The 57,671-nt window shown below is 62.4% G+C and carries 40 protein-coding genes and 2 pseudogenes (1 of these 42 running past the window's edge); 23 read left to right on the forward strand and 19 right to left on the reverse strand.

Annotated features, from left to right (window positions below; genetic code table 11):
• The 5 genes from BO1_RS17040 to BO1_RS17055 form a co-directional block, all read right to left on the reverse strand.
• Positions 1–1,444: NfeD family protein (locus tag BO1_RS17040; RefSeq protein ID WP_028218594.1), on the reverse strand; the 1,444-nt coding region annotated here is incomplete at its 3' end.
• 118 nt (positions 1,445–1,562) lie between these two features.
• On the reverse strand, positions 1,563–2,126 hold the full coding sequence (locus tag BO1_RS57590; protein ID WP_167338354.1) for a TonB family protein: 564 nt from the start codon (positions 2,124–2,126) through the stop codon (positions 1,563–1,565).
• Positions 2,074–3,330 (reverse strand): hypothetical protein, encoded by a 1,257-nt coding sequence (locus BO1_RS60220; RefSeq protein WP_167338355.1) that lies wholly within the window; start codon positions 3,328–3,330, stop codon positions 2,074–2,076. Before BO1_RS60220 ends, BO1_RS57590 begins: the two co-directional genes overlap by 53 nt.
• A 307-nt stretch (positions 3,331–3,637) precedes the next feature.
• Positions 3,638–5,041, reverse strand: a complete 1,404-nt coding sequence (locus BO1_RS17050) for a sensor histidine kinase (protein ID WP_028218596.1) — start codon at positions 5,039–5,041, stop codon at positions 3,638–3,640.
• Positions 5,028–5,693, reverse strand: coding sequence for a response regulator transcription factor (locus tag BO1_RS17055; RefSeq protein ID WP_028218597.1), 666 nt, complete (start codon positions 5,691–5,693; stop codon positions 5,028–5,030). The genes BO1_RS17050 and BO1_RS17055 overlap by 14 nt, the downstream gene beginning before the upstream one ends.
• A gap of 99 nt (positions 5,694–5,792) precedes the next feature.
• Here BO1_RS17055 and BO1_RS17060 point away from each other — a divergent pair, with 99 nt between their 5' ends.
• Both BO1_RS17060 and BO1_RS17065 read left to right on the forward strand, forming a co-directional pair.
• Positions 5,793–6,872, forward strand: coding sequence for an ABC transporter substrate-binding protein (locus BO1_RS17060; protein ID WP_084688011.1), 1,080 nt, complete (start codon positions 5,793–5,795; stop codon positions 6,870–6,872).
• 86 nt (positions 6,873–6,958) lie between these two features.
• A complete protein-coding gene (locus BO1_RS17065) occupies positions 6,959–8,278 on the forward strand; it encodes an MFS transporter (protein WP_028218599.1) in 1,320 nt (439 codons plus the stop codon).
• Positions 8,279–8,654: 376 nt separating this feature from the next.
• Here BO1_RS17065 and BO1_RS17070 read toward each other — a convergent pair whose 3' ends face one another.
• The 4 genes from BO1_RS17070 to BO1_RS17085 all read right to left on the reverse strand — a co-directional run bounded on the left by BO1_RS17070 (position 8,655) and on the right by BO1_RS17085 (position 10,877).
• A complete protein-coding gene (locus BO1_RS17070) occupies positions 8,655–9,764 on the reverse strand; it encodes an S-(hydroxymethyl)glutathione dehydrogenase/class III alcohol dehydrogenase (RefSeq protein ID WP_028218600.1) in 1,110 nt (369 codons plus the stop codon).
• Positions 9,765–9,825: 61 nt separating this feature from the next.
• The gene (gene frmR, locus BO1_RS17075) at positions 9,826–10,101 is read right to left on the reverse strand and encodes a formaldehyde-responsive transcriptional repressor FrmR (RefSeq protein ID WP_028218601.1); all 276 of its coding nucleotides are present in this window, start codon (positions 10,099–10,101) and stop codon (positions 9,826–9,828) included.
• A gap of 93 nt (positions 10,102–10,194) precedes the next feature.
• The gene (locus tag BO1_RS17080) at positions 10,195–10,395 is read right to left on the reverse strand and encodes a DUF2905 domain-containing protein (RefSeq protein WP_028218602.1); all 201 of its coding nucleotides are present in this window, start codon (positions 10,393–10,395) and stop codon (positions 10,195–10,197) included.
• Between the two features lie 122 nt (positions 10,396–10,517).
• On the reverse strand, positions 10,518–10,877 hold the full coding sequence (locus tag BO1_RS17085; protein WP_028218603.1) for a winged helix-turn-helix transcriptional regulator: 360 nt from the start codon (positions 10,875–10,877) through the stop codon (positions 10,518–10,520).
• A gap of 159 nt (positions 10,878–11,036) precedes the next feature.
• Here BO1_RS17085 and gstA point away from each other — a divergent pair, with 159 nt between their 5' ends.
• From gstA to BO1_RS17105, 4 genes are all read left to right on the forward strand, one after another.
• A complete protein-coding gene (gene gstA, locus BO1_RS17090) occupies positions 11,037–11,657 on the forward strand; it encodes a glutathione transferase GstA (protein ID WP_028218604.1) in 621 nt (206 codons plus the stop codon).
• 37 nt (positions 11,658–11,694) lie between these two features.
• Complete coding sequence (locus tag BO1_RS17095; protein WP_043285150.1) at positions 11,695–11,910, forward strand: hypothetical protein; 216 nt, start codon at positions 11,695–11,697, stop codon at positions 11,908–11,910.
• Positions 11,911–12,053: 143 nt separating this feature from the next.
• Positions 12,054–14,525: a DUF3772 domain-containing protein gene (locus tag BO1_RS17100; protein WP_028218606.1), complete on the forward strand. Its 2,472-nt coding sequence runs from the start codon at positions 12,054–12,056 to the stop codon at positions 14,523–14,525.
• A 197-nt stretch (positions 14,526–14,722) separates the two neighbouring features.
• The gene (locus BO1_RS17105; protein ID WP_028218607.1) at positions 14,723–15,793 is read left to right on the forward strand and encodes an MBL fold metallo-hydrolase; all 1,071 of its coding nucleotides are present in this window, start codon (positions 14,723–14,725) and stop codon (positions 15,791–15,793) included.
• 48 nt (positions 15,794–15,841) lie between these two features.
• On the opposite strand, the gene BO1_RS17110 is transcribed toward BO1_RS17105, so the two are convergent.
• Both BO1_RS17110 and BO1_RS17115 read right to left on the reverse strand, forming a co-directional pair.
• Positions 15,842–16,864 carry an SGNH/GDSL hydrolase family protein gene (locus tag BO1_RS17110; protein ID WP_028218608.1) on the reverse strand — a complete coding sequence of 341 codons (1,023 nt, stop codon included), beginning with the start codon at positions 16,862–16,864 and terminating at the stop codon, positions 15,842–15,844.
• 120 nt (positions 16,865–16,984) lie between these two features.
• Positions 16,985–17,728, reverse strand: coding sequence for a helix-turn-helix domain-containing protein (locus BO1_RS17115; protein ID WP_245643814.1), 744 nt, complete (start codon positions 17,726–17,728; stop codon positions 16,985–16,987).
• Between the two features lie 321 nt (positions 17,729–18,049).
• On the opposite strand from BO1_RS17115, the gene BO1_RS17120 reads away from it, so the two are divergent.
• From BO1_RS17120 to BO1_RS17130, 3 genes are all read left to right on the forward strand, one after another.
• Positions 18,050–18,319 (forward strand): H-NS histone family protein, encoded by a 270-nt coding sequence (locus tag BO1_RS17120; RefSeq protein WP_028218610.1) that lies wholly within the window; start codon positions 18,050–18,052, stop codon positions 18,317–18,319.
• Positions 18,320–18,410: 91 nt separating this feature from the next.
• Positions 18,411–19,835: a DUF1254 domain-containing protein gene (locus BO1_RS17125; protein ID WP_245643815.1), complete on the forward strand. Its 1,425-nt coding sequence runs from the start codon at positions 18,411–18,413 to the stop codon at positions 19,833–19,835.
• A 22-nt stretch (positions 19,836–19,857) separates the two neighbouring features.
• Positions 19,858–21,390: a DUF1254 domain-containing protein gene (locus BO1_RS17130; RefSeq protein WP_028218612.1), complete on the forward strand. Its 1,533-nt coding sequence runs from the start codon at positions 19,858–19,860 to the stop codon at positions 21,388–21,390.
• Between the two features lie 151 nt (positions 21,391–21,541).
• Here BO1_RS17130 and BO1_RS17135 read toward each other — a convergent pair whose 3' ends face one another.
• Positions 21,542–22,312, reverse strand: a complete 771-nt coding sequence (locus BO1_RS17135) for a bestrophin-like domain (RefSeq protein ID WP_028218613.1) — start codon at positions 22,310–22,312, stop codon at positions 21,542–21,544.
• Between the two features lie 357 nt (positions 22,313–22,669).
• On the opposite strand from BO1_RS17135, the gene BO1_RS17140 reads away from it, so the two are divergent.
• Both BO1_RS17140 and BO1_RS17145 read left to right on the forward strand, forming a co-directional pair.
• A complete protein-coding gene (locus BO1_RS17140; protein ID WP_084688012.1) occupies positions 22,670–33,037 on the forward strand; it encodes a YDG domain-containing protein in 10,368 nt (3,455 codons plus the stop codon).
• Positions 33,038–33,113: 76 nt separating this feature from the next.
• Positions 33,114–34,817: a ShlB/FhaC/HecB family hemolysin secretion/activation protein gene (locus tag BO1_RS17145; protein WP_028218615.1), complete on the forward strand. Its 1,704-nt coding sequence runs from the start codon at positions 33,114–33,116 to the stop codon at positions 34,815–34,817.
• Positions 34,818–34,879: 62 nt separating this feature from the next.
• On the opposite strand, the gene BO1_RS17150 is transcribed toward BO1_RS17145, so the two are convergent.
• Positions 34,880–35,761 carry an NmrA family NAD(P)-binding protein gene (locus BO1_RS17150; protein WP_028218616.1) on the reverse strand — a complete coding sequence of 294 codons (882 nt, stop codon included), beginning with the start codon at positions 35,759–35,761 and terminating at the stop codon, positions 34,880–34,882.
• Positions 35,762–35,876: 115 nt separating this feature from the next.
• Between BO1_RS17150 and BO1_RS17155 the strand changes: the two genes are divergently transcribed.
• The 9 genes and pseudogenes from BO1_RS17155 to BO1_RS57600 all read left to right on the forward strand — a co-directional run bounded on the left by BO1_RS17155 (position 35,877) and on the right by BO1_RS57600 (position 46,686).
• Positions 35,877–36,755 carry a LysR family transcriptional regulator gene (locus BO1_RS17155; protein WP_028218617.1) on the forward strand — a complete coding sequence of 293 codons (879 nt, stop codon included), beginning with the start codon at positions 35,877–35,879 and terminating at the stop codon, positions 36,753–36,755.
• Positions 36,756–37,550: 795 nt separating this feature from the next.
• Positions 37,551–38,282 carry a hypothetical protein gene (locus BO1_RS17165; protein ID WP_028218618.1) on the forward strand — a complete coding sequence of 244 codons (732 nt, stop codon included), beginning with the start codon at positions 37,551–37,553 and terminating at the stop codon, positions 38,280–38,282.
• 834 nt (positions 38,283–39,116) lie between these two features.
• Positions 39,117–40,091, forward strand: coding sequence for a bifunctional GNAT family N-acetyltransferase/NUDIX hydrolase (locus tag BO1_RS62035; RefSeq protein ID WP_084688013.1), 975 nt, complete (start codon positions 39,117–39,119; stop codon positions 40,089–40,091).
• A gap of 321 nt (positions 40,092–40,412) precedes the next feature.
• Entirely contained in the window at positions 40,413–41,924 is a 1,512-nt protein-coding gene (gene istA, locus BO1_RS17185; RefSeq protein ID WP_028218619.1) for an IS21 family transposase, read from the forward strand.
• Positions 41,921–42,526 (forward strand): annotated as a pseudogene (locus BO1_RS51400) (ATP-binding protein); the annotation flags it as partial. The gene istA and the pseudogene BO1_RS51400, both read left to right, overlap by 4 nt.
• 230 nt (positions 42,527–42,756) lie before the next feature.
• On the forward strand, positions 42,757–43,833 hold the full coding sequence (locus BO1_RS17195) for a tyrosine-type recombinase/integrase (RefSeq protein ID WP_028218620.1): 1,077 nt from the start codon (positions 42,757–42,759) through the stop codon (positions 43,831–43,833).
• Positions 43,830–46,148, forward strand: a complete 2,319-nt coding sequence (locus tag BO1_RS61770) for a tyrosine-type recombinase/integrase (protein WP_084688014.1) — start codon at positions 43,830–43,832, stop codon at positions 46,146–46,148. The genes BO1_RS17195 and BO1_RS61770 overlap by 4 nt, the downstream gene beginning before the upstream one ends.
• Positions 46,148–46,378, forward strand: a pseudogene (locus BO1_RS17205) (ATP-binding protein); the annotation flags it as partial. The gene BO1_RS61770 and the pseudogene BO1_RS17205, both read left to right, overlap by 1 nt.
• Complete coding sequence (locus BO1_RS57600; RefSeq protein ID WP_084688015.1) at positions 46,375–46,686, forward strand: hypothetical protein; 312 nt, start codon at positions 46,375–46,377, stop codon at positions 46,684–46,686. The pseudogene BO1_RS17205 and the gene BO1_RS57600, both read left to right, overlap by 4 nt.
• A 1,315-nt stretch (positions 46,687–48,001) precedes the next feature.
• Here BO1_RS57600 and BO1_RS17215 read toward each other — a convergent pair.
• Both BO1_RS17215 and BO1_RS51410 read right to left on the reverse strand, forming a co-directional pair.
• Positions 48,002–48,265: a hypothetical protein gene (locus BO1_RS17215; RefSeq protein WP_028218622.1), complete on the reverse strand. Its 264-nt coding sequence runs from the start codon at positions 48,263–48,265 to the stop codon at positions 48,002–48,004.
• Positions 48,266–48,268: 3 nt separating this feature from the next.
• Entirely contained in the window at positions 48,269–49,234 is a 966-nt protein-coding gene (locus tag BO1_RS51410) for a LysR family transcriptional regulator (protein ID WP_052409489.1), read from the reverse strand.
• A gap of 814 nt (positions 49,235–50,048) precedes the next feature.
• On the opposite strand from BO1_RS51410, the gene BO1_RS17225 reads away from it, so the two are divergent.
• Complete coding sequence (locus BO1_RS17225; RefSeq protein WP_028218623.1) at positions 50,049–51,005, forward strand: VOC family protein; 957 nt, start codon at positions 50,049–50,051, stop codon at positions 51,003–51,005.
• A 45-nt stretch (positions 51,006–51,050) separates the two neighbouring features.
• The gene (locus BO1_RS17230; RefSeq protein WP_028218624.1) at positions 51,051–51,854 is read left to right on the forward strand and encodes an alpha/beta fold hydrolase; all 804 of its coding nucleotides are present in this window, start codon (positions 51,051–51,053) and stop codon (positions 51,852–51,854) included.
• A 332-nt stretch (positions 51,855–52,186) separates the two neighbouring features.
• Here BO1_RS17230 and BO1_RS17235 read toward each other — a convergent pair whose 3' ends face one another.
• Complete coding sequence (locus tag BO1_RS17235; protein WP_028218625.1) at positions 52,187–53,317, reverse strand: IS110 family RNA-guided transposase; 1,131 nt, start codon at positions 53,315–53,317, stop codon at positions 52,187–52,189.
• Positions 53,318–54,044: 727 nt separating this feature from the next.
• Here BO1_RS17235 and BO1_RS17240 point away from each other — a divergent pair.
• Complete coding sequence (locus BO1_RS17240) at positions 54,045–54,953, forward strand: SphA family protein (protein WP_028218626.1); 909 nt, start codon at positions 54,045–54,047, stop codon at positions 54,951–54,953.
• A 527-nt stretch (positions 54,954–55,480) separates the two neighbouring features.
• On the opposite strand, the gene BO1_RS17250 is transcribed toward BO1_RS17240, so the two are convergent.
• The 3 genes from BO1_RS17250 to BO1_RS51420 all read right to left on the reverse strand — a co-directional run.
• A complete protein-coding gene (locus BO1_RS17250; protein ID WP_028218628.1) occupies positions 55,481–55,969 on the reverse strand; it encodes a cache domain-containing protein in 489 nt (162 codons plus the stop codon).
• A 186-nt stretch (positions 55,970–56,155) separates the two neighbouring features.
• The gene (locus BO1_RS51415; protein WP_043285158.1) at positions 56,156–57,439 is read right to left on the reverse strand and encodes an MFS transporter; all 1,284 of its coding nucleotides are present in this window, start codon (positions 57,437–57,439) and stop codon (positions 56,156–56,158) included.
• Positions 57,360–57,671: the final stretch of a TauD/TfdA dioxygenase family protein gene (locus BO1_RS51420; RefSeq protein WP_063744687.1), read on the reverse strand. Its footprint extends 672 nt past the window's final position; 312 of the gene's 984 nt are visible here — the last part of the coding sequence; its start codon lies off the right edge, out of view; the stop codon is at positions 57,360–57,362. The genes BO1_RS51415 and BO1_RS51420 overlap by 80 nt, the downstream gene beginning before the upstream one ends.

Below are 57,671 nucleotides of genomic sequence, written 5' to 3' on the forward strand. Positions count from 1 at the left end.
GAACCGCAGCCGCCTGGGTGGCGGCGCCGGGCGGCTGGGCGAGCGCGGCGGCGGCGGTCGGGCGCTCGGGCTTCAGGCCATCGTCGATGACCTGGCCGATGCTGCCGACCATGGCCTCCGAGCCGGTCACCACGGGGCGCCGCCGCGCGCGCAGCGCCACGCTCGAGACCGCGGCGACGAACGCCGCGCCACCGAGCGCGAGACCCGCGATCAGCGGCACGGGAATGCCGTAGCCGGGCACATCGGTATTGATCAGCATGAGCGCGCCAACGGCAAAGGCGACGATGCCGCCAAAGCCGAGCACGCCGAAGGTGGGCAGGAAGGCCTCGGCGACGAGGCACGCGAGCCCCAGCATCACGAGGCCGAGCCCCGCGTAGTTGATGGGCAGCAGCTGCATTGCGAACAGGCCGATCAGCAGGCAAATCCCGCCGGCCACGCCGGGCAGCACGAAGCCGGGATTCGCGAACTCGAAGAACAGCCCGTAGATGCCGATCGTCAGCAGGATCAGGGCGACGTTCGGATCGGCCACGATCGAGAGGAAGCGGTTGCGCCAGTCGGGCACGACGTACACGAGCGGCGCATTCGCGGTGGCGAGGCGCACCGTGCCGGCCGCCGTGGTGACTTCGCGGCCGTCGAGCTTGTGCGCGAGATCGACGGGGTCGAGCGCAATGAGATCGACCACGTGCTGGTCGAGCGCTTCGCTGGAGGACAGGCTCACCGCTTCGCGCACCGCGCGTTCGGCCCACACGGCATTGCGCGCGCGCAGTTGCGCGAGGCCGCGGATGTACGCGGCGGAGTCGTGCATGACCTTGCGGGCCTCGGTGCTGGCGTTGTCGTCGGGCCTGGCGCCCGAGGCGGCGCCTGACGTGGCGCCCGACGTGGCGCCCGGCGGGGTGTCGGGTGCGGCGCCGGGCGTGGGCGCCGGGCCACCGCCGCCGATCCCGAGCTGGACCGGCGAGGCGGCGCCGAGATTGGTGCCGGGCGCCATCGCCGCGATATGGCTCGCATAAACGATGTAGGTGCCGGCACTGGCGGCTCGCGCGCCGCCAGGCGCGACGAACGTGGCCACCGGCACGGGCGAGGCGAGGATCGCCTTGATGATCTGGCGCATCGAGGTGTCGAGGCCGCCGGGGGTGTCGAGCTGGAGAATCGCGAGCTGCGCGTGTTGCTGCGCCGCATGCGCGAGCGTACGGACGATGAAATCGGCGCTCGCGGGGCCAATCGCGCCATTGACGGTCATGACGACGACGGCGCGCTGCGCCGCGGACGGCGCACGCTGGGCCTGAGCCAGGGCATTGAGGGCCGCAACCGCGGCGCAAACGACCAGCAGCGCCGCGAATACCGCGGCGCGTGCGATCCGCGCCGGCAGCGGGTGGCGTGCGTGGCGGGCATGGGGCGGAGGCGGGTCGTGCTCCGCCGCCCGGGTGGGGCGATGAGCGCGCATCGGAACGTCCGGACGGGCATTGGCCCGATATTTAAGAGTAGGTGGTTTTGGGGAAAAGCGGGAAGTGGGGGTGGGTGGTGCGGTGCAGCGTGAAATGTGACGTGGCGCGGACTGCCAATCAGAGACCTGGCCTGAGCGTTATCAAGAATGACTTGCGGGCCTGGCCGGTTTCATCCAGCGGCATTGGGTCCGCGCGTCTGACTGCACTGAGCGCAGCGCTGTCCCACCTCGCGTCGCTGCTTGCCCGGACAATTTTTGCCGACTCCAGGTTGCCCGATGATGTGCAGTGCACTTCGACTACCGTCTCGCCATGAACTACCGTGCCATCCCAGACGATGAGTGGACGTATGCGTTGACGCACCACCTCTGCGTAATCAAACACTTTCGGGGCGGCCGGTGATTGAAGCGAGGCATTGGGTGACGCACCGAGCTTCTTTGTCAGCGTCGTGAGCATCGACACAAGACGTTTCTGGTTTTCGATCTCTGTGAGCACAATCCAGTCACGCGCTGGCTGTGGTGTGCTACCGAGGGCATTCTGATAGAAACGTACTGCCTTGCACCATGCTTCTGGAGAAAGGTCCGCCTGTTTGCCGTTCATCAGCAGGGCGAGATCTTCTGTCTCGGAAGAATCACGTTTCAGGGCGTCTGCGATAGACGCCGAGAGTGCGAGTTTTCCCTGCAAACGCTGTGCCGCAGTCAGTTGCGGGGGGGGGGGGCGTGCTCTGTGCTGACTGTTTGAGAAAGTCGAAAAGCGTTTGCAGTTGCGCCTGAAGTTCGTCATCACTTTGCGTTGCCAGTGATAGATACCGTGACGTAATCACTTGCAGATTCCGTGTGCCGCCGCAATCCGGCGGTGCATTGCTAATAGCCCGCGCAGTCATGGCGGTCAGCCGATCACGGTCATCCCGCGAAATTCTCTCCATTCCGTCCAGCAAACCCAAGGCACGCGACGAGGCATCGGTGCCCACGACAGGCGAATTATTGTTGGGAAAAAAATAGGCTTTGATGTCCGGATCGGACGTGACTTTTTGTGCCCAGTTCACAAAGATCTTCGCTTTGGGGGAGTCTGGAGGAATACCGAGTTTCGCCAGGGCGGCCGCATCGATGGGCTTCCCGAACTCGAACGGGACAGCAGCCCCCAACGGAGACGAGTTTACCCGGCTCCCAGGAGAGACCGGTTGGCGAATGCTATCGATTGCCAGCGCGTTGCCCGTAGCCGCTACAACGCCACGCGCAGTCTGCGGTGCCGCGATGCTCGCCAGGGAAACTTGTGAACCCGAGTCGGGCTTTGCGTATGGCGGATCCGATTTGTCTGCGCGGCAGAGCATGCTATGTAATTGCTCAGGAGTAGGTGATGCTAACGCGGGGCCGCTAATGGAATAGGACGACTTGTCCGTTGAATTCACGACATTCTTGTTTCCATTGATCGTGACCGTACTGTTCGCGCGACCCGAATGGAAAAACCATCGCATGCCTCCATTTGTGCCTTGCTCAACCAGAATCCCGAAAATATCGCCGTTACCAGCAAGAGTCTGATAGACGCCATCACCGCGTGGCGAAATGCCAGAGGTCAGAATGCGCCCCTGCAGCCCCGCGTTGGTCGCCGTTCCCGACGCGCGCCGATAGCATCCGTTCCCCACGGACGCCGGGCCTTCGCCGTCTCGCTCGAACGCCGTGATACGACCATTCGGCTCGATTTCGATGAATCCATCGGTCTGCACTTTGACGCCATCTACCGTCAATGGATGCGCGGTGCTGTAGACGCCTGCCAACGAAGAAACGTTGTTCGCACAATTGCCTGTTGGGACGTAACCGGCGAGCCCCAGCGCGAGAAATGAAACGAGTACGGTGTGACTGGCGTTATGCAATGCAGACGTCAACTTCATGGTCTTCGATTCCCCCGGGTTCTCAAGCGTGCCGATGTTACTGCGATCAGCGCGCCAAGTGTGTCTTGAAATATAAATGAAAGGCCGAGCTGACCAACGCAAAGTAACGGCGCGTTCAGGTACTTGTGGAAGGGGATAACGAGCGGGGGGACCTTGCGTTGGGGCTGGGGGAGGATCTTGGATAGATCAGTATGAAGTCCTATATATCGACCCATGAGGCGATTCGCGGGACTGCTGCTTTCTCTTTGCTCCGCTACCATCACGTACCGTGAGTTCTCAATAGTCCGGAGGATTCCTGTTCGCTATTTCATGCGCTATTCTCGCTGCCCCCCGGAAACATCAACACAACCGCAAACCCACCCCCCTCCGGAAAATCAAACCCCACACGCCCACGATGCGCCTTCATCACCTCCTGCACGATCGCGAGCCCGAGCCCTGAGCCGCTGCGGCGCGGCGCGCCATCGGGCTCGAAGCGCTCGAACGGGCGCAGCGCGGCCTCCCAATGCTCGCGCGGGATGCCGCGGCCGTTGTCGGTCACCGTGAGCATGGGCTCGCCGCGCAGGCCGGCCACGCGCACGACGATTTCATCCGCATCGCCATGCAGCAACGCGTTGTGCAGGACGTTCGAAAACGCCTCCTGCAAGCTGATCGGGTCGCCGGCGATGGTCACGCTCGGCGCATCGCTTTCGAACGCCACCTGCACGTCGCGTTCGCCCGCCAGCGGGATCGTGCGCCCGATCGCCTCCCGCGCAAGCGCGACGAGATCCACAGGCTGCAGCGGCACGGCCTCGGTGCGATGGATCACCATCGCATGATTGAGCAGCTGCCCCGTCAGCCGGCCAACGTCCGAGCAGGTGGTGCGCAACGCGTCGAGTCCTTGCGCGTAGCGGGCGGGATCGGTCTCGCCGCTGAGCAGCTCGATCTGCGCGTCGAGCCGCGCGATCGGCGTGCGCATCTGATGGGCGGCATCGGCAATGAAGCGCTGCATGGCCGTCATGCGCTCCGCGAGCCGGCCGATGAGGCCGTTGATCGCGCCGATGATCGCGTTGATCTCGCTGGGCGTGTCGTGCTCCACGGGCCGCAGGTCGGCGGGGTCGCGGGCGGCAATGATCGTCTCGATCTGCGCGAGCGGGCGCAGGCCGCGCCGGATCGCCAGCCAACTGGCGCCAATGGCGAGCACGCTCATCATCAGGATCAGCGTCCACACCTTGAAGCTCATGTCGTTCGTCAGTTGCTGGCGCGCGTGCGTGGTCTGCGCAATCGTCACGACGGCCCAGCCCGGCGTGCGCTCCTCGGGCATGTAGCGGGCAATGGTGGCCGTGCGGATGCGCTGGCCCTGGTAGGTCCCGTTCGCGAAGGCGGGGCCTTGCCGCGCGGCCGCCGTGCTCGCCGGGCCGGGCAGGTCGCCGTAGCCGGCCACCACGACGCCGCGCGAATCGGTCACCTTGTAGTAGACGAGGTCATAGCGCGACAGCGAGGAGAGTGCGGCCACCGGTGGATTGAGCGCGAGCACGCCGCCCTGCACATAGAGATTCTCGGCCACCTGAATGGCGGCGCCGGCCAGCAACTGATCGTAGGCGCGCTCCGCGGCGACCCCCGCGTAGTAGCGCGCGATGAGCGCGAGCGCCAGCGCCCCCGAGGCCACGACCAGCGCGATGAAGAGCAGCGTGCGGCCGAGCAGCGTCTTGCGGAACCAGTCAAAGCGCGGCAATTTGATATCCCATCCCGCGTGCCGTGCGGATCTCGACCGAGCTGCCGTGCAGCTTCTTGCGCACGCGCGTGATGTACTGCTCGACGGCGTTCGCGCTGGGCTCGTTGCCGAAACTGAACAACTGGTTCAGCAGATCGTCCTTCGAGAAAATGCGTTGCGGGCGGCTCGCGAGGATTTCGAGCAGCGCGAACTCCTGGCGCGAGAGCGCGAGCGGCTGGCCGTCGAGCTCCGCGAGCCGGCTGCTGCGATCGATCGCGAGTCCGCCCACCTTGACGAGGTCATTGGCGTGGCCGCTATTGCGGCGCAACAGCGCCTGCACGCGCGCTTCGAGCTCGCGATAGTCGAAGGGCTTGACGAGGTAGTCGTCGGCGCCGAGCCCGAGACCGCTCACGCGATCGTCGATGGCGGAGCGCGCGGTCACGAGCAGCACTGGCGTCGTGGAGCCGGCCGCGCGCAGATTGCGCAGGATCGCGAAGCCGTCCATCGAAGGCAGCATCACGTCGAGCACGACCAGATCGAAACGCTCGACGCCAAGCAGGCTGTTTGCCGCCGCGCCGTCTGCCTCGAGATCGACGGCATGGCCGAGCCTCGTCAGACGGCTGCGCATGGCCGCGCCGATTTGCGCGTCGTCCTCTACGACCAGAATGCGCATGATGCCGTACCTGCCGTGTTGTTCATGATGGGATTTACGGGTTTTCCCGAGGGGCTGATCTCAGCATTTTCTCAGACTCGCCCGGTAACCTTGCGAACCATGATTACCAGAACGCGAGGAGACGGCAAGCCAGCGCAACGAGCAGGCGGCGCGCGCGAGCGCAAGGCGCCTTCGCTGCGGCGGCGTGCGCTCGTGGCGGCGGGGCTCGGTGCGGCGCTCGCTCCGGCGCTGGTGCGCTCGAGCCCGCGCACGGTGCGCATTTCGAAGGGCTATGGCCTGCTGTATTTGCCGCTGCTCGTGATGGAGCAGCGTCGCCTGTTCGAGCGGCATGCGGCGCGCGAGGGCATGAGCGACGTGAGCGTGGACTGGACGCTGCTCGACGGCGGCAACTCGGTGGACGACGCCATGATGGCCGGCACGCTCGACTTCGCGGCCGTGGGCGCACCGGGCTTCATCGAGCTGTGGGCGAGGGCGCGCGGGATTCCGAACGTCGAGGTGATTGGCGTGAGCGGGCTTTCCACGACCGCGCTCTCGCTGAACACGAACCAGCCGCGCATCGCAACGCTTGCCGACTTCACGAGCGCCGACCGCATTGCGGTGCCGGGCATCCGCACCTCGCTCGCGGCGGTGGTCTTGCAGATGATGGCGAGCAAGCTGCTCGGACCGAAGCACTTCGCGCAGCTCGACGCGATCACCGTGAGCCTGCCGCATCCGCAGGCGGTGCAGGCGCTGATCCGGCGCGAGAACGGCATCACGGCGCATTTCGCGTCGCCACCATTTTCGTCGCTCGAATTGAAGCAGCCGGGCATTCATCGCGTCGTCAATTCGATCGACGTGCTGGGTCCGCTGACGCTCGACGTGGTGTACGCGCCGAGACGCCTCGTGGATACCGAGCCCGCGCTCGTGCGGGCGTTCCTTGGCGCGCTCGACGAGGCGAACCGGTTGATCGCGCAGGACCGGGCGGCGGCAGCGGCCATCTACGTTGCTGCCTCGGGACTCGACGTATCGCACGAGGGCGTGATGCAGATGCTTGCCGCACCCGAGACGCGCTTTTCGGTGTGGCCTGAGCAGTTGATGGAGTACGTCGATTTTCTGTACATGGTGGGCACGATCAAGACGAGGCCGCGCGCGTGGAACGAGATGTTCGCGCCCGCGCTGGCCGCATTTCATCCCACGTAGCCGGCATGGCCCATTGAATTTCCGCTTGCGCCCGCAACACCGGGCACGGCAACTGGCAGACAAAATATAACCTGAAGGAGTCCATAGTGAACGCCGCCTCAACCCTCGACCATCAGCCTGCGGAGGAACGGCACGTCATGTCGAAGATCGCGCGGCGCCTGCTGCCGATCCTGGTCGTGATGTTCCTGATATCGTTTATTGACCGGCAGAACGTCGGCTTTGCGAAGTTGCAGATGGTGCACAGCCTGCATATGACGGAGACGGCGTTCGGTCTGGCGTCCTCGCTGTTCTTCATTGGCTATTTGCTGTTCGAGGTGCCCAGCACGCTGGCGCTGCATCGCTTCGGCGCGCGCGTGTGGCTCGCGCGCATCATGCTCACGTGGGGCGTGATTACTGTGCTGATGGGCTTCACGACCTCGATGCAGGTATTTTGCGGCATGCGCCTCGCGCTCGGCATTGCGGAGGCCGGCTTTTACCCGGGGGTGATCTACTACCTCACGCTGTGGTTTCCGCAAAGCTACCGTGCCCGCGTGCTTGGGGTCTTCACGCTTGGCAGCGCGCTTGCCAACATGCTGGGCTCGCTGGTTGGCGGCTGGCTGCTGAGCTTGAATGGCGTGTGGGGCCTCGCGGGTTGGCAATGGGTGTTCATCGCCACGGGCCTTCCCGCGGTGCTGGTGGCGGTGACGGTATTCAAGCTGCTGCCGGCCTCGTATCGGGAAGCGCGGTTTCTGAGCGAGCACGAGAAGGCGATTGTGGCGGCTGCGCTCGAGCGCGAGAAGCCTGAGCACGCGGAGCATGCGCAACCGTGGAAGGCGCTACTTGATCCGCGCGTGATGCTGTTCGCGGCGACCTACATGCTGATGTCGACCTCGCTCTACGGCGTGACCTATTGGCTGCCGACACTCGTGAAGTCATTTGGCGTGTCGAGCAGCACGAATGGGATGTTGAGCATGCTGCCGTGGGCGCTCTCGGTATTGCTGCTGTTGTATCTGCCGGGCAAGCTGCGCCGCGCGAAGAGCATATTGTGCGCGATCTCGATCGTGGCTGCGCTGGGCGCGCTGGGTTTCCTGCTGAGCCTGGTGTTGCCCACGACGCCGCTGCGCTTTATCGCGCTCGTATTTGGCGGCGCAAGTATTCCGCTGCTCTACCCGTGCTTCTGGTCGATGCCGCCGCGCTATTTCACTGGTGCGCGAGCGGCGGCCAGCGTAGCGGCGATCAACTCGATCGGCAATCTGGGTGGTTTTTTCGGCCAGAACCTGATGCCGATAGCGGGCAAGGCGACCGGAACGGCATTTGGGCCGATGATCGTGCCGATCGTCTGCCTTGCGGTGCTTGGCGTGGGCGCACTCATCGCGTGGGCCCGTTCGGAGCGCGTATATGCCGATGGGGCAGGCGCCTCAGCGTGAGGTGGGGGGGGGGGACGGGGCAGCCAGGGACGACGAATAGTTTAGCGAAGACGCACGAACCCAGAGGGTTTGGGAAATACCCGACGGCGCGCGAAGCGCCGCCGGAAGGATGAGCCCTTTGTCACCAAGGCGGAGTGTGCGAGAAGACGGATGCTCCGGAGCCGCTCCGATGGACAGGGCAGTGGTGGACGGCGTCACACTGGCGGTGTGAGCCGCTTTCTTTTGCCTACTTTTCTTTGCGGCTGCAAAGAAAAGTAGGTGCCGCCCCGCACAGGGGCAACGCTTGCGGCCCGCCGCGAAAACAAGTCAAGGCCAAATCGAAATAACTCACGAAAGAAAACGTGAATCAACTACCTGGCCCCCCAAAAACACCGACTCAATAGTGGACAACAGTCCGAATAGACTTACCTTCATGCATGAGATCGAAGGCTTCATTGATACCTTCGAGATCCTTGGTATGCGTAACGAACGGCGCGAGCTGAATGGTGCCGGCCATGGCGTCCTCGACCATACCGGGCAGCTGCGAGCGGCCTTTAACGCCACCGAAAGCGGTCCCGAGCCAGCGGCGGCCGGTAACCAGCTGGAAAGGCCGCGTAGAGATTTCCTGCCCGGCGCCGGCCACACCAATAACGACTGACTGCCCCCAACCGCGATGCGCACATTCGAGGGCCGCGCGCATCACATTAACGTTCCCGATACATTCGAAGCTGTGATCGACACCCCAACCAGTCATCTCAACGATCACCTGCTGGATAGGCTTTTCGTAATCCTTGGGATTGATACAATCGGTCGCACCGAAAGCACGCGCCAGATCAAACTTCCCAGGATTAGTATCAACGGCGATGATACGTCCCGCCTTGGCAATCTTGGCACCCTGAATCACGGCAAGCCCGATCCCGCCCAACCCAAACACAGCAACCGTATCGCCTTCCTGCACCTTGGCGGTATTCTTGACCGCACCGAGCCCGGTGGTCACCCCACACCCCAACAGACAAACCTGCTCAGGATTAGCTTGCGGATTGATCTTGGCGAGCGAAACTTCCGCCACCACGGTGTACTCGCTAAACGTAGAGCAGCCCATATAGTGATAGATGGGTTGGCCGTTATAGCTAAACCGGGTCGTGCCATCGGGCATCACACCCTTACCCTGGGTAGCCCGCACGGCCACGCAGAGATTGGTCTTCCCGCTCTTGCAGAACAGACACTCGCCGCACTCAGCGGTATACAGCGGAATCACATGGTCCCCTGGCTTCACGCTGGTCACACCTTCACCCACCTCCACAACGATACCGGCACCCTCATGCCCGAGCACGACGGGAAAGAGCCCTTCCGGATCATCACCGGAGAGCGTAAACGCATCGGTATGGCAAACGCCGGTGTGCGTGATCTTCACGAGCACTTCGCCCTTGCGGGGCGGTTCGACGTCGATCTCGACGATCTGGAGCGGCTTGCCCGCCTCGAATGCGACTGCGGCACGTGATTTCATAGCAATCCTTACAAATCGAATAATTGACGAAAAACTGCGTGCGCGGGGCTGATGCCATGCGCTAGCGTAAATAGGTCCGCACGAGCGTCACGACATCGTCGATCGATCCCGCCGCGGACTCCGTTGACCCCGTCAGTTGCGTGAACTCCTCGCGCAGATGGCTTTCGAGCACGCCCGCCATCACCCCGTTGATGGCGCCGCGGATGGCCGCCAGTTGCTGCAGCACCGGAGCGCACTCGGCGCCTGCTTCGAGCGCGCGCTCGAGCGCGTCCAGCTGCCCGCGAACCTTGCGGACGCGGGTGAGGACTCGTTTTTTTTCTTCAGGCGAATGGGGCATGGCGTCACCGGAATCGTGATACTGGGAGGCAGTATAAGGGAATACTGCCTGGGAGTATAGGGGCGAGTGTCAACCCCCGTGAAAGCCACTGCATCAATGCCGCAAAAGCCATAGCAGCACGGATATCACGGCGGAAACCAGGATGCCGGTGACGATCGGGAAGTAGAAGTCGAGGCCATCGGTGACGATATGGACGTCGCCGGGCAGCCGGCCGAACGGGATGCGAACGAGCCAGCGCCACCCGAGACCGGCAAGCACGCACACGATACCAATGACGATCAGGAAACGATTCATGGGGCGCGATCACCTGCGAAGCGCGGATAAATCCATGATAGGCGCGCGCGGGCGAACGGGGGAGTCACGGGCGGCCGGGTGCGTGGCCAGATCGGCCGAGGCCTTCCAGTCGCGCCCGCGGGTCATGCGGGCGAAGTCTCTTTCCAGGCGGCCAGCAGCTTCTGACCGACCGATGCGAAAACGTCAATCGCGGGAAGCAGTTCGCGTCCGAGTGCCGTGAGTTCGTACTCCGCGGACGGCGGCGAACTGTCGAGTTTGCGCCGCGCAATGAGGCCCCGCGATTCGAGTTCGTGTAAGCGCTTGCTCAGAATACGCGCAGATATGCCCGGTAGATCGTGGCGCAGTTCGCCAAAGCGGCGTGCCTGGTCACGGAGTTGCCAAATGACGTTCAGAGCCCAGGCCCCGCGCAAGAATCCAAGTGCATCGGTCACCTGGCAGGCGGGTGGCGCAGGCGCTTTGTTTTTCCGGACAGCCAAACCCATCGTTGCGTGTCTCCCGCGCCTTGGTAACTTTGGAGTTACCGGATTATATCGGGCAAGCTGCACCTGATTGCGTCGAGACCGAATAACATCCGATGCGCGTGATGACCTGTGCGGAATCGGTTATCGCGCGAATATCTTGGACGCTAATCAGGAAAGCCTATGAAGCTCTATTATTCGCCCGGTGCATGCTCGCTCGCACCGCATATGGTTGCGCGCGAAGCGGGTCTCGCGCTCGATCTCGAGAAAGTCGACATCGCGACCAAACGCACGGAACGGGGGGCCGATTTCCGCGCGATCAATGCGAAGGGCAATGTGCCCGTGCTTGAACTGGACAATGGCGAATGGCTGACGGAAGCCCCTGCAATCATGCAGTATCTCGCCGACATGAAACCCGAGCGCGAACTTGTCCCACGCAATGGGTCGATGGCGCGCTACCGTCTGCAGGAATGGCTCGGCTTTATCAATTCGGATATGCACAAAAGCTATTCACCGCTCTTCAATCCTGCAACAAGCGAATCGGTACGCGCGGAAAAACGTGAAACGCTTCAAGGACACTACGCGTTTGTGGCCCGGCACCTGGCCTCGCAGCCATGGTTGATGGGAGAGCGCTTCTCCGCCGCCGATGCTTATCTTTTCACCGTGACGAACTGGGCGCCGCACGTTGGCCTCGATCTGTCCGGCCTGACTCCCATCGTGGCGTTTCAGCAAAGGGCGGGGGGCCGTCCCGCGATTCGGGAAGCGCTACAGGCCGAAGGGTTGCTTCAAGACATGCCGGCGTAGAAAGCCGGCAGACATGGCATCTGCTGCCGCAGGTACCATGCGTGGCAAACGCATGCTGTCTCTGTTATATCGCGTGCCCATCGCCACTCGCCGACTGCCGATCATGGATGAATTCTTCAACCGTCTCTTCCATTTTCAACCGTCGCTGCTCGCGACGCTGACCGCCGCCGGTCTCGCGCTTGCGGGCAGGGCGGCGGAGAAAGCCCCGGCGAGCCGCGGCGGCGGTGCGGGAGCCGCGCTCTCGCATTCCTGAAGTCAATTCCCCTTCTAGCGGGAAATCGTTCCTTACCCCGTCATCGGGGTCGCCCCATCGAGGGGCAGACCATGGAACGGTAGTGCGCGCAGCAGTCAGGGCATAATTCCGTACGCAAACGCACTGTAATATTTGAAAGCTCCATGGCCTTAAAACGACTAACCGCCTTCGCGCGTCAGCTCGCGCTGATCGCGCTTTTGTCCCCGCTTTTGTCTCTCGTCCCTGTCGCCCCTGCATGGGCGTTTCCCGGCACCGGGAGCGCCGCGAGCGCCAGCGCGGTGGACGCCGCGACGGCGCCCATTTCGCTGAACGACGCCCTCGCGCAGCTCAAGCAGATGCAGTTCAAGCAGGACAGCATCAAGCAGCAGACTTCGACGGCCACCAACAGCAAGGATCTCGACGCGCTGGCCGGCGCAACCCAGCAACTGAGCGCCGACGTCGACAAATTGCGCAGCCAGCTCGTCCCGCTGCGCACGCAGGTTCAGGCCCAGCTCGACGTGCTCGGGCCGGCGCCGGCCTCGGACGTGACGCCCGGCACCCACGCGGTCGCCCGCCAGCGCGACAGCCTGACTGCGCGCAAGGACCAGATCGACGCCGTGCTGAAGATGGCGGACGACCAGAAGAGCAATCTCGACATACTGACCGCGCAGTTTGCGAAGCTGCACCGTGGCTTGCTGAAGAATCAGCTCGCCCTGCGCTCGAGCGGCATTTTCAGCGCGCAGTTCTGGGTGCCGCTCTTGCATCGCTCTCCTGAAGATGGCCAGCGCCTCGACGCGTTCGATGCGCAAGTGCGCGCCATGCTGCACTCGGTCTGGACCCCGGGGCAGCGCGCGCTCACCTTGCTGCTGCTGGGCGCCGCGCTCGCGATCTGGCTCGGGGGCCGCAAGCTCATGCAGCGAGGGCTGGCGTGGATCTGCCTGCATGGGTTGCCCGCCACGCGTTTGCGCCGCAGCGCGCTCGCGTTGTCGACGGCCATCGCCACGCTGGTGGCGACGGGCATCGCGCTCCAGGTCTTCTATCTGGCGGTGGCGCGCCACTTCGAACTCACTTCCGCGCTGAGCGACCTGTGGGACGAGCTCACGAAGCTCATGCTCACCTGCGCGCTGATCTCGGGGCTCGGCCGCGCGCTGTTGTGCACGCATCACCCGTCGTGGCGGCTGCCCTCGCTGGCCGATCCCGTGGCCCGCGCGCTGCGGCCGTTTCCGAGCACGCTCGCGGCGCTGCTGCTCGTCTCGGGCACGGTCGAGGCGATCAACCGCATCGTCGACACGAGCCTCTCGGTCACGCTGCTCGGCCGCGGCATCGTCTCGCTCGTGACCGCGCTGACCATCGGCGCGGCGCTGCTGCGCGCGAACCGCGTGCGCAGCGCGCTTGCCGCGGCCGGCGAGGCGCCGGAATCGCACTCCACGGTCGCGGGGCTGATTCACGCCGGCACCGCGCTGGCGATCATCGCCTCGCTGATCGCGCTGGTGATCGGCTACATCTCCGTTGCGCGCTTCATTACCTACGAGCTGGTCTGGTTCGAAATCGTGCTGTGCAGCATCTACGTGCTCACGCAATTGAATCGCGATATCTGCGCCAGCCTCTTCAGCGCGCATCTGGCGACCGGCAAGCAGCTGAAGAATCTGCTCGGGCTCGACGACAAGCATCTCGAACAGGTGCAGACCGTGCTCTCGGGCCTCGGCACGAGCCTCCTGATGCTGCTCGCGGTCGTGGCGCTGCTCACGGGCGGCTTCGGCACGACGCCGGCGGACCTGATCAATAGCTTCATCGGCATCATTGGCGGGCAGCGGCTCAAGAGCCTGAACATCATGCCCGAGCGCATCACGAACGCCGTGATCGGGCTCGCGGTTGGCATCTATCTGCTGCGCTCGGTGCGCCGCTGGCTCGACAAGGAATTCATGCCCGCGCTCGGCATGGACTCCGGCATGCGCATGTCGCTCATCACGCTGTTCACGAACGTCGGCTACGTGCTGCTGGTGCTGATGACGCTGTCGCTGCTCGGCGTGCGCTGGGACAGCCTCGCGTGGATCGTGAGCGCGCTCTCGGTCGGTATCGGCTTTGGCCTGCAGGAGATCGTGAAGAACTTCGTCTCGGGGTTGATCCTGCTGACCGAGCGCCCGGTGAAGGTGGGCGACATGATCAGCATTGCGGGCGTGGAGGGCGATATTCGCCGCATCAACGTGCGCGCGACCGAGATTCAGCTCCCCGACCGCTCGACGATGATCGTGCCCAATTCGCAGCTGATTTCGCAGAATGTGCGCAACGTGACGATGGGCGACAGCACTCAGGGCGTGGCCACGCTGGTGCTGACGTTCCCGCTGGACACCGATCCCGAGCGGGTGCGCGACCTGCTGCTCGACGTCTATCGCGAGCACCCCGCGGTGCTGGAGACGCCCGCGCCCTCGGTGACGTTCAGCCAGCTCACGCCGGACGGCATCACGCTCAGCGTGACCGGTTATGTCGGCAGCCCGCGCATCGCCACCTCGACCAAGAGCGATCTGCTGTTCGCCATCCTGAAGCAGTTGCGTGCCGCGGGAATTACGCTGTCGAATCCGCGCACGCTGCTGGTCCAGAACGTGCCGATGAAGAACGACGCATCGCACAACGCATAACGCGCGCCAGGCGCATGCGTGCGCCCCCGAACACACCCGGGCTTGTCGACTGCGCCGGCTTGAACGATGGGCCTCTGCATCTGCGAAAATCGAGCGAGAATTGGCCTATGCGCGCCAGCCGGCCGCCATCATCCGGGCAGTGACCCGATGATGGCGGCGGCGAGGACAGCCCGCCTTTCTTCCTTGCGAGGTCCGCGATGATCTTTCGCCAGCTTTTCGACGCCGTATCGTCCACCTATACGTATCTGCTCGGCGACGCCGAAAGCGGCGAGGCGCTGCTGATCGATCCCGTCTACGAGCAAGTGCCGCGCGATCTGGCTTTGCTGCAAGAGCTGGGCTTGCGGCTTCAGGCGACGCTCGACACGCATGTGCACGCCGACCACGTGACGGGCGCGTGGCGCTTGCGCCAGCGTTGCGGCAGCGAGATCGCGCTCGCCGCAACGGTGGGCGCCGAGGGCGTGAATCGTCCGCTACGGCATGGCGATCGCGTGGCCTTCGGCAAGCGCCACCTGGGCGTGCGCGCGACGCCGGGGCACACGAGCGGCTGCCTGACCTATGTGCTCGACGACGAGAGCATGGCCTTCACCGGCGACAGCCTGTTGATTCGCGGCTGCGGCCGCACCGATTTCCAGGGCGGCAGTCCGCAGCAGCTCTTTTCTTCCGTGCGCGAGCAGATCCTGACGCTGCCCGGCGACTGCCTGCTCTATCCGGCGCACGATTATCGCGGCATCACGGTCACGAGCGTGGCCGAAGAGCGGCGCTTCAATCCGCGCCTGGGCGGCGACGTCGATCTCGGCGACTTCGCGGGCTATATGAACAACCTGAATCTGCCGCACCCCAAGCAGATGGCCGTCGCGGTGCCGGCCAACCTGCGCTGCGGCAAGCCCGAGGGCGAGGCGCCGGTGGCCGAGACGCCCGACTGGGCGCCGCTGATATTGCGCTTCAGCGGCGTATGGGAAATCGAGCCCATGGCGCTGCTCGAGCACGCGGCGAAGTTCCAGATCGTGGACGTGCGCGAGGCGCCCGAGTTCATCGATCAGCTGGGCCACCTGCCCGATGCGAGGCTGGTGCCGCTCTCGCAGTTGATGGGCCGGCTCGACGAGCTCGACCGCGAGCGGCCCGTGGTGGCGGTGTGCCGCTCGGGCGTGCGCTCGGCCCAGGCCAGCGTGCTGCTGACCAAGGCGGGCTTCGGCAAGGTGGCCAACCTCGCCGGCGGCATGCTGCGCTGGAAGGCCGAGGGCTTGCCCGTTGCGACGGACAGCGTTTGATCGGCTCCCGGTCGCGCTTTCGCCTTGGTGGCCAAATTAGTGGCCCATTTAGTGGCCAAGTCCCGACTGGGCGATCTGCTGCTCCACGAATTGAGCGAAGAGGGCGTGCAGATGCGTCGTCGGGTGGAGATCGTCGGCGAACATATACGTCTGATCCGCATTGGGCGTGACGTAGGTGGGCGGCGAGCACAACAGGGCCGTGTCGTCCGGAGTTTTCGAGGGATCGCAGGCCTGTGCCGTGTTGGACACCGTAAAGCCATTCGCCTGGTAATTCGCGATCGTCTGCGTGATCCACGTATATGAATCGATCTCGATGACCTTGCCTTGCAGGCCATTGCTCTGCAACGCGGCGTTCAACGTGGAGTTGAAAAGTTGGGATAACTGAGTGAAGTTCGCGCCGCCGTCGGCCGCGGCGAGGCCCTTCGGCGAGAGGCCGATGTTCGGCAAATTGACCACCACGACGTGGGTGGCGCCGGCCTGGACGATCTGGCCGACGATCTGTGCGAGCGTGGTGGCCGCCTGCTGCACGGTGGTATTCGCAGCGGGCGGCGTGCCGGCCCGCAGCACGTCGTTTGCCCCGGCCCAGACGAGCACCAGTTGACCGGCATTGAAATTGCCATGCGCGGACAGGTAGCTCGAAACCTGCTGATTCACGGGCATTTCGATATTGCCGATCACGTCGGTGAGGAAGTCATACTGGTTGGCCGGCGTGGCGACCGTGGCGCCGCCCTCCGCGTAGCCAAAGCCGCCTTGCGCGCTCAGCCGGTGATCGATGCTGATCGTGAATGCGGCGTTCAAGGTGTCCCCGTAATATTGCGCGACGTCCTGCGTCCACACTTGCCCGGGATTGGTCGTGAAGCGGCCGCCGCCTACCGCGCTGGCGAGTGGTGCATAGGTGCCCACGTCGGAAAGGCTGTCACCAAACGAGACAATTTGCAGTTGCACGCCGCCCGGCGGATTGTTTGTGGCGCTGCCTCCACCACTCCCACCGCCGCCACCGCCGCAAGCCGCGAGCAGTGCTAGCAGGAGTGCAGATATTGCACTGCGCACGCCGTTGCCGATTTGTCCCATCGCGCCTCCCCGCCGCTCAGGGCGGCTGCGCCCGCGTGGCTCGCGTCTCGCCAGCCGCACCACGGACTCGTGGAAGGAGTGGAGGCAAAAAGAGTGCCCGCCCCCGGCGACCAGGGGCGGCTAGCGGCGGCTGCGATTCAAGGTGTCGCTTGGCAGTTCGCCGAATGTCCTCCGGTAGTACTGCGAAAATCGGGGCAAGTGGCGAAAGCCCCATTTCGCGGCCACAGTGGCCACCGTGCACGCCGGAGCCGCGCTCAGCAGGTCGCGCAACGCACCGTTGAGCCGTGCATTCATGAGCCACCTTCCCGGCGTCATGCCGACGCTGTCGTGAAAGATCAACTGTAGCGAGCGCAGGCTGTAACCGCTGCGTCGTGCGATTTCGGCGAGCGCAATATCGGCTGCCTCATCCGACAGCGCCAGTTGCTCGCATGCGAGGATCAGATGGTGATGGCGCTCCTGCGCCGATGATAGCGTGGACTTGCGGGCCGGCGCCGCATCGCAGAGCGCGTCGACATACCCTTCGAGCAACGACCGGCCAATCGTACTTGCCAGTTCCGGGGCGATTCCCCCGGCGTCCGCGAGGCGCCGGGCGAGGCCCATGGCGTCGTCGGCCAGCACGGTGAGCGCGGCGCGGCCGCGCGCGAGCAGGCGCACCGAGGTCGCTGCGCGTCGTGGCAATTCCAGCGGCCGTCCCATGCGCAGCAAGGCCGTTTCTTGAAGCCGCTCTTCCGACACCACGAAATTGACCCATCGGGACGATGCGCCAGCGTGGTAAAGCAGTTCAACGCCCGCTGGATACACCTGGACATCGTCTTCTTCGATCGCGGCGGTGTTGTAGCGGGTGACATTGGCGCCTTCCGCCACGAAGCCAACGCAGATTGCATCGCGCGGCATGCTGCCTCGCGCGATCACCGGAAAATCATAACAACCCGATTCCAGTCTCACGTCGCCGAGCGCAAGGCGCTGATGCTCCATTTCGGTTCGTTTTGCAGACAATAAACGGTGTTCGAAGTGTCCGCCGTAAACGACGTCAAAAGCCTGTGACGGTTCGAAACCCGAATATGCATGCCGGAAATAAGTTGGCTGAAATGACACGTCGAATTCTCCCGAGACTTTTCGCTTTTCGGATAACGCATTTTTCCGCCGTCGCTTATTGTATGACCGTGCAGCGTACAGGTGGAGTGAATGGCGAAAACCTACCCGATGGTGAAGGCGCGGCTGTGCGCTCTGGAAGCCGAGGCTGAAGCATTGCGTCGCCGGGAATTGCCGGATGTGGTGGCCGACATGCGCCGCAAAATCAAAGAATATGCCATCACCTCCCAGCAGTTATTTGGCCCCGAATTGTCGGATCTGGTCCGGTACCGGGATCCCCAGACAGGGCAGACGTGGAACGGCATGGGGCGTCCTCCGAACTGGATACGTGGAAAGGATCGCGGACCCTTTCGGGTGGGCTAGAAGGCTGGTTCGTCTATGCAGGGTTTTCATAAAAGGAACATTGAGGGGTTTTATTTTGAAAAACGCAACGAGGCAAGTGGTTTGTAGTTCGTTGGCCCTCCTGCTCGCGAGCGCTTCCGCCTTCGCGCTGGCACAGCAGGCGACGGCGATTCCCGCGAGCACCATCGGCGCGCCGCCCGCCAACATCGTCATGACAAAAGAGTATGTGGCGACGGTCGGCCGGATGGCGTATCTCTGGGGCTGGCCGCTCATCAATGCCCGCCATCGCCGCGCGAGTTTCAACAAGGCGCCGGAGCCGGGCCGCCTGGGCGGCGTATTGCCGGTCGCGCCTACGGGCTATATCACGATGCTCACGGACTATATTTCCCCCGAGGAGCGTTTCGTCACCTGCCCGAACCAGGATGTGGTCTATGGCTTCGGCTTCGCGGCGGTGGACAAGGACCCGGTCATCATCCAGGTGCCGGACTTCGGCAAGCGTTTCTGGGTCTATGCGCTCTATGACGCGCGCACCGACAGTTTTGGCGGACTCGGCAAGCAATACGGCACGAAGCCCGGCATGTACATGGTGGTGGGCCCGAACTGGAAGGGTACGGTTCCGAAGGGCATCACCAGGGTATTCCATGCGCCAACGGATCTGATCGGCATGGCGCCGCGCATTTTCCTCGACGATACGGCCGAGGACCGCAAGGCGATCCAGCCGGTGCTGGACAAGATCGCGATTTACCCGCTCAGCCGCTATACCGGCAAGCTGCAGACCCGGGACTGGTCGAAGGTGCCGTCGTTCCCCGCGCCGGAGGGCCAGGGCTCGGGCGAGACGAAGTGGGTCGATCCCGAGACGTTCTTCGACGAGTTGCCCGACGTGCTTCGCGAAGTCCCGCCGCTGCCGGGTGAAGAAGCGCTGTACGCGCAAATGAAGGCCGTGCTCGATGCAGCCGCGAAAGATCCCGCCATCAAGGACCAGCTCAAGCAGATTGCGATCGACACGGACAAGAGTCTCGTTGGCCCGCTGTTCCAGTTCAGCAACAACGGCGTCCCGGTGGGCCATGGCTGGACGACGGCGCCCAACGGTGGACGCTTCGGATATGACTACGTGACGCGCACCGCCATCGCGCGCTCGAACATGTACGTCAACCGCCCCGAGGAGACCCGTTACTTCTACCTCGATGTCGACAGCAAGGGCACGCGCCTGAATGGTGCGAACCACTATACGGTCACCTACAAGACGCTGCCGCCGGTAAACGGTTTCTGGTCGTTGACGGTGTACAACGAGCATCACCTGTTCGAGCCGAATTCGATCAATCGTTACTCGCTCGGCACGAAGAACAAGAGTTTGAAGTACAACGCGGATGGCTCGCTCACCCTCTATGTGCAGAACGAATCTCCCGGCGCCGACAAGGAGTCGAACTGGATCCCGGCGCCCAAGGGCGATTTCTCGCTGTATCAGCGGACCTATTGGCCCAAACAGGACGTGATCGACGGCAAGTGGACGCCGCCGGCTGCGGAAAAGAGCAACTGACCATTGTGTGCGAGAGAACAGGATGAAGAAGAAATTGGCTAACCGCCCGGTCCTGGCCGTTGCACTGGCTGCCTCAGTTTGCGCGGCCGGTGCGTCCGCACAAACGAGCCGCTTCGATGCGCTCGCCAACAGCGCGTTCGCCGAGGGCCGTCCGACTGAACAGACGGCAAAGACGCTGACCGACGAATTGACGTTCCAGCGCGCGACCCAAACTTACCTGTGGGGCTTGCCGCTGCTCAACACCATGGGGATGCGCGATGGCTTCGCGCAGGCTTATGGCACCGGCTACAACAAGATGGCGATCTGGGCGAAGCGTCTCGATGCCAAGACCCTCATCACGACGCCGAATTCCGATCTCATCTACGGCATGGTGTTCGTCAACCTTGCCGACACGGGACCGCTGGTCTTCGAGGCGCCGCCGAAACTCCAGGGAATCCTGCTGGATATGTGGCAACGCCCGATCCCGGGGCCGACCGTCAACGGCACGGCCTATGCCGGCGACATCGGCCTGCCGGGCCCCGATGGCGGAGCCGGCGGCAAGTTCCTGATTCTGCCGCCGGGCTACTCCGGCGATGTGCCGTCGGGCTACTATGTCTACCGCTCGCAGACCAACAACATCTTCATTTTCCTGCGCTCGTTCTATCAGTCGCTCGACAATATCGGCCCGGCGACGGATCTGCTCAAGCAGTCGGTGCTGTATCCGTTGGGCAAGAAGGACAGTGCCGAGAAAATGGCATTCTTCGATGCGTCGGGCAAGCCGCATGACATGCTGCCGCGCAGCGACCTGAGAGCCTTCGAAGACTTCAAGTACCTCGTGGACACCGAGGGCAGCAATCTTGCCGATCCGGACTGGCTCGGCATGCTTGCCGGCCTCGGCATCGCTAAAGGCGTGCCGTTCCAGCCGGATGCGGCCACGAAGAAAATCCTGGCCGACGCGGCCAAGACAGGCTACAAGACCAGCCGCGTGATTGGCCTGAAGGCCGACAAGAGCCTGCGCGTCTACGCCGATCGCCAGTGGGTGAACCCCGTCAACAACATGACGTCGCGCTGGCCGAACTCGGCCAACGACCTGGGCTTCACGTCCAACAAGGGCGGCTATCGCGACATCGACGGACGGATCTGGTTCTTTACGGACTACTACTCGATCAGCCCGGGCATGGTGTCGATGACGCCAGGCAAGGGCGCGTTCTACATGATCGGATTCGATGACGCGTCGGGGCAGCCGCTGGTGGGCGATCACAGCTACAAGGTCACGCTGCCGGCGAACATTCCGGCGAAGCTCTTCTGGTCGGTCACCTTGTACGACGCGTCGAACGCATCCGGGCTCGACAACGGGCAGCCTTTCCCATCGCTCGGCAAGCTCAATCATCCGAAAGAAAACGCGGATGGCTCGACGACCCTCTACATCGGGCCGAAGGCGCCGGAAGGCGAGAAGGGCAACTGGCTCGCAACGGTGCCTGGCCGTGGCTTCTTTGCCATCCTGCGCCTCTATGGGCCCGATCAGCCCGCACTCGATGGCAGCTGGAAGCCGGGCGACATCGAACGCGTGAAGTAAGGCGGGCGTGGGCGCCAGGGGCGTCCGCGCGTCGGGGCGTTCCCGGATGCCTTCGCGTTCTTCATAGCCGCGCCGCCCGACTCCGCGGCGCCAGCCGCTTGCGGTACGGCAGGCAGCGCGGAGTGTGCAACCGGTCGAACGCTGCGGCTTTTCAGGGCAGCGACGCCAGCGACTGCTGCAAGCTGATCATATTGATCGGCACGACGCGAATCAGGCCGCCGCGCGGGCTATCGATATCGGCAATCAACGAAAGCGATAGCGCCACGGTAATGGGCAGCACGAACAGCAGCACGCGCCGGCCGGTCGAGCCGCGCGCGCCATACCCCTGCATGAGATTGCTGAAAAATGCGATCAGCATCATCAGCCCCCACGCGGAGACCGGAATGCGATTGGCCCAGGCCGCTTGCGTATAGCCCTGCGTGTTCAGCACGTCGTTCATGCCCGAGACCACCAGCGCCGAGATGGGCGTTGGCCGTTCGAGGGCCACGCCGCGCACGCTCGTCCACAACTGCGCCTGCAATTCGGTGGTCTTGTTGTTGATGGCGGCGAGTTCGGGGCCGCTGCGTGTCTTGTAGTTCTCAATGCGCAGTTCGAGATACTGCGCGAGCAGAGCCTTGACTTTCGGCGCGTCGGCTTCACCGATCAAATCGGCGCGCACGTACTCCGTGCCAATGGCGTTGGCTTCCTCTTCCTCGTAGTTCTTGCGCTGGTCATAGCGGCTGACGGCCATCGAGAGCGTAAAACCGATCAGGAGTGCGAGCAGTGTGAGCGTGGCGCCCTGCACCACGTTGTAGTTGTCCCGCGCGTCGTTGGAGAGGGGAAAGACGCGCTGCATGATGAGTGCGCCACACGCGGCGGCCACACTAAGCAGTGCAATCAGCGCGATGAACAGGTATGCGGGGTGGTGAATGAGCTGCGCCATCTCTATTCCTCGAGCCTTAAGTTGTATTAGGGGCGGGGTCCTGAGGATTCTACGGTAACTGGCGTATTTCGGGCTATCGGTTGTTTATGCGAAAGCGATAGTTTCGAATCGATTATTGGATGGGTTTTCCCATCGATATTGCCCAAAAGGGCAATGAAATTACCCCGATTACCTATGGCAGTTTTTCATCGAATTACCAAAAATTACGCAGTGAGTCAAAAGGCGAGGTAATACGAACCCGGCGGATCTGTCCGAGCGGGCGCGCCCGCTCGCGCAGCGTTTGGCGGTTCGCGTTGTCCGTGCGGCCTTCGTGCCGTGTCGATATTGCTCGTTTCCCTGAATACGTTGGGCGATGCCATGAATCATATTTACCGTTTGTGCTGGAATCGTTCGCTTAGACAATGGGTTGTTGCGTCCGAGCTTGCCACGCGGCGTTCGGGCAGCGGCGCTTGCCGTGTCGCAAAAGGCGTGCGGCGCGCGGTGGCGCTGGTTTTCGCGGCGGGGATGCCATGGCTGGTGATCGGCCCGGCGTATGGCGCGGGCGGGCCCAGCGGCGGCCAGATCGTTTCGGGCATTGGCTCGATCAGCCAGGCGGGCGCGGTCACCACGATCCAGCAAGGCAGCCAGACGCTGCAGCTGAACTGGCAGAGCTTCAACGTCGGCGCCGGCCAGACGGTCAATTTCGTCCAGCCGGGCGCCAGTGCGCTGGCGGTCAATCGCATCTTCGGCAGCACGCCGAGCGCCATCATGGGCCACCTGAACGCCAATGGCCAGGTCTGGCTCATCAATCCCAACGGGGTGCTGTTCGGGCCGTCCGCGCGCGTGAACGTCGGCGGCATCGTGGCTTCCACGCTCGACCTCGATCCCAACAGCCTCAGCAGCAGCACCCGCCGCTTCAGCGGCAACGGGCAGGGCAGCGTCGTCAACCAGGGCACGATTACGGCGGCAGATGGCGGCTATGTCGCCCTGCTGGGCAATCGCGTCTCCAATCAGGGCGTCATCAGCGCGCGCCTGGGTACGATTGCGCTGGCGGGCGGCAGCGCCGCGACGCTCACGTTCGACGGCTCGCGGCTCGTCCATATCCAGGTCGATGCGAGCACGCTCGACAATCTGGCCGAAAACCGCCAGCTGCTGGTGGCCGACGGCGGACAGGTCATCATGACCGCGGGCGCTAAAGACGCGCTGCTCGCCAGCGCCGTGAACAACACGGGCAAGATCCGCGCGCAGACGGTCGAGGACCACCAGGGCACCATCGTCCTGCTGGGCGGCATGGAGGCGGGGCAGGTCAACGTGGGTGGCACGCTCGACGCGAGCGCGCCCAATGGCGGCAACGGCGGGTTCATCGAAACGTCGGCGGCGCAGTTCAATCTCGCGCCCGATACGCATATCACGGCTGCCGCGCCGCTCGGGCGGGCCGGCACCTGGCTCGTTGACCCCACCGACCTGACCATCGACGCCAACGCGGCCAGCACGATCTCGAACACGCTCAACGGCGGCACCAGCGTCACCGAGCAGACGACCGCAACGGGCGCGACCGGCGCCGGCGTGCAGTCGCCCGGCGCGGGCGACATCAACGTCAATGCGGCGATTAGCTGGACCAATGCGGCGGCCACCCTGACGCTCGATGCGTACAACGCCATCAACGTGAACGCGGGCGTGAACGGCGCGGGCGGCGTGACCATGCTGGCGCGCGGCGCGAACCTGACGATCGGGGCAGGCGGGTCGATCACGGGCGGCACGGGCGTGACGCTCGCCACGGCCGGCAACTTCGTGAACAACGCGGGCAGCGCGGCCGTGAGCACGGGCACGTCCTCGCCCTGGCTGATCTACTCGAGCGATCCGAAGAAAGACACCACAGGGGGGCTCACGCCCTCGTACATCCAGTACAACGCCCCGTACGGCACGACCCCGGCGGCTTCCGGCAACGGCTTTCTCTACAGCCTCGCGCCCACGATCACGCTCACGGGCCTGACGGGCTCTGTGACCAAGGTCTACGACGGCACCACCACCGCGAACCTGACCAACGCGAATCTGGTGACGACCGGGCTCTATAACGGCGACATCATCGCCAGCGCAACGGGCAGCTATGCCACGTCCAACGCGGGCACGGGCATCACGGTGAATTCGCCCACGACGTTCGCGGGCGTGGTCGTCACGACCGCGACGGGCATTCCGGCCTACGGCTACCAGGCGACGGGCAGGGCCTCGGCCGACATTGGCACCATCACGCCCGCGCCGCTTACGGCGGCCATCGTCAACAATCCGACCACGGTATACGACGGCACCACGTCGGCAACGCTCACGGCCAGCAACTACAGCTTCACGGGCTTCGTGCAGGGGCAGGGCGCCACCGTGAACCAGGCCAGCTCGGTGGCCTATGCGAGCCCCAACGCCGGCACGAACATTCCCATCAGCGCGACCTTCACGTCGACCAATTTCGTCGCGAACAGCGGCACGAATCTCGCCAACTACACGCTGCCGACCTCGGCCACTGGCACCGGCACCATCACGCCCGCGCCGTTGAGCATCACCGGGCTCATCGCCAACAACAAGGTCTACGACGGCACGCGCGCCGCCACGCTCAACACGAGCGGCGCCGCGATCTTCGGTGTGATCAGCACGGACAGCGGGCAGGTTTCGCTGGACACGAGCGGCGCGAGCGGCCTGTTCGCCACGCCCAACGTGGGCAATGGCATTAGCGTCGCGGCCACGGGCTTCACGCTCACGGGCGCCAAGGCCGGCAACTATACGATCTCGCCGCCGCTCTATCTGGCCGCGAACATCACGCCGAAGTCGCTGACGATCACGGGCATCACGGCGAGCGACAAGGTGTACGACGCCACGACGGCGGCGACGCTGAACCTCAGCAATGCCACGATCACGGGCCTCGTGCCCTCGGACGCCAGCAACGTCACGCTGTCGACGAGCGGCGCCACGGGCACGTTCAGCCAGTCGAACGTGGGCAACAACCTCGCTCTCTCGGTCAACGGCGTGACGCTCGGCGGATCGGCGGCCAGCAATTACAGTGTGACCGCCATCGCCAGCGGCCTCACCGCGAACATCACGCCAGCGCCGCTCACGATCACGCTGGTCGGCTCGCCGACCAAGGTCTACGACGGCACCAACCATGTCGTGCTCGGTCAGTCGAACTACACGATCACGGGCTTCGTGGGCGGGCAGAGCGCGACCATCGACCAGGTGTCGGGGTCCTATGCCACGTCGCATGCGGGCACCAATATTCCCATCAACGCGTCGCTCACGCCTTCCGATTTCGTGCCGGCGGCCGGCACGGCGATGTCGAACTACACGTTCTCGCCCACGATCAGCGCATCGAGCGGGATCATCACGCCCGCGCCGGTGACCGTCACCATCATCAACAACCCGACCAAGACTTACGACGGCAACGATACGGCTTCGCTCGGGGCCAACAACTACCAGGTGGCCGGCGCGATCCCCGGCGAGAGCATCACCCTGAATCCCTACCCGCCGACGGGCACCTATGCGTCGTCCAACGTCGGCTACTGGAACGTGAGCGCGACGATTCCGGCCGGCGACTACCAGGCCGGCCCGAACACGCTGCTCACCGACTACGCATTGCCGACCCTCGCGACGGGCATGGGCACGATCGTGAAGCGGCAGATCGGCCCCGGCGAGCTGACGGCGTCGATCACGGACAACCCGACCAAGACCTACGACGGCACCACGACCGCCACGATTCCTGCAGACGGCTTCACGTTTAGCGGCTTCGTCAGCGGCCAGGGCGCGACGGTCAACCAGACCATCACCGGGCAGTACGCGTCGAAGGACGCCGGGTCCCAGCCGGTGACGGCGAGCCTTACGCAGTCCGAACTGACGCCGAATGCCGGAACCGACCTCAACAACTATTCGTTCCCGGTCGCGGCGTATGGCATGGGCACCATTCTTCCGGCGCCGCTGACCGTCTATGTCTCCGGCCTGCCGAGGAAGGTCTACAACGGCGACACGATCGCACCCGTGACCGGCAGCAACTTGACGGTCGCCGGCTTCGTGAGCGGCGAGGGCGCCACCGTGACACCGACCTCGCAGTTCAATTACGCGAGCGCGAACGCGGGCACCTGGATCGTCAGCGGATCGCTCGTGCCGGGCAACTACACCGCCAACAGCGGCACGCTGCTCAGCAATTACCTGTTGCCCCTCACCGCCTCGGGGCCGGGGATCATCACCCCCGCGCCGCTGTACATCATCAACGCCTACGCGACCAACAAGGTCTACGACACCACCACGGCCGACACGCTCAATGTGAGCAGCGCGTCGCTCTCGGGTCTCGTGCCGTCCGACGCGGGCAACGTCACGCTCAACACGTCCACCACCGGCACGTTCGCCCAGTCGAACGTGGGCAACGGCATTGCCGTCACGGCGAGCGGCTTCGGCATCTCGGGCAGCGCGGCGGGCAACTACACGCTGCAGCCTATCACCGGGCTTGCCGCGAACATCACGCCCGCGCCGCTCACCGTGACCGGCGCGGTGGCGAACAACAAGGTGTACGACGCCACGACCACCGCCACGATCAACACCGGCAATGCCACGCTCTCGGGCGTGCTCGGCAGCGACAGCGTCACGCTCTCGTCGGGCGGCGCCACAGGCCAGTTCATCACCGCAAACGTGGGCAACAACCTGCTGGTCACCGCGAGCGGCTTTACCGTGAGCGGCCCGCAGGCGGGCAACTACACCGTGTCGCAGCCTTCGGGCCTGTTTGCGAACATCACGCCGGCGCCGATCACGGTCACGATCACGGGCAACCCGATCAAGCAGTACGACGGCACGACCTCGGTGACGCTTGGCGCGTCCGATTTCACGCTCTCGGGCTTTGTCGGCAATCAGAGCGCCACGATCACGCAGACCGCCGCGAGCGGCTACCTGTCGCCCAATGTGGGCACCAACGTCGGCCTTGGCGCGACGCTCGAGCCGTCCGACTACTCGGCGGCGGTGGGCACGAACCTGTCGAACTACAGTCTGCCGACCGAGGCAACCGGCACGCTGGGCGAGATTACGGCCAAGATCATCAATCTGCAGGGCACGCGCGTCTACGACGCCACGACCGGCGCCGATTCGAGCCTGTTCCTCACGAGCAACGGCACGATCGCCGGCGTCAACGGCGAAACGCTGGGCCTGACCGGGGCCGGCGTGCTGTCCACCAAAAACGTGGGCAATCAGCAGCCGTTCGTTGCCGGCGCTTCCGGCCTCAACACGCTGACGCTCGTTAACGGCAGCGGCCTCGCGAGCAACTACACGCTCGTGGGCGGCGTGGACTGGGTGACCATCACGCCCGCGCAGCTGACGGTGCTCAACACCGCGGCGGCCAACAAGGTCTACGACGGCAACACCAACGCTGCGCTATCGGGCGCGACGCTCTACGGCGTGCTGGGCTCGGACCAGGTGGCATTGGGCAACACCACGCTTGGCCAGTTCAACAACAAGAACGTGGGCAATGGCAAGCCGGTCTCCACGAGCATGACGATCTCCGGCACGGACTCGGGCAATTACACGCTCATTCAGCCCACGGGGATTACCGCGAACATCACGCCGCTCGGCATCACGGTCACGGCCACCGGCATCGACAAGTACTACGACGGCACCACGAATGCCCAGGTCAACCTCACCAACTCGCCGTTGATTGCGGGCGATAACCTGACGTTCAGCTATTCGGCCAGCTTCTCGCAGGCCAACGTCGGGCAAGATTTGCCGGTCACGGTGACGGGTATCACCGCTACGGGCGCCAACGCCGGCAATTACACGCTGAACAATACGACGGCGAATACCACGGCCAACATCCTGGCCCGCATCATCAATCTGCAGGGCACGCGCGTCTACGACGCCACGACCAACGCGGACTCGAGCGTCTTCGCGCCGGGCGGCACGATCAATACCGGCGTCAACAGCGAGACGCTGACGCTGACCGGCACCGGCACGCTGAACGACAAGAATGTGGGCACCCAGAAGCCGTTCGCCAGCTTCGGCTCGCTCGCGCTCGGCAACGGCACCGGCCAGGCCAGCAACTACACGCTCGTGGGCGGCACGGACTGGCTGACGATCACGCCCTACACGCTGACCGTGAGCGGGACCTATGCCGACAACAAGACGTACGACGGAACCACCACGGCGACCATCCACAACTCGGTGCTCAACGGCGTGTTCAGCGGCGATCAGGTGGCGCTGACCAACACCGTCTATGGCACGTTCGCTACCAAGAACGTCGGCAACGACATCCCGGTGTCCACCAACTTCGGGCTGAGCGGCACCGATTCGGGCAACTACATCGTGCAGCAGCCGAGCGGCATCACGGCCGACATCAGCGCGTTGCACATTGCCGTGGCCACCGCGACCGGGCAGAACAAGGTCTACGATGCGACCACCACGGCCACGGTCGGCCTTTCGAGCGCCCAGGTGGCGCCGGGCGACCAGGTGACGTTCAGCGACACCTCGGCGCTTTTCGTCACGCCGAATGTGGGCACCGGCATCACCATCAACGTGTCCGGCATCACCATGAGCGGCGCCGATTCCACCAACTATGTGCTGGACAACAGCACCGCCACGACGAGCGCCAACATCACGCCCTACGTGCTGAGCCTGACCGGCTCGCGCGTCTACAACGCCACGACCAGCGCCGACGCCAACCTGTTCAGCGGCGGCACGCTCGCCGGCGTGAACAACGAGACGGTCACCCTGAGCGGTTCGGGGGTGCTGGGCGACAAGAACGTCGGCACCCAGAAGCCGTTCACGCTCGGCACGCTCACGCTCGGCAACGGCAGCAACGGCGGCCTCGCCAGCAACTACACGCTCGCAGGCGGCACCGACTGGCTGACGGTCACGGCCGCGCCACTGACCGTGAACGGCACCACGGCCAACAACAAGGTCTACGACGGCAACACCAACGCGGTCCTCAACAACTCGACGCTAAGCGGCGTGTTCAGCGGCGATCAGGTCGCGTTGACCAACACCGCCACCGGCACGTTTGCGAGCCCGAACGTCAACAACGGCATCGCGGTCTCCACCAACTTCGGGCTCAGTGGTACGGATGCGGACAACTACACCTTGACGCAGCCCACGGGCGTCACGGCGAACATTACGCCTTACGTGCTGAGCCTTCAGGGCACGCGCGTGTACGACGGCACCACGAACGCCGCTCCCACCTTGTTCGGCAACAACGGCGTGCTCACCGGCACGAACGGCGAAACGCTCACACTCTCCGGCGCTGGCGCGCTTTCCTCGCCGAATGTCGGCACTCAGGTGCCGTTCGGCGCGAACGGCACCACGGACTACATCCTCACGGGCAACGGTACTGCGCTCGCGAGCAACTACACGCTTGCCGGCGGCACGGACTGGGTGAGCATCACGCCCTACGTGCTGAACCTGACCGGCTCGCGCGTCTACAACGCCACGACCAGCGCCGACGCAAGCAACTTCGGCGGCGGCACGCTCACGGGCGTGAACGGCGAAACGGTCACCCTCAGCGGTTCAGGCGTGCTCAACGACAAGAACGTCGGCAGCCAGAAGCCGTTTGCGCTCGGCACGCTCGCACTCGGCAACGGCAGCAATGGCGGCCTCGCCAGCAACTACACACTCGCGGGCACCGACTGGCTGACGGTCACGCCCGCCCCGTTGAGCGTGACCGGCACCACCGCTGCCAACAAGGTCTACGATGGCACCACCAACGCAGCCCTCCAGAACGCGGCGCTAAGCGGTGTGCTTGGCAGCGACGCGGTCACCCTGACCAACACTGCCACCGGCACGTTTGCGAGTCCGAACGTCAACAATGGCATCGCGGTCGCCACCAATTTCGGGCTGAGCGGCACGGATGCGGGCAACTACACCTTGACGCAGCCCACGGGCATCACGGCGAACATCACGCCCTATACGCTGGTCCTGCAAGGCACGCGCGTCTACGATGGCACGACGGGCGCCAACGCCACGCTGTTCGGTGCGGGCGGCGTGCTCACCGGCGTGAACGGCGAAACGCTCACGCTTTCCGGCAGCGGCACGCTCGCGAGCAAGAACGTGAATTCGGCGCAGCCGTTCGCCACGCTCGGCGGCCTTTCGGGCTACACGCTCGCGGGCAACGGCAGCGCGCTCGCGAGCAATTACACGCTGGGCACCGGCATTGGCGACTTCGTCAGCATTACGCCGAAAGCGCTGACGATCACGGCCGTGGGCCAGAACAAGGTCTACGACGCCACCACGAACGCCACGCTCAGCAGCTTTACCGTGAACGGCCTCGTGGCGGGCGACGACGCAGCGGTGAACTACAACTCGGCCAATTTCGCCACCGCCAATGTCGGACAGAACATCCTGATCACGGTCCTTCTCTACGCCACCGGTGCGGACATCGGCAACTACACGTTCGGCAGCAAGGTGGCGGTGACGAGCGCGGACATCACGCCGAGACCGCTGACCATCACGGCCAGCGCACAAAACAAGACGTATGACGGCACGACCACGGCCACGCTCAATGGCCTGAGCGTGAGCGGCCTCGTGGGCGGCGACACCGCCACCTTCACGGCCGGCAGCGCGAACTTCGCTACGGCGAACGCGGGCAACAACATCCAGGTCAACGTAACGGGCATCACGGGCACGGGCAGCGACCTCGGCAATTACACGTTCGCCACCACGGCCACCACGACCGCGGATATCTTCAAGTATCTGCTGAGCCTGCAAGGCACGCGCGTCTACGACGGCACGACGGGCGCCGATGCCGCCCTGTTCGGCAACAACGGCGTGCTCACCGGCGTGAACGGCGAAACGCTGACGCTTTCCGGCACCGGCACGCTCTCCACGAAGAACGTCGGCACGCAGAATCCATTTGCCGCGAACGGCCTCTCGGGCTATACGCTCACGGGCAACGGCAGCGCGCTCGCGAACAACTACACGCTGGGCCTCGGCAGCGGCGACTGGGTCACCATCACGCCGAAGGCGCTGACGATCACGGCCACGGGCAACAACAAGGTCTATGACGGCACGACGGTGGCGACGCTCGGCAGCTTCAGCGTAAGTGGCCTCGTTCAGGGCGACAACGCGCAGGTGGGATACGACTCGGCCAATTTCACCACGGCCAACGTCGGCACGAGTATCCCGATCGTCGTCGGCCTCACCGGCAGCGGCACGGACCTCAGCAACTACTCGTTCGGACACTCCGTGGTGCTGACGAGCGCGGACATCACGCCGAAGCTGCTGACGATCACGGCCACCGCGCAGAACAAGACGTATGACGCCACGACCACGGCCACGCTCAACGGGCTGACCGTGAGCGGCCTCGTGGGCAGCGATACCGCCACTTTCACGGCCGGCAGCGCGAACTTCGCCACGGCGAACGCGGGCAGAGGCATTCCGGTGAACGTAGCCGGCATCACGGGCACGGGCAGCGACCTCGGCAACTACACGTACAGCAACACGGCGACCACGAGCGCGGACATCCTGCCCTACGTGCTGAACCTCACGGGCACCCGCGTCTACGACGGCACGAACCTGGCCGACGCGAGCCTCTTCGGCAACAACGGGCAGCTCACGGGCGTGGCCGGGCAGACGCTGACGCTTTCCGGCAACGGCACGCTCACGACGAGAAACGTCGGACGCGAACAGCCGTTCATTGCGGGAGGGGGCACGAACCATACGCTCACCGGCAACGGCACCACGCTGGCGAGCAACTACACGCTCATTGGCGGCGTGGACTGGGTCACCATTACGCCGCTGGCCGTCACCGTGACGGCAACGGGCGTGAACAAGGTCTACGACGGCACGAGCGCGGCCACGGTCGGTCTCGCGAGCAACGGCATCCTGAGCGGCGACAACATCAGCTTCAGCGAGCAGTCGGCCAGCTTCGCCACGCCCAACGCAGGCAACGGCATTGCCGTCTCGGTGGCGGGCATCACGGCAAGCGGCGCGGGCGCGAGCAACTACACGTTCAACACGACGGCGAGCACGTTCGCCGACATCACGCCGGTCGTCCTCAACCTCACGGGCAGCCGCGTGTACGACGCGACCACTGGCGCGGCGGCGGGCCTGTTCGGCGCGAACGGCGTGCTCCAGGGCGTGAACGGCGAGACGCTCACGCTCTCGGGCAGCGGCACGCTCGCGACGAAGAACGTCGGCAATCAGAATGCCTTCGCCGCGGGCGGGCTCGGCGGCTACACGCTCACCGGCAATGGGGCGGCGCTCGCCGGGAACTACACGCTGGCGGGCGGCGTGGACTGGGTGACGGTCACGCCCGCGCCGCTCACGGTGGTGGGCACGCTAACGACCAACCGGGCCTATGACGGCACCGTGCTCGACGCGCTCACGGGCGCACGGCTCTCCGGCGTGCTCGGCAACGACACGGTGACGCTCGGCAACGCCGACGTGGGCTACTTCAACAACCCGGCCGTGGGCATCGACAAGCCGGTGACCACGGCGATGACGACGGGCGGCGCCGATGTCGGCAATTACGTGCTCGTGCAACCCACCGGGCTGACCGCCGACATCATCGCGCCGGTTCCGCCGGTGCCTGCGGGCACGCTCGCGAGCGTCCAGGCGCCGCTCGCGCCCGACGACCCGACGACGCCATACGGCACTGCGTCGGACACCGCACAGGGCAGCTACGCCGGCAACCAGAAACAGGAAGAGCATCCGAACGAGCGCAATGTGTCGCACGCGGACTTCCATCCCGGGCTCGCGCTCACGGTGCTCAACGGAGGGGTCCGCTTGCCCGCGAACTGAGTGAGGCCTCCAGGCGGAGGCAAAAGACAACGCAGAACAATGCACGCGCGGCAGCGCGACAAGACATCTACATACCATGATCGAGATTCGCTCGAACCGCTTGCGTAAAACACGGATTTGTCTCGCCATCACGGTTGCCACCGCGGCGCTGGCCGCGCACGCGCAGGTTCGCGTGGCGGCGCCCAACAGCGGCAGCGGCCAGCTGCTTCAGCAGGTGCCGCAGCCTTCGGTGCAGCCGCCATCCTCGAACCTCGATCTCACGATCCAGCAGCCGAAAGAAGCGCCGGCCGATAACACGAAGACATTCCCGGTCCGCAAGATCGAGATCACGGGCAACACCGAGCTGCCGACCGAACTGCTGCATCAGGTGGTTGCCGCGGGCGAGGGCAAGAACCTCACGCTCGCCGACCTGAACGCGCTGGCCGATAGCATCAGCGACGTCTATCACGAGCATGGCTACCCGCTCGCCACCGCCTACGTGCCCGCGCAAACGATCGAGGGCGGGGTGGTGCGCATCGACGTGGCCGAGGCGCGCTACGGCGCCGTATCGCTGAACAACCAGAGCAGCGTATCGAGCCGCGTGCTCAACAACACGCTCGCGGCCCTGCAGTCCGGGCAGCCGGTCAGCGAGTTCCAGCTCGAACGCACGCTGCTGCTGATGCAGGACATTCCCGGCGCGGAGGTGAGCTCGACGCTGCGGCCCGGACAACAGGTGGGCACCTCGGACCTGCTCGTCGACGTGACGCCGCAGCAGCGCGTGAGCGGCGACGCCGGCGTGGACAACTTCGGCGACCCCTATAGCGGACGCGTGCGCGGCAGCGGCAACCTGTTCATCAACGGACCGTTCAACCAGGGCGACCTGCTGGACTTCAGCGCGCTGACCACGGGCCCCGGCATGACCTACGGGCGCATGGACTACCGCTACCTGCTCAATGGCCAGGGCACGACGCTCGGGGCCACGGTGTCCGGGCTCAACTATCATCTGCGCAACGACCTCTCGGACCTCGATGCGCACGGCTCGGCCTTCGTGGCCGGGGCGGTGCTCGCGCAGCCGCTGATCCGCAATACGCAGGGCAATCTGTACGGCCAGATCGAGTACGACTTCCGCAGGCTCAACGACAACATCGACGTGATCGGCCTGCAGAACGATCGCCATACGAATAGCGTGACGACGACGCTGTCGGGCGACCAGCTCGATTCAACCGGCGTTTCCAATGGGCGCCTGGCGATGACCTATGGCGTAAGGTCTGCGAACAATCTGCAAACCGACATCATCGACCAGTTCGGCGCGGATGCGGCCGGCCATTACGTCAAGCTCGCGCTTTCGCTCTCGCGGCTGCAACAGCTCACGAAGAGCGACGCGCTTTATTTCGGCTTCTCCGGGCAGAACGCGAGCAAGAACCTCGATACCTCCGAGCAGTTCTACCTGGGCGGCCCCGATAGCGTGCGCGGCTACGACGTGGGTGTGCTGTCCGGCTCGCGCGGTTATCTGGCGACGTTCGAATACCGGCACGACGCGACGTTCCAGAATATCCCGGGCATCTGGCAGTTTTCCGCGTTCGTCGATACGGGCTGGGTGCAGCAGTACAAGGATACGTTCGTTCCCGGGCCCAACACGGGGCAGTTGAGCAGTGCAGGCTTCGGCGTGCAGTGGAACGGGCCGTACAAGCTGCTGGTGAGCGCCAGTGTGGCATTCCCGTTCGGCAGGACGCCGGAGATTCTCAGCGCCAATGCCAATACGTCCGTGCACTGCTGGGTGCAGATGCGCAAGGCGTTTTAGGGGGAGCGGGCCGGGGCGGTCGAGGCGGCGCAGTCGGTCCGGGAGGCGTATCGCTCTTCAGGTCAGGACTCGAGCGCCCAGGTCCTGGCCGTCGCGAGCGCGAAGTCGCGATATGAACGTGGCATACGTCCCAGAAGTGTCGCGAGACGCTCGACATCCGCGGAGGAAGCAGCGGCACCATCCTGTTGGTAGCGGGCCATCATCAATCGCATGTCGTATGCCAGCCATGCCGGGGCAGCCGCTTTGAGGCGTGCCTCGAGGCGTTCGAGATCGTCGCCGCCATAACGGACCGGACGTCCCAGCGCTTCAGTCCACACCGCGACGGCAGTTTCTGCATCGATCACATCGGGCCCGACGAGTTCGTACGTCTCCCGCGGGAGTGGATCGCTGGCCCGCTCGCGGCGCAGCAACGCTCGGGCGGCGGCGTCGCCGATATCTCGAACGTCGACCATCGAAATGCCTTTTGCGCCGATCGGCATGCCGTAGATGCCGTACGAAAGCAGCGACTCTTTCAAGCGAGCGTCGTTCTGGATGAAATAGGCGGGGCGCAGCACGGTCGCCGGCAAGTCGAGACGTTCGATCATGCGCTCGACCGTGTACTTGCCGGTGAAGTGCGGCACATCGACGTAATCCTCTCCCTTGAAAACCGAAAGGTAGACCACGCCTTTCACGCCTGCCTCGCGCGCGACGCTTAGCGTCTGGAGTGCCTGAGTGAGCTCGTCCGCCGCGTTCGGCGCCAGCAGGAACAGCGTGCTGACGCCGTTCATCGCCTGCCGGACGGCGTCGAGGTCGGCCAGGTCGCCCTTGACTGCGGCGACACCATCGGGGAATGCCGCGCGCTCTGGCGTACGGGTGAGACCGCGTATTTCGGCGCCGCTGCCGCGCAGATGTTCGAGAACCTGTTTGCCGATGACGCCTGTGCTGCCTGTAACGAGGATTGCCATGATGATCTCCTGGAAAGGGCTGGGACCGGTTCGTCCACGAGGTGAACAATAGGCGTTTCATGGGTGCGCCGAAAGTGACAGAATTCAGACTGCTCGTCTCAAAAATGGAACGATCATGGATCTGATTTCGCTTGCCGATTTCAATGCGGTGGCGGCGCACGGCGGGTTTGGCCCGGCGGGCCGGGCGCTCGACCGGCCGAAGGCCACCTTGTCGCGCCGCGTTGCCGAGCTGGAGGAAAGCCTTGGCGTCAGGTTGATCGAACGCGGTTCACGCAGGCTTCGCCTCACCGAAGAGGGGCTCGCACTCCACGAGCGCACGCGCGGGCTGCTGGCGGAAATTCAGGAGGCTGGGGAAGCGATTGCCTCGAGCGCCCCCGTCGCGCGGGGACGATTGCGCATCAGTGCGCCCGTGGTGTTCGCACACGTCGTGCTGAGCCGGATCGCCGTGCGCTTTGCGCTTGCCTGGCCCCAGGTCGAGCTCGAAGTCATTGCGGAAGATCGGGCCGTCGATCCTGTGGACGAGGGGTACGACCTCGTCATCCGGATCGATCCGCCCCGCGACGAAACCCTTGTCGGCCGGCGCATCCTGGGCGATCAGCGGCTTCTCGTGGCGGCGCCTTCCCTGGCGATGCCAACGGCGGTTCCCGATACCCGCACGTGGGTGGTGCCGGCCGTCATGTACGCGGCCACGACCCCGGGCGCACTTTGGGAGGTTTGCACCGAAGACGGCGGTACGAGAGCGATCAAACCGACGCCCGTGTTGCGACTGTCGTCGCTGTTGATGGCGCGTGAAGCGGTGCTCGAAGGCGTGGGCGCGGCGGTTTTGCCCCGTCTGTTGGTCAGTCGGGACATCGCGGAAGGGCGACTCGCTTGCTGGGGAACGGTAGGCGCGCCCGTCGAGATCTGGGCGCTCTTTCACTCGCGCCGCTTGCTGAGCGCAAAGGTTCGCGCATTCATGAATGTTCTGCGGGATTTGCAGCAGGAGGAGGGGTAAGGCACAAGGGGGCGTATGCCACGTCATCGCGGACAAGATCTACGACACGCTCCCCCATGCGTGATGACTGTATGCAAAGGTCAGTCGTCTAACGCGATCTCGTAGCGGACGTGCCCGCTGCGTTTCGCCACCCGGTCATACGTGGCCTGAGCCGCCATGTTGTCGCCGTTCGTTATCCAATAGATTCGTGTCCAGTTCTCCGCCACGCCAATCGACTTCAGTTTCTCGATGAAGGATGTGGCGACGCCCAGGCGCCGCCAGTTGAACGGCCGGTCAGGCGCGTCGCGACAGAGCGATTCAGGTCGGCTATGGCCAACTGCATCGGCCGCAGTCGGCCATGAAGCGCCATTCGCACCCGTCGTCGCTCAGACATTCAGACGTCGGTTCCACTCCCCGGAACCGGCCATCCAATTCGCAATGTTGAAGTGTTGCTTGAAGGCCATTCCCGACGTTCGCTGTCGGCGTTCATGAGGCGGGTACACGTTGCATTTCCGGCATTCCCATGTCGACAGTGACGAATGTCGGCCCTTGCTGCGCGGGTACGCGTACTGGCATCGTTTTTCTGTTGCTCACACCCCGATCGCCGCGACCATACACCTCTCATAGCCACCGGGTGCGTGCTTTCGGACCGGTACCATTCTCTGCCGCAAGCGTCGAAGGACCGATGGTCTTCTTCGAATGCCCGACAACGCACGCAAGTTGTGCGCCCCTAGAGAACGCCCCTAATAGCGCTATTCGGCTTTTGAGCGCTAACTCTATTAACGAACAGGCGCAATATCTCCATGACAGAAGAAAATGAACATTCGTTTCTCCATGTTGGTAATGATAATGCTCATTTTCCGGCCAGATGCAGCGGCCGGCGCGAACGCAAGTGGGCATCACGTTGGTACCGCGCCGCTCGCGGACGTCCGCTACGCCGATCTCCAACGTAACTTCCAGGAAGAGATACGCCAACGTGCTCTATCGGAGGCGGAGCTAAAAGCTTCAATCCAGGAGCTGACGCAAGAAAATCGATCGATTGTGAAGCAAATTTCGGAAATGAAAGGCCGCTACGATGCCAAACTAGAAGCTACCCCTACCCTTACCGCCAGCAATTTGATCGCTTTTTTTGGGTTAGTTGTGACCGTACTGATTTGGCGCCTTGGTAGACAACTTGAATCGAGAAAATTAACAATAGATATGTGGGAGCAGTTTCTGACGCGATTCAAGGACATCGGTGAAGCACGGTACGTGCTCACGGATCCCCTAAATGCGACGCCCGAGGATTTCTCACGCGTTCAAGCGGTACGCAACTGGATTGACAGCGTTGCTGCGTTGGGTTGTACGACACGTATCCTGGACGCGAATATGATCAAGGCATTCGGCATCACACGACCTCTGCGAGATTTCATGAACGATTTATCTGCCGCGGCAGAATTTGTTAGAGTAAGTCGCGCTGCAGGTGCAGCAGTAGCCGTGCATCTCACATACGAAAATGAAGTAAATGCTTCTGAAACCATTGAGAAATTCATTAATACCTACCAGTAGGAGACATCCATGTCTGATACACAGAGAAATGCAAATTCAGTTCGGGCTATTGAAGAGCAGGTCCGGAATCTGAAGCGAAATCTCGAGCTTGGAATGACATTGGAAACTGATGATATACGACTGCTTCAAGTTGTAGCATTTGACATATTTAATATCATTACAGCTCAGGCAACCAGTCCAGTCCCGACAAATCCTAGAGGGCCACTGGTTGGTACCATAGGCTCCAGTCCAAAAACCACACGGTATACTTCTGCGTCAGTTAGCACAAATTGCCCCGCATGCAACGCTGCCGTAACTATTCAACTGACTTAAGATGAGAGTAACGTCAAGGCTAATGGTCTATAGGTAGAGTTCAGGCGTACTTTTTCACGCGGCGCTCTTAGCCGCATCCAGACGCGCGTGCAACTGCTCCGGCGCTCGAGCGCGCGCTTAACACCGCCGGCTGTGTTAGTGAACGCAATAGGCCGATCTTGCAATGTTCGCGGATGGATAGAAAGCGATTGGTCGACGCATTTGCATGCAACGAAGCCCAAGATTCGTCGTTTGCGCGGCGAGGATGTCTATAAAGCCCCCCGCTACAGCCTTCTTGTCCGCAAAGGTCGAGAACTCGCATGGAGGGTCACCCAACGAGTGACCGCTGCACTCCGAATCGCGCCGCACTGGGCGCGAGACGCCGAGCGGCAGCAACGGGTCGGGTTATGCCTTTTGCGCGAAACCCGCACCCAAGGCGAATCGCGCGCACGGTCGTGGGGTATGTGAATGCCGGTGTTCTCGCACCCCCGCTGTCGTAGACGCGCTTCTTTTCACGGAGACGCCTCAACGGAGATATGAGCGATGACCTCCCAAAGCATCCGCAGGGCAACGGCAGAAGACGTACCGGTCGTTACCCAGATCCGGAACGATGCGCATGCAACGAAGGTGGCTCACCGCGACTATGCCTGGGGTAAGGGAGGAGACGGATTTTCCGAGAGGTGGGTGCGAGAAAGCGTCTCTGAGAAGGTGGTGTATATCGTTGAGCTGGACGGCAATCCGGTCGGCACCTTTGTGCTCGACCTGGATGATGAAAAACACTGGGGGCCGCAAGAACCGGTCGCCGGTTATGTCCATGGGCTGTGTGTGCGAAAAGGCTTCAATGGCCGCGGACTCGGCAGTTTCATCCTTGATTGGTGCGGTGACAAGCTCAGCGCCATGAACCGGCGTTTTATCCGACTCGACTGCGCCGTCCACAACGCGAAGCTTTGCGCCTACTACGAATCGCTCGGCTTTATCCGGGTAGGGCAGTACGCTGAGCCAGACGCCTGCGGCTATGTCTGGTCACTGTACGAGAAATCGACGAATCCGATGCGCGAGCGGCCTTCCGCCAGGCTTCTAATAACCAATCCAGAGCGGCGCGTATTGTTGTTCCGCTTCGTGCATAAATCCGGTGCGCTCGCTGGGAAGGCCTATTGGGCGACGCCGGGCGGCGGTGTCGAGCATGGCGAGACTTTCGCGGACGCGGCGATACGCGAACTTCGCGAAGAAACAGGTATTCGCAAGGCGCAGGTATCGCAGCCGGTTGGTCGACGCGAAGTGCCCTTGCGGTTACCGGACGGCGAGCACGTGCTCGCCGTCGAGCAGTATTTCGTCGTCGATACCGACACGGAGTCCATCTCGCGTGACGGTTGGACCGCCGAAGAGAGGGAAGTGATGGTGGATCATCACTGGTGGAGCCGGGAGGAACTGTCCAGCACCGCTGAGACGATCTATCCCGAAGGACTGGTTGAGATGCTCGATAGCGCCGGCGTTTTCGGCGCTGAACAGCGGCTATGAAGCGAACCCGACGAGCGAAATGGGCCTTACGCCTTTTGCATGAAACGTGCCACCGGCACGATCGGCGCGCTCAACTGTGGGGCGCACTGCGGCCAGAACCTGCCGTTCACATGTATCGCCGATCGGACTGCCGCGCGTCAATCAAGGTGAGAGCAGCGCGTCAATCAGGATGAGAGTACAGGCGTGGCGGCAGCGGTGAAGGGCGTAGCCCGGAACCGCTGCCGCCACGCCGCGCCGAGGAGCCCCCCGTCATTGGAGAGCCTTGTCGGTGGTCGCGGTAGATCGGGTATGAACTGAGCCTTCCATGTCAAGGGAGGCGCAGTGCCCGGACGACACATCAACGACCATCAGATGAGGCTCTACATGAAGTACAGACTCAAGGAAGGACCAACTCAGGCGGCTGCGCGCGCCGGGTTCAGCACCGCCACGGGTTATCGCATCGAACAGGACCGGCGACTGCCATCGCAGAAGACGGCGCCCCGCGAGCGCCGGCGCGCGGATCCGCTGGCTGCGATCTTTGACGCCGAGATCGTCCCGTTGCTGCAGTCCGCGCCGGCTATCCGGCCCGTGGCCGTACTGGACGAGATGCTTCGGCGCCATCCAGACCTCTCGCGCAACGTGCGCCGAACACTGGAGCGACGTATTCGCGACTGGCGCGCACTCCATGGCAAGGAGCGTGACGTCGTGTTCCGTCAGGTACACGAGCCCGGTCGTCTCGGCTTGTCCGACTTCACCGAGATGGACAGTCTGGGTGTCACCGTGGCCGGCGTCGCGCTGGAACATCGCCTGTATCACTTTCGCCTGGCCTGCTCGGGCTTTGAACACGCTCACGTTATTCTCGGCGGCGAGAGCTATGTCGCGCTGGCCGAAGGGCTGCAGAACGCGCTCTGGGCACTCGGTGGCGCGCCGCGCGAGCATCGCAGCGACAGCCTGTCCGCGGCGTTCCGCAATCTCGAGCGTGAAGTGCACGAAGACCTGACCACGCGCTACGAAGCGCTGTGTGTTCATTACGGGATGCAGCCTACGCGCAACAACCGTGGCATCGCCCACGAGAACGGCTCCATCGAGAGCCCTCACGGCCACCTCAAGAGCGCGGTGCGTGATGCGCTGCTCCTGCGCGGCAGTAACGACTTTGCCGGGCTCGAGGCCTATCGCCGCTTCATCGACGAGATCGTCGGTCGCATCAACGCGCGTAATGGCAAGCGCATTGAGGCCGAGCGAGCGCTGCTTCAGCCACTGCCGGCGCAGCGTACGGGCGACTACGAGGAAACGCGTGTGTACGTCAGTTCCACCGGTGGCTTCGTCCTGCGCAAGGTGTTCTATACCGTCCCGTCTCGCCTGATCGGTCATCGACTGCGTGTGCGGCTGTATGACGACCGGCTGGAACTGTTCCTGGGCAGCACGGCCATGATGACGCTGCAGCGCGGCCGCCCAGGCGCCAACGGCAAGCACGGCCACGTCATCAACTACCGGCACATCATCCACGCGTTACGCCGCAAGCCCATGGCGCTGCTCAACCTGGTCTACCGCGATCAGGTCTTTCCGCGCGAGGCCTATCGATTGACCTTCGAACGCCTGTGTGAGCAACTGCCGGAGCGTGCGGCATGCAAGACCATGGTTGAACTGCTCAGCCTGGCCCACGAACGCAACTGCGAGGCGCAACTGGCAGAGGCGCTGCAGCACTGCCTGGACGATGGACAGTTACCCGATCTGGGCGCACTGGTTTCGCGTTTCGCACCGCAACCCGCAGCCGTGCCGCAGGTGCACGTCCAGCTGGCTTCGTTACGCGACTACGAGGCCCTGCTCGACACCGCAACGGAGGTGGCAGCATGAGTCACGATTTCGACGCCACCCGCCTGTCACTGCTGCTCAACGATTTGCGGCTGCCCGCCATCAAGCAGATCTGGTCCAGCTTTGCCGAACGTTCCGATACTGAAGGCTGGCCCGCCGCTCGCCTGCTGATGGCGCTGGCCGAACACGAGATCGCCGAGCGCGATCGACGCCGGGTCGAACGCCACCTCAGGGAAGCCAGACTGCTGCCGGGCAAGACGCTGGAGAACTTCGATTTCGACGCGGTCCCGATGGTGTCCCGGGCACACGTTTCGGCGCTTTGCGCTGGCGACGGCTGGCTGCGCAATGGCGCCAACCTGATTCTCATGGGGCCGCCCGGCGGGGGCAAGTCGCATTTATCGTCGGCCATCGGACTGAGCCTGCTGGAGAAGGGCTGGAAAGTCCTGTTCGCCCGCACCACCGACCTTGTGCAGCGGTTGCAGGTTGCGCGACGTGAACTGGCTCTCGAATCTGCCATCAACCGGCTGGATCGCTTCGATCTCCTTATCCTTGACGATTTCGCGTACGTCAGCAAGGACCAGGCGGAGACGTCGGTACTGTTCGAGTTGATCAGCGCACGGTATGAGCGGCGTTCGGTGCTCTTATAAGTTATTTGGAATTGAACCTGTGTTACGGTAGACCCGCTTTCTGTCGGTTGGTGTGCGAGGTAGATACGGATTTCGCAGGGTTATCCACGGGGCCGCCGCCCGCTTCTCTAAAGCAAGAGGCGAGCGGCCCGGTGGGTAACCCGTGCCGAAGGCGATGTCGGTTTCGGGCGCTTGTTTTGAAACGTCGTTTACTGACGAGCAAGCATCCGCTTCGCGAGGAGCAATTCATGGCTTCAGACAGTGCGGTCGTCGAACTGGTCTGGGAACGGTATCCACTCATCGCCTCGAACTCTTGCGCTCGCCGCTGGATAGAGAGTTGCGTGATGCTCGGCCTAGCTAGGAATACGATCAAGGCCTACATGTACGCTACAGAAGGCTTCCTTCGCTTTGCCGTGAGCCGCTCCGTTGATCTGCGCAGCGTGTCGCGCGAGACTATCGCCCAGTATGTCGGCGAACTGAGGACGCAGCCAAGGCGAGTAAATGCGAATGTGGTGCGCATCGACTCGGGCGGCTTCCTGTCAAACGCAACGCTGCAGCAGCGGCTCACCGCAGTCCGACTGCTATTCGAGTTTCTTGTCGATGAGGGGCTCGTCAGAACCAATCCGGTAAGCCGTGGCCGCTATACGGCATCCAGTCGCTTCGGAGCGCGTCGTGAGCGAGGCCTCATCCAGAAGTTTCACAAACTGCCGTGGATCCCAACAGAGGCGCAGTGGGTGGCCCTGCTGGCTGTGGTCCGCAACGAGCCGAAGCGTAATAGATGCATGCTGGCGCTTGCCTATGACGCGGCACTTCGTCGGGAGGAACTGTGCCAGCTTCGGAGCAGCGATATCGATCCCGCCTACCGGCTGCTGCGCATCAGGGCGGAGACGACCAAGGGGCATCGAGAACGCGTGGTGCCATATTCTGCGACATCCGGCGAACTGCTCCGCGATTACCTTCGACACCGACGAAGCGTGGGCGGCGATGGCACCGAACTATTTCTCTCGGAATCGCCACGCAACTACGCCGCCCCAATCAGTATGTGGACCTGGTCGAAGGTAGTTCGTTCTATCGCGATTCGGGCTGGCGTTCCGGCGTTTTCAACGCATACGTTGCGTCATCTTTGTTTAACGGATCTTGCTCGCGCGGGCTGGCAACTGCATGAGATTGCCCGATTCGCTGGTCACCAGAATCTGGAAACGACGCGGCAATACGTGCATCTGTCAGGGCATGACCTCGCGGACCGGTTTGCAACGACCATGCACCATGTTCACGCGTGGCGTCTTGAAGCGCTCGCGTGCGTCCCAGTAGCAGAGCGACCATGATGGCTTCGTCCAAAGCGGCCCTCGCCCCAACTGTCGCTGGCACACCTACATGGACGTGGCCGATCGATATCACGAACTATGACCGGAGAAGCCGGTTGACCGCGAGCGAGCAGAAGGTGCTGACACAGGACCTTCCACTCGCCGTTGCCAACGAACGCAAGATAGGAGCGATGCTCGGAAGACTGTCGCGCCTTGATCGTCTACTTGCGCCGATCGACGACGCGCTCGCGGCTGTTGATGGCACGCATCTTTACGACGATCGCGTGAGACTGATGCTGCTACAGCATTGCGCAATTCGGCACCAATCCTTCTGGGCCTGGGATGCCGCCGCATGGCACATGGTTCTTGGAACAACGCAGGCAGCCTTCTTCGCAGCCCACCTTCCCAAACCGCACGCCGGTGGCGAACGTCACGCCTTGATTGCGGTAGCGTACCTGCTGCGTTGCTTTAACGACATTCCTGACCTGGGGGAAGTGAAGCGGGTGACACTGGCGGAGAAGATCTTTGGCAGGGAACGGCTCGCAGGCACACTACAACGCGTCACGGAGGTGTCCGCTGCATGGGGCTATCGTAGCCCTTGCAAACCTCTGATGAGCCTGTTGGCGGAACTACTGCTTGTGCAGCAGCAACCGGAACTTGAAGCGCTGACCAGTGAGTTCATCGCCTCCGTTCGCGCACGCTTTCACAACTCTAACTATCGAAGCTCCCTGTACTTCCAGCTCGCACGCGTCCTGGCTTCACTGGGGATACTTGCGGAAGAACCCTCAATGCGCAATGGAATCGACAGGGAATCGATTTATGTGGCAAGGGTCTCTGGCATTGCCACTGACTGGGTCAGCCTGATCGAACGGTGGGAGGCAACCAGCACCTTGACGGCGTCCAGTCGCCGCCATCTTCGGGATATGGTCCTGAAGGCTGGCCGGTGGTTGAGAGCTTCCCACCCTGAGATCACCCGAGCGGATCAATGGACCCGGGAACTGGCGGCAGAATATATTGGTGCGGTTGAGCGCATGCATGTCGGTGATTACGTCTGGAAGACTACCTCGGTTGCCAGGAAGCTCGGCAAACCAATAACGGCACGATCGAAGAACGCTTTCCTCGGCGCGATGCGATGCTTCTTCGCTGATCTTCAGGAGTGGGAATGGATTCCTCGCCGCTTTGATCCGTTTCGAGCCTTTGCGACGCCTCGCTCCACCAAGGCATTGATAGGACCCGCGCCCCGTACCATTGCTGACGACTTGTGGGCCAAGCTTCTCTGGGCCGGGCTGAATCTGACTCTCGATGATCTCCCCGGACACGGCGGTAACGCGAGGGGGCGCCGCCATCCGACCGGGAGCATTCGTCGCGCCGGCGGATATTATCCGCTTGAGATGCTGCAGGCGTTGAGTATCGTATGGCTCTTCGCCGGACTACGTAGCGATGAGATTGTACGGCTACGAGTTGGCTGTGTACGTGAAGAACCATCAATAGGGCAACCAGGTACACAATGCCGGATGCTTGACGTTCCGGTTCACAAGACCGGAACTGCATTTACCAAACCGATTGATTCGGTCGTCGGCGAAGCAATCTCGGCGTGGGAGCGAGTACGTCCCGTACAACCGGCTGCGCTCGACGTCAAAACCGGAGAGCAGGTTGACTTCCTCTTCTCGTATCGTGCAAGGGCGATACCACGCGCGTACCTGAACCGACATCTCATTCCCTTGCTTTGCCGGAAGGCAGGTATTCCTTGCGCGGATGCTCGCGGACAGATCAGCAGCCACAGGGCACGCTCGACCATCGCGAGCCAGCTCTTTAACGCGCGGGAACCGATGTCCCTGTTCGAACTGCAAGCGTGGCTCGGTCATCGGTCGCCAGCAACGACCCAGCATTACGTCGCGTTCACGCCCACAAAGCTGGCCAGAGCTTATTCTGAAGCACAGTACTTCCAGCGCAACTTGCGAATGATGGAAGTACTCATTGACCGGCAGACGATCGACGACGGGCACACGGAGCAGCCGTGGAGATACTACGACCTTGGTCACGGGTTGTGCTCATATGAGTTCTTCGATCAATGTCCACATCGCATGGCGTGTGCGCGTTGCGACTTCTACATTCCGAAGGATTCGTCCCGGGCCGACTTGCTCTCTTCGAAGACGGGCATGATCCGGATGTTGCAGGAAATTCCTCTCACCGATGACGAACGCGCGGCAATCGAAGGTGACCAAGAAGCTGTCGATCGTCTGCTTCGGCACCTCGAGGGGGTACCGACACCCGACCGGATCACCGCCTCAAAAAAGGAAGAAACAAAGGTAGAAAAACCCCTCAATTCCATATAATGACCGCAAATCAGCCATTCGGCGAATGGACCAAGGTCTTCCCCGACCCGGCCATGACGGTGGCCGCCGTCGACCGGCTGGTCCATCACTCAACCATCTTCGAGCTCAACGTCGAAAGCTACCGACGGCGCACCGCCCTGCAGCGCAAGCAACAGGGACCGGGACGTCCGGCCAGTTTCGCGACACCAAACAACGTCGGGGCGCCGCCGCGCGCGGAGGAACAGCAATGACGAGCAACTCACAACTGAATGTCGTCACACGTGATGGCACATCCGATGCGTCGACGGCGACCTCCATCCCGCGCACTGCCGCGCAACGGCAACGCGCATACCGCCTACGGCGCAAACGAGCCGTCATTGACGCCATTGGTGAAGAGACCTGCGCGTCACGCGTTACATTGCTGAGCCTGCTTGGTGATGGGTTGGCGGCACTGGATGCCGGTGGAACTCCGACGATGCTCATTGAAATCAAACGCAACAGCGTGAAGCGCGTGCTCAAAGCGATCGTCACGCGTTACGGAATCGATCTCACCGACTGACGCACTGTTCTCATCCTGATTGACGCGCGGCGCACGCGATGCTCGCCCGCGTCAAATCAACAAGTGCGCGTCAATCAACAATCGCTTGCCAGCGTCAATCAGTATGGGCATCATCAACCTCGCCGCGACATTCTCATCTTGTTTGTCGCGCGTCTCTCATCCAGATTGTCGCGCCACATCATTGTTTCGCTCATCATCCTGCTCAGGCGGTTCCCGCGCCTGCACACAAGGGTAAGCAAGGTCTATCGAAACATCAGGCGAAATGAGTGGAAACCCGACGCCGTGTCTGGACAGCCGGCGCTGCTGCATCTGGGCGGACGCAGCCTGGCTGGGAGCGCCAATCTTGCGGTTGATCCCGTACCAACCACACCGCCTGCGCGACCCGGACGCCTTGCGCTTTGGGTTGCACTGGTGAGCGTTGTGGCGTTCGGGACCGCGGGTGCCGTCACGTATGATCTCTGGTCCGACCATGATCAGAGCGCTGGCGTCGAATCAAACGCAAGCGCACGACAGGCGTTCGGGATAAACAGACCGGCATCGCCGATGCCACAAGTGTCTTCGTCCGCTCAGGTTCCGCCAGCAACAACAGTTCCTGCTCGCGCAACCGCAATCACTCGTGCGGAACTCGCCCCACCTGCGCCTTCCACATCGGCTGGCCATCGAGCGGCAGCTTCCCGCGACGCTGCCGCACCGCGGATGGCCGCAGGGCGAGTTGGTAAAGCCGGCCACGTCGCGGCGCAGAATCGCGGGCATTGGGTGTCGCGCTTTATGGCAAGCTTGCGGCAAGCGCTCGGCATCACCCGGTCAACATCGCCAAAGCGACAGACGCTTTCGTCCGGCCATGGCGCACCACCAAGGTCGGCCTCTGCTCACGGAACTGCGGTTCGCAGTGCTGAGATCATCCGGCGTGTCCCTTCCCCTCCGTTCGATCACGGCGCTGCACAGCCCAGGGATTTCCCGGTACCGGGCGTGGCTACCGGTTGGCCCGGTTCCGCGGACGATTTCGCCACGCAGAATCGCCGCCATTCGGTGCAACAGGTTCCTGTGGATGAAGCGCGGCCAAGCGTCGTCGTCGAAGCGGCCCCGATCGTATACGCGGCGCCTCCTGGTGTCTATGAGGCGCCTCCGCTTGTGTACTCGCAAGCGCCCGTTGCATACGGCCGCGGATATGAGGGTGAGTACTGGGACAGTCGGCAACGGCACGACAACGGCCGGCACAAGGGCTGGAAACATCGCCAGCATGATGATGCCGACGACGATTAGTGCCTGCCACACGGCACACCACCTGCGCATTCGCTAGCTGCGACCTGTGGTGTCACAGAATCTTTTCGCGTTGCCATGGGGCAATGCTGAGAATCTCACTGAGCGGCGGCTTGTCACCGGCATCACCGAGGATGGCGTGATTGCGCCGGTTCGTCTTGATGTGATCGATCCAGTGTGTGCGCGACAGTTGCTGCACCAGCGTGTAAAAACGCCGGAGGCAGCAGGCGACTCCATGCCCGAGTGTAATGCTCCCGCGACCGGAGCGCACGTAAAGAAACGTATCGGTAACGCCGCCGAAGTTTTGCAGGTAGTTCACTCCTCAGGGCGTGGAAGAACGAACCGAGGGGGTACCCTTTGGGTCCTCACCCTCGTCCTTCGCCACCAGTGAGTAAATCAAATCGCGGAACCACTTATTAGCTGGATCCCTGTGTACGCGTTCATGCCAAAACTCACGTACGACGAATCCTGGAATCACTACTGGCAAATCGAGGATCTGGGCATTCAAAAGTCCAGTCAACTCCTTGCTGGCGTGTCGCGGAATGGTAAATAGTGCATCGGAATTCGGGACCGTTGTAAGCACCGCAAGAAAATTCGGGACAGTTATGGTGAGATTCGCTGCGGGGACGTTTTCAAGGAGAAAACGCTCTAACGCTTCATATCCGGCAGGAAGTGCTACTAGCGCGTGAGTCGCGGACAGGTAAGCATCTCGCGTCAGCGTGCCTTGTATCGTTGGATGCCCGACGCGAGCAAGGCAAACATAATCCGTGTAAAACAGGCGCCGCTGATAGAACGGATGCCTGTCTATAGACAAGCTGCCGATAGCAAGATCGAGCTCGCCCTCCTCAAGCAGATCGTCGACGCCATGCCGTGGGGCGTGGGTCGCCCTTATGCGAATCCCGGGAGCGTGTTCCCCAAGATATGACAGGATTTTAGGAAGGAGGAATGCAGCGCCAAAATCGGTTGCGGCGAAGCTAAAAGTTCGTACGGATGTGGCCGGGTCGAACTCCTTTGGCGTCTCCAGGGCCTCATGCATCAGCTGGATCATCGTGGCGATTTTTGGAGCAAGCTCACGCGCACGCGGCGTTGGCGACATACCGCTGGAGGTTCGCACAAAAAGAGGATCTCCGAAATAATGCCGCAGTTTTGCCAGCGACTGACTCATCAGCGGCTGGCTCACGCCAAGACAATCACCCGCCACCGTCACGCTATTCTTTCGCATGACCGCGTCGAAAACAGCTAGCAACCGCAAATCGAGCGGCGAGCCAATACCGTTGTGCGCATCCACGGGTTTCAATCCTCGCTTTGATCCTTTAATGAGGGTTAGGTAGGCACGCGTGCGCGTCAATCGGAAAAAACCTTACCGAGCCCATTTGGACGCATCGGGTTCTGCGGGTTCCAACTGGCTGCACTGGCATAAGGGGTGTCTCGGCACTGGAGTGTATTCCTCGCCAGCGCCTTGGTGGCGGTGACGCGCAGTGTCAAGGGGCGCGCTGGAGCCCGAAGCGTTACCTGCCAGAGCACCGGCACGTGCAGACGTCGGCAGTATCCTGACGCCGGTATGTTATGTTGCGCTTAGTTAATTTCCTCGGCTCGCTTGACGGATGCCAACATTGAAGTCTCCATAAGGAATTCTCGACTCTTCCACGGATCTCGAGACGTTGCTTGCATAGCATCCTGATTTTGTCGGCGAGTGTTCGGGTCGCGCTCATCCCCCCCCCGTTCAGTCCAAAGCCGATGCCAGATCCCGCATTCAGGTCATGCCGAACTTGAATGATCAGTTCGCGCGAAACGCGAAGTTCGTACAACGATCAGGATACCTTCCCGGAATAAAGTGATCGCTTACGCCAACTGGTGAACGGTGAGGTTGCAATTGGAACCGGGCAAGGACGCGAGCAAGGCTTGCAGGCGCGCGGTGCCCATTTCGCCGACGCCTGGCTTCTCAAGCACGGACCATTCACAGCTACATGCCAGATCGGCATGTAGCCCATTCATGGATGGGGATAGCAGTCCGCTCCCCACGCTTCCATACTTCCTGACATGCCCTCCGGCTCTAACGTGACGTAGTGCCGGAGAGATAATTCACCCCACAGGAGACGCAAATGGAAACCGGTCTGATTCATGGGCTCCACCACATCACGCTATGTACGTCGACGGCGCAGGGCGATGTCGACTTCTTCGTCAAGGTTATCGGTCAGCGTTTCATCAAACGCACCCTGTTCTACGACGGAAACATTCCGATTTACCACCTTTACTTCAGTGACGCCGATGGCACGCCAGGTACGGTCATGACGACCTTTCCCATGCGTCGCACCGGTCTGGTAGGGCGCAAGGGGTCGGGCCAGTTCACCGCGATCGCCTATTCGATCCCTATTGGTGCGTTGGATTTCTGGCGCGAGCATTTTGGCAAGAACGGCGTCAAGGTTGTGAAGGAATCGGAACGGTTTGGAGAAAGGTACCTGCGCGTTGTGCATGCAGGCATTGACTTCGAAGTCGTTGAGGACGCAACCGATACGCGCAAGCCATGGAGATCGGAGTACGTGCCCGAGCAATACGCTGTCCGCGGCTTCCACAACTGGACGGCGACGGTGCGCGAATTCGAGGACATGGACGTCTTCATGAAACAGGCCTGGTACTTCCGCCCGACTATGCAGGACGGCCAGTTCACGCGGTACGAAGCCGGCGCTGGCGGGGCTGGAAGGCGTATTGACATACTCCATGAGCCGGACCTGCGGCAAGGCCAGTGGACGCTTGCCGAAGGAACTATCCACCATGGTGCGTTTGAAGTGCCAGACTACGACGCTCAGGCGCGCGTCAAGTTCGACACGGAGGGCATGGGATTCACGGACTTCTCGGATCGAAAAAATCGGGGGTATTTCGAATCGATCTACGTGCGCACGCCCGGGGGTGTCATGTTTGAGGCGACGAAGTCGTTGGGATTCAAGATGGATGAAGATGAGTCCAAGCTGGGCACAGAATTGAAGATATCGCCCCAGTTCGACATTTCGCACGACGAGTTGCGCAAGCTCATGCAAGTGGAGGATCCGATCAATGTGTAACTGGCTTCGGATTAAAGCGAACGTTGGACGCCTGGGAGTCCAAGCATGAAATCGTTCAAGCTCATCGGCCAGGGCCCCAACAAGGTTCTTTTGTTTCCCGGCTTGATCGGTACGCGCGATGCGTTCGACGCAATGCTGCGATATGCGGATCTCGATGCATTCCAATACGCGGTGGCCGAATACCGTGGATACGGTTGGTCGAGAAACGAAGTGGGCCTCCTGACTTTACGTGAAGTGGTAATCGACGCCGTGCGACTCGTGGAGTTTCTCGAGTGGAAAAAGTTCACGGCTGCCGGTCACTCGCTCGGGGCATTGGTGGCGCAGATGCTCGCAGTGGCGTTGCCGCATCGGGTCAACTCGATCGTCTCGATTGCCGGCTTGTCGGCGAAAGGTACGAGTTCGGATCCGGACGGAGTTGCGTTTATGCAATCACTCGCCGACTCGCGCGAACGGCGTGAAGCATTGGTACGCAACGGGATGGCGGGACGTTACACCGACGCGGTCGCGCGAGAAATCGTGGCGGCGACCTGGGACGACATCGACGGTCGCGCGCTTGCCAGCTATGCGCTCGATGCGAGTCGCACGGACGTCCACGGGGCGGTTCAGTCGCTCGACGCACCGGTCCTCGCGTTGGTGGGCGAGCACGATCACAACAACACCGAGGCGGTTGCCCGCGAAACCACGATGCGTTGGTACCGTCACGCGACGCTGGAGATCATGCGTGGCGCGGGTCACTACCCGATGATTGAGACACCTGCGGCGACGGTCTCTGCCATCGAACGTTTCGTGGAAGCCGTAGGCATCGACGACGCAGGGCGGTCAAGCAGGCCATCCGCCGCGCAGGAGTAACTGGGAAGCGTGTGCCGTCGCAACGCACAGCTGATATGACTCCCCGTGTCAATAGGGATCGGTTTTTTCACTTTCTTTAAAGACATGTCGTTTGAGTTTCCTGAAGGCGACGTAGCAGTACATCTCGACGGTGGATCACGCTGATATCCGCGGGTTGGCTACCGCATTACAGAGGTCCGCCTGATGAGCCTGCCGCTATCTAGAGCCGCGAGTCGGATCAGATCCGTTGCGTAGCTGTGTCGCGGATTACTCGTGTGCCGGGCTACGCCGCCTTCAGGAAACTCCTCCATCTCGAGTAGTTACTCGTAAACTCAGGGGGCGGAAGTTTCGCGTCACGCCATGCGCACCTCGGGCCGTAAGGCGAGCGACATCGCGAGCCGGCTGATGTCCCAGATGAACCCGGCGAGTTCGCGGGCGACCGCGACCACCGCGATGTTCTTCTGCTTGCCGCGTGCGACGAGCTTGCGATAGCGTTGGCATAGGCGCACTTGCGCGTCCCATGAGCGGTCAACGATGGGCTTGGGGATCTCTTCGTGGCGGCGCTGGATGTCGGGACTCACGCGGGCTGGGTGCCGGTAGCTCCAGGCTGCTTCGATGAGCAGCTTTCTGGCATAGCTGTTGCCGTTCTTGGTGATGCTGCCCTGGCGGCGCTTCTCGCCTGACGAGTGTTCGGACGGTGTGACGCCTAGCCAAGCCATCAACTGGCGGGGGTGTGCGAAGCGTGACAGATCGCCCAGCTCGGCGAGCATGCCCACCGCGGTGGTGAATTGCACGCCGCGCATGGTCTGCAGGCCCAGCACCGCCGGATAAAAGCGCCAGTTGACAACGGCCTCGCGTAACGCGGCCTCCAGCCGGTCGCATTGAGCGAGGCGGTCCTCGATCGCGCGCCGATGTTCCTCAAACGCCAGTTGCTGCCATGTGCTGTCGAACGCATAGGCGCTCAGCCAGCGCCGGTGCGCCTGGCCCCAGTCGGCGCGACCGATATAGCGCACCCCATGCGAGAGCAGAAAGGCCTTGAGCCGTTGCCGCGCACGCTTCAGATCGTCCTTGGCGCTGACCCACGCGCGGGCCAGATCGCGAAATGCTTCGTCTTCGACGCTGGGCACGTAGACCGCTGACAGGTCGCCCGCACGCAGCGACCGCACCAGTTTGATCGCATCGCGTCGATCGGTCTTGACGCGCTCACCGGGCTTCCTGGGAATCAACGACGGTGCGCACACCATGCAGTCGAATCCCTTCTGTACGAGCTGACGGTAAAGCCCGTAGCCGCATGGGCCCGCCTCGTAGACGATGCGGATGCGCCGAGCCTTCGACAGCAGGCGCTTGCACAAGCGTTCGATATCCGTCTTCGTCGTGCCGATCTTGCCGAGCAGTTCGACCTCGCCTGCGCCGAGCGCATAGGCAACCGTAATGGAATCCTTATGGACATCAAGACCGACGTACAGCGTGATATCGTCTTCCATGCTGGCCTCCGCGGTGGAAATCGCCGGGTGTGGCCCTGCCCACACCGTGCGGCTCTGGCAGCGATGCTAACTCGCGTTTGATTCCTCACGGCAGGCCAGCCTCTGCCCCTCACGGGGAGTCATACTGACTAGCCTGTGCGTTGTCTCTGGCATCCGACTGCGTCATCGATATCTGGAACATCTTTGCTTCGCTGAAGGCGCTGGATTTGCGATTAACCGACCTGGACCCGGTCACGGAAGCCACGTTGGCCACGCCGTACCCGAATCCTCGCCCGCTGCAGCGCACAGATATTCAGGCACTCCTCGTAAATGCTTATTACGGCCGTCGCCCGGTCGCCCCGACACGGGGTTCTTAGCCGCAGAATCCAAAGCAGGAACGCATGGCGCACAAGACGGCAGCCAGAGGCGGACGTAAGTGACATGAAGTCCATTAACGGGCTCGAAGGCTCACGGTTCTGATGGGCATTGAAATTGATGTGACAAAGCTAGCTGTGGCCGACGAAATCGTGCGCGGGAAATCAGGCGGTTTATCAAGGGCGCCTTCATCGGGACCGTGCACCCACGGTCCTCAAAACGCTGAACGCGGGTGACCGATGGAAAGCGTCCAGGGCGATGTGATCACACGAACGTAACCACACTTGGGCCGCACATAGATTTCAGGCGGGAATCTGATGCAGGTTTGACTGGATATAAATATTAGTATTCCTGTATAACTTTGGAGACGAGTATGATCAATAGAAAGAACGCGGCTTGCGTACTTGCCGCGTTGTTCCTCGTGCTGGCACGCACAGCCAGCTCCACCGAGAACGGGCTCACGACTTATCCGCTTGGTGTAAACACCGTATTAGATGGAATTCTGCCGCCCCCGGGGGCTACTCAATTCTACAATTATACGGAGTACTACTTCGCGAACAAGTTTTCCGGACCCGGCGGCAAGAGCGCGATTCCGGACTTTCATAGCGAAGCGCTGGTAGATGCAGCGCGTGTCGTGCATACGTGGGGAGGGACCTTAGGCCCCTTTACCTGGTCGAGCGGCGTCGTCGTACCGGTTGTCCATTTGCACCTTGACGTACCCGGAGCATCTGGAACGCGCACCGCGCCAGGCGACATAATCGCGCAGCCGTTCATGATTGGATATTCGAATCCATCACACACATTTTTCGCCTTTTTGACAAACGACATCAGCCTGCCGTCGGGTGCCTATTCGGTCAACCGTCTCGCGAATACTGGAGTGAACTATTACGCGTACCAGCCCAATTTATCCATGACGTGGTTTCCGGGTCCGCAATGGGAGCTGTCCGCGACCGCGCAGGTCGAGTTTCATTCACCCAATCACGCAACGAACTATCACTCGGGCGACGTCGCGAGCCTCGACTACCTGATTGGCTATTCGGTTACGCCAAAGGTGCAGATTGGTCTTCAAGGGTATTTCCTCAAGCAGTTCACGGATGACACGGTCAATGGGCAGACAGCGCCGGGCGACGGCTTCCGTGGACAGACAATCGGCGTTGGGCCACAACTGCGCTACGACCTCGGGCCCGGAGCTGCCATTGCCTTTAAGTACCAGCACGAGTTTGCGGTACGTAATCGACCGCAGGGTGACCGTTTGTGGGTGCAATTCGCGTTTCCTGTCTAACGCGGATGCTCACACAACCGGCATTGCTTTTCACTGTTCGAGCTCCGGAGATTTCCACCATGGCACTCGATAATCGGGATCGTTGGGGCGTCAGGTACGAATGGAAAATAGTCGCGTTGTTGTCGCTTGGCTTTGGCCTCGTCGGCGTGGACCGTTTCATGATCATGGCTCGACATCGGAAAGCACGCGAAGTTTGGAATGGCCCCCTCAAAATAAGCGGCGCGATATACCGCATATCCTGTCTGTGGTCCGGGGGGGATTGCTTCACCTTAGTGATAGTAACCATAGATCTAAGCAAGCTACCATTCGCAATCAAATAAAGAATTATAAAATCGATAATTATGCATCGACTGCACGGGTGACAGTGCTAATCGCGGGCCTCCCTGGTGGTCCATGGGTGCGTCGCTGCGGCAAAGCGGTACGCACTGGGCGCCACGCCGTAAGTGGTACACGGCACGCGCTGAGCAGTAATCATGGCGCGGCACGCTCGAAGCGGCGAGGAGGGAGCGGCTGAGGCTAACCAGGAGCTACTCGGGATAGAAGCCCGAACCCACCAGGCCGGGAACGCCATCGATCTTTATGGCCCTCACGTAGGACCATTTCCGCGATGGCTGAGTCTGCCCGGGTTTCGGGAACATGTAGTCGACCCATCCCGATCCCTTGGTTTCGGCTGTCTGAATCATGGCTTCATGAAACAACTTGCCGTTGACATCTTTTTCACCGGCGACTTTGGTCCCCTCACGGGCTGGGAAGGGAGGATTCAACAAGACATTTAAGTTCATGTCGTAGACGAATAGATAAGTGTCTCCGTGGAACCACTCGGTATCCTTCTTTCTGAACTCGGAAAAAGTCGCATTGCCTTTGCTTTCGATCAGCGCCGCAGCTTTGTTCACTAGCGCTTCGACCTGTTTCGTTTTCTCGGATGGCGGGGGAGACGACTGAGCAAATATGGGTGACGCGGGGCCAAGCAAGCCAACAAATAGCAAGAGACCGATCAAGAAGGTTTTCCTGTTCATGGCATTGTCTCCAGCCGCCGAATCCGGCAGCATAGTGCCACTCCTCCCAGCAGTAGTGGCGAAGGGCTGAAGTGGGTCGTCATGCGCCAACCGAATCGCGCAATGCTCGGCCCACGTCGGTCTGTTCATCTACCGAAACACCTACGGCGAAAGTGCCGAACGGCATCGGTCCGCCGGTGCGCCTGCTCAGGCCGATAAATCGGCATCGGTGATTGGGGCGCCGATCATGAAGTAATAGATCGCAGCCCCTACCGCCATAACAATACCTCCGATGGCCAATGCCAGGACGAAGGAGCCGGTCCGATCTACGACCAGCCCGGTGAGCACCGGAGAACAGGCGCCGCCGATATAAGAGCCAAAGTTCTGAATGCTGGAACATGACCCGCAAAAATCTTGCGGGGATACCGCTGTTATCAAGGTCCACTTCGCCGCCACGCCAAAGTACAGAGAAAACATCGCAAGAGAGATCCACAGGATTGCCGGTGCGGGGGCCGTTGATAGCGCAGCGAATGCAGTAAATAAAGCCGATCCCAAATAGCCGAGCGCCGCCGGCAATTTGCGCGCTTGCACGATTGACATGCCTCGCGCGATAAGCCGATCGGAGGCATAGCCGCCGTAGAATGAGCCGACCATCGAGAAGACGAGCGGGATGGACGCCAGATAGCCGGTCCGGGCAATACTGATGTGATGCTGTCCCTCAAGATAGCCTGGGAGCCAGGTAACGTACATCCATAGGCCGTAGCCAGAGCAGAATGCGCCCAACGTCATGGCCCAGGTCGTGCGAAACCGGAATAGTCGACCCCATTGTCGCGCAGTGATGGGCGCGCCACGCCGCGCCGATTTATTGGGTTCAATGCTGGTCGCATCCGCGGAACCCGGCGCAGCTTTTCCAGGATCGCGGTAAAGCCGAAACCACAGCGCCGACGCTCCAATACCGATGATGCCCATGATAATGAACATCCATCGCCATCCTGCGAGTAGCATCAAGGCGGTTAGCAACGGAGGCCCGATTGCTATCCCGAGATTGGATCCCATATTGAACACGCCAGTGGGAACGCCACGGTCACGGACGTGAAACCAGTTGCTTGTCACGCGTACGGCTGTTGGGTAGGCGGGTGATTCTGTGACCCCGAGTACCGCGCGCGCAATGAAGAGCTGCCCGTAGCTCGCAACCAGGCCTCCGGCTGCGACTGCAATCGACCACAGGATCATTGAGACGCCAAGCAGGATTCCTGGCCCAAGCCGGTCGATAAGCAGCCCGACCGGAATCTGAGCCAGTGCAAATGCCAGCGACCAGGCGGATTGAAGCGCACCAAACTGCGCCGCGCTCATATGAAATTCCGCGCGGATTTGGGGATTTGCGACCGCAATCGTTGACCGGTCAAGATAGTTAATGGCGATGGCGGCCGCGCAGAGCATCACCGCAGTCCATTGCATGCGCTTCAGCGACGTCGATAGCGTGAGCTGCATCCCTCATCTCCCTATAAACTTCGGTTGCACTCGGGCTCCCGGGGCGAAGTTCAGCCAGACCGTCGGCATCGACCGCAGAGATGGTTGTTCGAACCATCGACCGCGCCTGATCGCGCGCCCAAGGGTGACCACGATGCATGGTCGCGCGGTTGTCCCACATTAATACGTCGCCCGGCCGCCATTGATGCCGATAGGTGAATTCAGGCCGGGTCGCATCGGCAATAAGCTCTGC

Source organism: Paraburkholderia oxyphila NBRC 105797 (assembly GCF_000685075.1).
Lineage (GTDB): Bacteria > Pseudomonadota > Gammaproteobacteria > Burkholderiales > Burkholderiaceae > Paraburkholderia > Paraburkholderia oxyphila.

What these genes read in the sequence shown, in the direction of transcription:
- BO1_RS60220 (WP_167338355.1), bottom strand. Translation starts at nt 3,330, where the DNA reads ATGAAGTTGACGTCTGCATTGCATAACGCCAGTCACACCGTACTCGTT.
- BO1_RS17055 (WP_028218597.1), bottom strand. Translation starts at nt 5,693, where the DNA reads ATGCGCATTCTGGTCGTAGAGGACGACGCGCAAATCGGCGCGGCCATG.
- BO1_RS17060 (WP_084688011.1), top strand. Translation starts at nt 5,793, where the DNA reads ATGATTACCAGAACGCGAGGAGACGGCAAGCCAGCGCAACGAGCAGGC.
- BO1_RS17070 (WP_028218600.1), bottom strand. Translation starts at nt 9,764, where the DNA reads ATGAAATCACGTGCCGCAGTCGCATTCGAGGCGGGCAAGCCGCTCCAG.
- frmR (WP_028218601.1), bottom strand. Translation starts at nt 10,101, where the DNA reads ATGCCCCATTCGCCTGAAGAAAAAAAACGAGTCCTCACCCGCGTCCGC.
- BO1_RS17080 (WP_028218602.1), bottom strand. Translation starts at nt 10,395, where the DNA reads ATGAATCGTTTCCTGATCGTCATTGGTATCGTGTGCGTGCTTGCCGGT.
- BO1_RS17085 (WP_028218603.1), bottom strand. Translation starts at nt 10,877, where the DNA reads ATGGGTTTGGCTGTCCGGAAAAACAAAGCGCCTGCGCCACCCGCCTGC.
- gstA (WP_028218604.1), top strand. Translation starts at nt 11,037, where the DNA reads ATGAAGCTCTATTATTCGCCCGGTGCATGCTCGCTCGCACCGCATATG.
- BO1_RS17095 (WP_043285150.1), top strand. Translation starts at nt 11,695, where the DNA reads ATGCGTGGCAAACGCATGCTGTCTCTGTTATATCGCGTGCCCATCGCC.
- BO1_RS17100 (WP_028218606.1), top strand. Translation starts at nt 12,054, where the DNA reads ATGGCCTTAAAACGACTAACCGCCTTCGCGCGTCAGCTCGCGCTGATC.
- BO1_RS17105 (WP_028218607.1), top strand. Translation starts at nt 14,723, where the DNA reads ATGATCTTTCGCCAGCTTTTCGACGCCGTATCGTCCACCTATACGTAT.
- BO1_RS17110 (WP_028218608.1), bottom strand. Translation starts at nt 16,864, where the DNA reads ATGGGACAAATCGGCAACGGCGTGCGCAGTGCAATATCTGCACTCCTG.
- BO1_RS17120 (WP_028218610.1), top strand. Translation starts at nt 18,050, where the DNA reads ATGGCGAAAACCTACCCGATGGTGAAGGCGCGGCTGTGCGCTCTGGAA.
- BO1_RS17130 (WP_028218612.1), top strand. Translation starts at nt 19,858, where the DNA reads ATGAAGAAGAAATTGGCTAACCGCCCGGTCCTGGCCGTTGCACTGGCT.
- BO1_RS17135 (WP_028218613.1), bottom strand. Translation starts at nt 22,312, where the DNA reads ATGGCGCAGCTCATTCACCACCCCGCATACCTGTTCATCGCGCTGATT.
- BO1_RS17140 (WP_084688012.1), top strand. Translation starts at nt 22,670, where the DNA reads ATGAATCATATTTACCGTTTGTGCTGGAATCGTTCGCTTAGACAATGG.
- BO1_RS17145 (WP_028218615.1), top strand. Translation starts at nt 33,114, where the DNA reads ATGATCGAGATTCGCTCGAACCGCTTGCGTAAAACACGGATTTGTCTC.
- BO1_RS17150 (WP_028218616.1), bottom strand. Translation starts at nt 35,761, where the DNA reads ATGGCAATCCTCGTTACAGGCAGCACAGGCGTCATCGGCAAACAGGTT.
- BO1_RS17155 (WP_028218617.1), top strand. Translation starts at nt 35,877, where the DNA reads ATGGATCTGATTTCGCTTGCCGATTTCAATGCGGTGGCGGCGCACGGC.
- BO1_RS17165 (WP_028218618.1), top strand. Translation starts at nt 37,551, where the DNA reads ATGAACATTCGTTTCTCCATGTTGGTAATGATAATGCTCATTTTCCGG.
- BO1_RS62035 (WP_084688013.1), top strand. Translation starts at nt 39,117, where the DNA reads ATGACCTCCCAAAGCATCCGCAGGGCAACGGCAGAAGACGTACCGGTC.
- BO1_RS17195 (WP_028218620.1), top strand. Translation starts at nt 42,757, where the DNA reads ATGGCTTCAGACAGTGCGGTCGTCGAACTGGTCTGGGAACGGTATCCA.
- BO1_RS61770 (WP_084688014.1), top strand. Translation starts at nt 43,830, where the DNA reads ATGATGGCTTCGTCCAAAGCGGCCCTCGCCCCAACTGTCGCTGGCACA.
- BO1_RS57600 (WP_084688015.1), top strand. Translation starts at nt 46,375, where the DNA reads ATGACGAGCAACTCACAACTGAATGTCGTCACACGTGATGGCACATCC.
- BO1_RS17225 (WP_028218623.1), top strand. Translation starts at nt 50,049, where the DNA reads ATGGAAACCGGTCTGATTCATGGGCTCCACCACATCACGCTATGTACG.
- BO1_RS17230 (WP_028218624.1), top strand. Translation starts at nt 51,051, where the DNA reads ATGAAATCGTTCAAGCTCATCGGCCAGGGCCCCAACAAGGTTCTTTTG.
- BO1_RS17235 (WP_028218625.1), bottom strand. Translation starts at nt 53,317, where the DNA reads ATGGAAGACGATATCACGCTGTACGTCGGTCTTGATGTCCATAAGGAT.
- BO1_RS17240 (WP_028218626.1), top strand. Translation starts at nt 54,045, where the DNA reads ATGATCAATAGAAAGAACGCGGCTTGCGTACTTGCCGCGTTGTTCCTC.
- BO1_RS17250 (WP_028218628.1), bottom strand. Translation starts at nt 55,969, where the DNA reads ATGAACAGGAAAACCTTCTTGATCGGTCTCTTGCTATTTGTTGGCTTG.
- BO1_RS51415 (WP_043285158.1), bottom strand. Translation starts at nt 57,439, where the DNA reads ATGCAGCTCACGCTATCGACGTCGCTGAAGCGCATGCAATGGACTGCG.